This is a genomic window from Ktedonobacter sp. SOSP1-52 (genome assembly GCF_016587395.1).
Map to the genome: position 1 here is coordinate 2806746 of NZ_BNJH01000001.1, position 57474 is coordinate 2864219.

Annotated in this window: 52 protein-coding genes and 11 pseudogenes (2 of these 63 running past the window's edge); 24 read left to right on the forward strand and 39 right to left on the reverse strand. The window is 52.8% G+C overall.

The window, feature by feature from the left end:
• The 4 genes from JMJ16_RS13435 to JMJ16_RS13450 form a co-directional block, all read right to left on the reverse strand.
• Positions 1-409 (reverse strand): ISNCY family transposase gene (locus JMJ16_RS13435; protein WP_201382864.1) (it extends 1071 nt beyond the left edge of the window). Within the gene, positions 1-409 belong to an annotated coding region that runs on past the window's edge; the region does not span the whole gene.
• Positions 410-521: 112 nt separating this feature from the next.
• Positions 522-971 (reverse strand): site-specific integrase, encoded by a 450-nt coding sequence (locus tag JMJ16_RS13440; protein ID WP_201377971.1) that lies wholly within the window; start codon positions 969-971, stop codon positions 522-524.
• Between the two features lie 354 nt (positions 972-1325).
• Positions 1326-2144, reverse strand: coding sequence for a transposase (locus tag JMJ16_RS13445; protein ID WP_236601459.1), 819 nt, complete (start codon positions 2142-2144; stop codon positions 1326-1328).
• Positions 2145-2904: 760 nt separating this feature from the next.
• Positions 2905-3633 carry an ISL3 family transposase gene (locus tag JMJ16_RS13450; protein ID WP_236601460.1) on the reverse strand — a complete coding sequence of 243 codons (729 nt, stop codon included), beginning with the start codon at positions 3631-3633 and terminating at the stop codon, positions 2905-2907.
• 197 nt (positions 3634-3830) lie between these two features.
• Between JMJ16_RS13450 and JMJ16_RS13455 the strand changes: the two genes are divergently transcribed.
• Positions 3831-4967, forward strand: coding sequence for a hypothetical protein (locus JMJ16_RS13455; RefSeq protein WP_236601461.1), 1137 nt, complete (start codon positions 3831-3833; stop codon positions 4965-4967).
• Positions 4882-5763 (forward strand): transposase, encoded by an 882-nt coding sequence (locus JMJ16_RS13460; RefSeq protein WP_236601462.1) that lies wholly within the window; start codon positions 4882-4884, stop codon positions 5761-5763. Before JMJ16_RS13455 ends, JMJ16_RS13460 begins: the two co-directional genes overlap by 86 nt.
• Positions 5764-6250: 487 nt before the next feature.
• Here JMJ16_RS13460 and JMJ16_RS13465 read toward each other — a convergent pair whose 3' ends face one another.
• Complete coding sequence (locus JMJ16_RS13465; protein ID WP_307813078.1) at positions 6251-6646, reverse strand: transposase; 396 nt, start codon at positions 6644-6646, stop codon at positions 6251-6253.
• A gap of 110 nt (positions 6647-6756) precedes the next feature.
• On the opposite strand from JMJ16_RS13465, the pseudogene JMJ16_RS13470 reads away from it, so the two are divergent.
• The 3 genes and pseudogenes from JMJ16_RS13470 to JMJ16_RS54210 all read left to right on the forward strand — a co-directional run bounded on the left by JMJ16_RS13470 (position 6757) and on the right by JMJ16_RS54210 (position 8475).
• Positions 6757-7579 (forward strand): annotated as a pseudogene (locus tag JMJ16_RS13470) (IS6 family transposase).
• A 271-nt stretch (positions 7580-7850) separates the two neighbouring features.
• Positions 7851-8159 carry a hypothetical protein gene (locus JMJ16_RS54205; protein WP_236601463.1) on the forward strand — a complete coding sequence of 103 codons (309 nt, stop codon included), beginning with the start codon at positions 7851-7853 and terminating at the stop codon, positions 8157-8159.
• Positions 8092-8475: a hypothetical protein gene (locus JMJ16_RS54210; RefSeq protein ID WP_236601464.1), complete on the forward strand. Its 384-nt coding sequence runs from the start codon at positions 8092-8094 to the stop codon at positions 8473-8475. Before JMJ16_RS54205 ends, JMJ16_RS54210 begins: the two co-directional genes overlap by 68 nt.
• A 74-nt stretch (positions 8476-8549) precedes the next feature.
• Here JMJ16_RS54210 and JMJ16_RS13480 read toward each other — a convergent pair whose 3' ends face one another.
• The 9 genes and pseudogenes from JMJ16_RS13480 to JMJ16_RS13520 all read right to left on the reverse strand — a co-directional run.
• Positions 8550-8996 carry a hypothetical protein gene (locus JMJ16_RS13480; protein WP_201381970.1) on the reverse strand — a complete coding sequence of 149 codons (447 nt, stop codon included), beginning with the start codon at positions 8994-8996 and terminating at the stop codon, positions 8550-8552.
• Positions 8997-9561: 565 nt separating this feature from the next.
• Positions 9562-10272, reverse strand: a pseudogene (locus JMJ16_RS13485) (IS6 family transposase).
• A 44-nt stretch (positions 10273-10316) separates the two neighbouring features.
• The gene (locus JMJ16_RS13490; RefSeq protein ID WP_201381972.1) at positions 10317-10577 is read right to left on the reverse strand and encodes a hypothetical protein; all 261 of its coding nucleotides are present in this window, start codon (positions 10575-10577) and stop codon (positions 10317-10319) included.
• 274 nt (positions 10578-10851) lie between these two features.
• On the reverse strand, positions 10852-12336 hold the full coding sequence (locus JMJ16_RS13495; RefSeq protein WP_201381974.1) for a hypothetical protein: 1485 nt from the start codon (positions 12334-12336) through the stop codon (positions 10852-10854).
• Positions 12333-13040 carry a serine/threonine-protein kinase gene (locus JMJ16_RS13500; RefSeq protein WP_201381976.1) on the reverse strand — a complete coding sequence of 236 codons (708 nt, stop codon included), beginning with the start codon at positions 13038-13040 and terminating at the stop codon, positions 12333-12335. Before JMJ16_RS13500 ends, JMJ16_RS13495 begins: the two co-directional genes overlap by 4 nt.
• A gap of 471 nt (positions 13041-13511) precedes the next feature.
• Positions 13512-14268 (reverse strand): annotated as a pseudogene (locus JMJ16_RS13505) (IS6 family transposase).
• 242 nt (positions 14269-14510) lie between these two features.
• Positions 14511-16592 (reverse strand): serine/threonine-protein kinase, encoded by a 2082-nt coding sequence (locus JMJ16_RS13510; RefSeq protein ID WP_201381978.1) that lies wholly within the window; start codon positions 16590-16592, stop codon positions 14511-14513.
• A gap of 435 nt (positions 16593-17027) precedes the next feature.
• The gene (locus JMJ16_RS57000) at positions 17028-17192 is read right to left on the reverse strand and encodes a transposase (protein ID WP_201381980.1); all 165 of its coding nucleotides are present in this window, start codon (positions 17190-17192) and stop codon (positions 17028-17030) included.
• A gap of 103 nt (positions 17193-17295) precedes the next feature.
• Positions 17296-18393: pseudogene (locus JMJ16_RS13520) on the reverse strand (IS3 family transposase); the annotation flags it as partial.
• 21 nt (positions 18394-18414) lie between these two features.
• On the opposite strand from JMJ16_RS13520, the gene JMJ16_RS13525 reads away from it, so the two are divergent.
• Positions 18415-19089, forward strand: coding sequence for an IS6 family transposase (locus tag JMJ16_RS13525; protein ID WP_374228959.1), 675 nt, complete (start codon positions 18415-18417; stop codon positions 19087-19089).
• Positions 19090-19162: 73 nt separating this feature from the next.
• Here JMJ16_RS13525 and JMJ16_RS13530 read toward each other — a convergent pair whose 3' ends face one another.
• The 10 genes and pseudogenes from JMJ16_RS13530 to JMJ16_RS13570 form a co-directional block, all read right to left on the reverse strand.
• Positions 19163-19831 (reverse strand): PQQ-binding-like beta-propeller repeat protein, encoded by a 669-nt coding sequence (locus JMJ16_RS13530; RefSeq protein WP_201381984.1) that lies wholly within the window; start codon positions 19829-19831, stop codon positions 19163-19165.
• A complete protein-coding gene (locus JMJ16_RS13535; RefSeq protein ID WP_236601465.1) occupies positions 19821-21611 on the reverse strand; it encodes a protein kinase in 1791 nt (596 codons plus the stop codon). Before JMJ16_RS13535 ends, JMJ16_RS13530 begins: the two co-directional genes overlap by 11 nt.
• A gap of 274 nt (positions 21612-21885) precedes the next feature.
• Positions 21886-22704: an IS6 family transposase gene (locus JMJ16_RS13540; RefSeq protein ID WP_201381988.1), complete on the reverse strand. Its 819-nt coding sequence runs from the start codon at positions 22702-22704 to the stop codon at positions 21886-21888.
• A 231-nt stretch (positions 22705-22935) separates the two neighbouring features.
• A complete protein-coding gene (locus JMJ16_RS13545; protein WP_201381990.1) occupies positions 22936-23745 on the reverse strand; it encodes a ubiquinone/menaquinone biosynthesis methyltransferase in 810 nt (269 codons plus the stop codon).
• Positions 23733-24476 (reverse strand): DUF2071 domain-containing protein, encoded by a 744-nt coding sequence (locus JMJ16_RS13550; RefSeq protein ID WP_201381992.1) that lies wholly within the window; start codon positions 24474-24476, stop codon positions 23733-23735. Before JMJ16_RS13550 ends, JMJ16_RS13545 begins: the two co-directional genes overlap by 13 nt.
• A gap of 37 nt (positions 24477-24513) precedes the next feature.
• Positions 24514-25023: a hypothetical protein gene (locus tag JMJ16_RS13555; RefSeq protein ID WP_201381994.1), complete on the reverse strand. Its 510-nt coding sequence runs from the start codon at positions 25021-25023 to the stop codon at positions 24514-24516.
• A 248-nt stretch (positions 25024-25271) separates the two neighbouring features.
• Positions 25272-25994, reverse strand: coding sequence for a TetR/AcrR family transcriptional regulator (locus JMJ16_RS13560; RefSeq protein WP_201381996.1), 723 nt, complete (start codon positions 25992-25994; stop codon positions 25272-25274).
• Between the two features lie 623 nt (positions 25995-26617).
• The gene (locus tag JMJ16_RS13565; RefSeq protein WP_374229004.1) at positions 26618-27358 is read right to left on the reverse strand and encodes a transposase; all 741 of its coding nucleotides are present in this window, start codon (positions 27356-27358) and stop codon (positions 26618-26620) included.
• Positions 27341-27499: pseudogene (locus JMJ16_RS57005) on the reverse strand (helix-turn-helix domain-containing protein); the annotation flags it as partial. The pseudogene JMJ16_RS57005 and the gene JMJ16_RS13565, both read right to left, overlap by 18 nt.
• 727 nt (positions 27500-28226) lie before the next feature.
• Positions 28227-28925: an ISL3 family transposase gene (locus JMJ16_RS13570; RefSeq protein WP_201382008.1), complete on the reverse strand. Its 699-nt coding sequence runs from the start codon at positions 28923-28925 to the stop codon at positions 28227-28229.
• Between the two features lie 358 nt (positions 28926-29283).
• On the opposite strand from JMJ16_RS13570, the pseudogene JMJ16_RS13575 reads away from it, so the two are divergent.
• The 3 genes and pseudogenes from JMJ16_RS13575 to JMJ16_RS13580 all read left to right on the forward strand — a co-directional run.
• Positions 29284-29397 (forward strand): annotated as a pseudogene (locus JMJ16_RS13575) (transposase); the annotation flags it as partial.
• 86 nt (positions 29398-29483) lie between these two features.
• Positions 29484-29633: pseudogene (locus JMJ16_RS54215) on the forward strand (IS6 family transposase); the annotation flags it as partial.
• Between the two features lie 205 nt (positions 29634-29838).
• Positions 29839-31104 carry a WD40 repeat domain-containing protein gene (locus JMJ16_RS13580; RefSeq protein ID WP_201382010.1) on the forward strand — a complete coding sequence of 422 codons (1266 nt, stop codon included), beginning with the start codon at positions 29839-29841 and terminating at the stop codon, positions 31102-31104.
• A 196-nt stretch (positions 31105-31300) separates the two neighbouring features.
• On the opposite strand, the pseudogene JMJ16_RS13585 reads toward JMJ16_RS13580, so the two are convergent.
• The 4 genes and pseudogenes from JMJ16_RS13585 to JMJ16_RS13600 all read right to left on the reverse strand — a co-directional run bounded on the left by JMJ16_RS13585 (position 31301) and on the right by JMJ16_RS13600 (position 34789).
• Positions 31301-31967 (reverse strand): annotated as a pseudogene (locus JMJ16_RS13585) (IS6 family transposase).
• Between the two features lie 78 nt (positions 31968-32045).
• Positions 32046-32942, reverse strand: coding sequence for a transposase (locus JMJ16_RS13590; protein ID WP_236601571.1), 897 nt, complete (start codon positions 32940-32942; stop codon positions 32046-32048).
• A 259-nt stretch (positions 32943-33201) separates the two neighbouring features.
• Complete coding sequence (locus JMJ16_RS13595) at positions 33202-33444, reverse strand: hypothetical protein (protein WP_201382012.1); 243 nt, start codon at positions 33442-33444, stop codon at positions 33202-33204.
• Positions 33404-34789 (reverse strand): IS701 family transposase, encoded by a 1386-nt coding sequence (locus JMJ16_RS13600; RefSeq protein WP_201382014.1) that lies wholly within the window; start codon positions 34787-34789, stop codon positions 33404-33406. The genes JMJ16_RS13595 and JMJ16_RS13600 overlap by 41 nt, the downstream gene beginning before the upstream one ends.
• Positions 34790-34940: 151 nt before the next feature.
• Here JMJ16_RS13600 and JMJ16_RS13605 point away from each other — a divergent pair, with 151 nt between their 5' ends.
• The 6 genes and pseudogenes from JMJ16_RS13605 to JMJ16_RS13630 all read left to right on the forward strand — a co-directional run bounded on the left by JMJ16_RS13605 (position 34941) and on the right by JMJ16_RS13630 (position 38157).
• Positions 34941-35390 carry a MerR family transcriptional regulator gene (locus tag JMJ16_RS13605; protein WP_236601466.1) on the forward strand — a complete coding sequence of 150 codons (450 nt, stop codon included), beginning with the start codon at positions 34941-34943 and terminating at the stop codon, positions 35388-35390.
• Entirely contained in the window at positions 35387-36265 is an 879-nt protein-coding gene (locus JMJ16_RS13610; protein WP_201382016.1) for an SDR family NAD(P)-dependent oxidoreductase, read from the forward strand. Before JMJ16_RS13605 ends, JMJ16_RS13610 begins: the two co-directional genes overlap by 4 nt.
• 38 nt (positions 36266-36303) lie before the next feature.
• Positions 36304-37041, forward strand: a complete 738-nt coding sequence (locus JMJ16_RS13615) for an SDR family NAD(P)-dependent oxidoreductase (protein WP_201382018.1) — start codon at positions 36304-36306, stop codon at positions 37039-37041.
• 488 nt (positions 37042-37529) lie between these two features.
• Positions 37530-37667: a hypothetical protein gene (locus JMJ16_RS13620; RefSeq protein ID WP_236601467.1), complete on the forward strand. Its 138-nt coding sequence runs from the start codon at positions 37530-37532 to the stop codon at positions 37665-37667.
• Positions 37668-37674: 7 nt separating this feature from the next.
• Positions 37675-37824 (forward strand): annotated as a pseudogene (locus JMJ16_RS13625) (transposase); the annotation flags it as partial.
• A 36-nt stretch (positions 37825-37860) separates the two neighbouring features.
• A complete protein-coding gene (locus tag JMJ16_RS13630; protein ID WP_201382022.1) occupies positions 37861-38157 on the forward strand; it encodes a hypothetical protein in 297 nt (98 codons plus the stop codon).
• A gap of 949 nt (positions 38158-39106) precedes the next feature.
• Here JMJ16_RS13630 and JMJ16_RS13635 read toward each other — a convergent pair.
• On the reverse strand, positions 39107-39376 hold the full coding sequence (locus JMJ16_RS13635) for a hypothetical protein (RefSeq protein ID WP_201382024.1): 270 nt from the start codon (positions 39374-39376) through the stop codon (positions 39107-39109).
• Positions 39377-39684: 308 nt separating this feature from the next.
• On the reverse strand, positions 39685-40407 hold the full coding sequence (locus JMJ16_RS13640; RefSeq protein ID WP_201382026.1) for a helix-turn-helix domain-containing protein: 723 nt from the start codon (positions 40405-40407) through the stop codon (positions 39685-39687).
• 456 nt (positions 40408-40863) lie between these two features.
• Here JMJ16_RS13640 and JMJ16_RS13645 point away from each other — a divergent pair, with 456 nt between their 5' ends.
• Both JMJ16_RS13645 and JMJ16_RS13650 read left to right on the forward strand, forming a co-directional pair.
• Complete coding sequence (locus JMJ16_RS13645) at positions 40864-42720, forward strand: serine hydrolase (protein WP_201382027.1); 1857 nt, start codon at positions 40864-40866, stop codon at positions 42718-42720.
• 725 nt (positions 42721-43445) lie between these two features.
• On the forward strand, positions 43446-44720 hold the full coding sequence (locus JMJ16_RS13650) for a CynX/NimT family MFS transporter (RefSeq protein WP_201382029.1): 1275 nt from the start codon (positions 43446-43448) through the stop codon (positions 44718-44720).
• Positions 44721-44970: 250 nt separating this feature from the next.
• On the opposite strand, the gene JMJ16_RS13655 is transcribed toward JMJ16_RS13650, so the two are convergent.
• Entirely contained in the window at positions 44971-45138 is a 168-nt protein-coding gene (locus tag JMJ16_RS13655) for a hypothetical protein (RefSeq protein ID WP_201382031.1), read from the reverse strand.
• A gap of 71 nt (positions 45139-45209) precedes the next feature.
• Between JMJ16_RS13655 and JMJ16_RS13660 the strand changes: the two are divergent.
• Positions 45210-45930 (forward strand): annotated as a pseudogene (locus JMJ16_RS13660) (IS6 family transposase).
• A gap of 109 nt (positions 45931-46039) precedes the next feature.
• On the opposite strand, the gene JMJ16_RS13665 reads toward JMJ16_RS13660, so the two are convergent.
• A complete protein-coding gene (locus JMJ16_RS13665) occupies positions 46040-46603 on the reverse strand; it encodes a hypothetical protein (protein ID WP_201382033.1) in 564 nt (187 codons plus the stop codon).
• 252 nt (positions 46604-46855) lie between these two features.
• On the opposite strand from JMJ16_RS13665, the gene JMJ16_RS13670 reads away from it, so the two are divergent.
• The 3 genes from JMJ16_RS13670 (at position 46856) to JMJ16_RS13680 (ending at position 49219) form a co-directional block, all read left to right on the forward strand.
• Positions 46856-47101 (forward strand): TetR/AcrR family transcriptional regulator C-terminal domain-containing protein, encoded by a 246-nt coding sequence (locus tag JMJ16_RS13670; protein ID WP_236601572.1) that lies wholly within the window; start codon positions 46856-46858, stop codon positions 47099-47101.
• Positions 47102-47218: 117 nt separating this feature from the next.
• A complete protein-coding gene (locus JMJ16_RS13675; RefSeq protein WP_374228960.1) occupies positions 47219-47791 on the forward strand; it encodes an alpha/beta fold hydrolase in 573 nt (190 codons plus the stop codon).
• A 483-nt stretch (positions 47792-48274) separates the two neighbouring features.
• The gene (locus tag JMJ16_RS13680; RefSeq protein WP_236601468.1) at positions 48275-49219 is read left to right on the forward strand and encodes a WD40 repeat domain-containing protein; all 945 of its coding nucleotides are present in this window, start codon (positions 48275-48277) and stop codon (positions 49217-49219) included.
• Between the two features lie 57 nt (positions 49220-49276).
• Here the strand turns inward: JMJ16_RS13680 and JMJ16_RS13685 are convergent, their stop codons facing one another.
• The 5 genes from JMJ16_RS13685 to JMJ16_RS13705 all read right to left on the reverse strand — a co-directional run bounded on the left by JMJ16_RS13685 (position 49277) and on the right by JMJ16_RS13705 (position 52580).
• On the reverse strand, positions 49277-50020 hold the full coding sequence (locus tag JMJ16_RS13685) for an IS630 family transposase (RefSeq protein WP_201382039.1): 744 nt from the start codon (positions 50018-50020) through the stop codon (positions 49277-49279).
• Entirely contained in the window at positions 49921-50271 is a 351-nt protein-coding gene (locus JMJ16_RS13690) for an IS630 transposase-related protein (RefSeq protein ID WP_201382041.1), read from the reverse strand. Before JMJ16_RS13690 ends, JMJ16_RS13685 begins: the two co-directional genes overlap by 100 nt.
• Before the next feature lie 114 nt (positions 50272-50385).
• Entirely contained in the window at positions 50386-50772 is a 387-nt protein-coding gene (locus tag JMJ16_RS13695; RefSeq protein WP_201382043.1) for an SH3 domain-containing protein, read from the reverse strand.
• Positions 50773-51377: 605 nt separating this feature from the next.
• A complete protein-coding gene (locus JMJ16_RS13700; protein WP_201382050.1) occupies positions 51378-51920 on the reverse strand; it encodes an HNH endonuclease in 543 nt (180 codons plus the stop codon).
• Between the two features lie 390 nt (positions 51921-52310).
• Positions 52311-52580, reverse strand: a complete 270-nt coding sequence (locus JMJ16_RS13705; RefSeq protein WP_201382052.1) for a hypothetical protein — start codon at positions 52578-52580, stop codon at positions 52311-52313.
• 231 nt (positions 52581-52811) lie between these two features.
• Here JMJ16_RS13705 and JMJ16_RS13710 point away from each other — a divergent pair, with 231 nt between their 5' ends.
• Positions 52812-53039 carry a hypothetical protein gene (locus JMJ16_RS13710; RefSeq protein ID WP_201382054.1) on the forward strand — a complete coding sequence of 76 codons (228 nt, stop codon included), beginning with the start codon at positions 52812-52814 and terminating at the stop codon, positions 53037-53039.
• Positions 53040-53102: 63 nt separating this feature from the next.
• On the opposite strand, the pseudogene JMJ16_RS13715 reads toward JMJ16_RS13710, so the two are convergent.
• Together JMJ16_RS13715 and JMJ16_RS13720 are read right to left on the reverse strand one after the other, a co-directional pair.
• A pseudogene (locus tag JMJ16_RS13715) lies at positions 53103-53918 on the reverse strand (IS5 family transposase).
• Positions 53919-53962: 44 nt separating this feature from the next.
• Positions 53963-54967, reverse strand: a complete 1005-nt coding sequence (locus tag JMJ16_RS13720) for a S9 family peptidase (RefSeq protein ID WP_201382056.1) — start codon at positions 54965-54967, stop codon at positions 53963-53965.
• A 100-nt stretch (positions 54968-55067) separates the two neighbouring features.
• Here JMJ16_RS13720 and JMJ16_RS13725 point away from each other — a divergent pair, with 100 nt between their 5' ends.
• Both JMJ16_RS13725 and JMJ16_RS13730 read left to right on the forward strand, forming a co-directional pair.
• The gene (locus JMJ16_RS13725) at positions 55068-56072 is read left to right on the forward strand and encodes a MerR family transcriptional regulator (protein ID WP_201382058.1); all 1005 of its coding nucleotides are present in this window, start codon (positions 55068-55070) and stop codon (positions 56070-56072) included.
• A gap of 241 nt (positions 56073-56313) precedes the next feature.
• On the forward strand, positions 56314-57474 hold the 5' portion of the coding sequence (locus tag JMJ16_RS13730) for a transposase (protein WP_201382060.1). 141 nt of this gene lie beyond the right edge of the window; only the first 1161 of its 1302 coding nucleotides appear in the window; its start codon is at positions 56314-56316; its stop codon lies off the right edge, out of view.

Here is a 57474-nt window from a genome sequence, read left to right on the forward strand (position 1 = left end):
CGGACAAACAATCGCGGATGATCCAAAGCACTTCGTGACCAACGTCTGGCTGCATCCCATCAATGGCCAGCAGGACCTGGCCTTGCTGCTTCAGCCGGGTCTTGATCCGCTCCTCATCCGCCAGATGCAGTGCCACTAACTCCTCGTAGCGTTCGAGTAGATCAGTGACGGTCCGCTGGCCGATACGTACTCCCTGCTGGACCAGGCGCTGATGGATCTCTGGGATCGAGCGATGTTCCCCATAGCGCAACTGACCGACCACCGTGATGATATCTAAGCCAAATTCCCCGTGGGGCAGCGCCCAAGCTCCTTCTTCTTCTGCGCGATAAGGCAGATGATACAAGTCACACGCCTGGTTGCGGCAGCGCCGCACCACCAACGTGAGGCGGACCAACCCTCGAAAGGTCATCAGCGTGCGCTGGGCGTGGTAGGCGACCCAAAGCCGCTGTTCGCAGTTCACACAGTGGAGGCGCTTCGGGGTGAGGCGCACTTCTCGTTCTGCTGGGGGACGAGCGTCTCGTCTAGCCATCTTCTTGCTCCTCGGTTACGGGATTTCCAGACACCTTTCTGAGGAAGAAGGTGCGGTCGTCTTTGAGCGTTGAGCGCACATCCTCAACAATTTCGGGAGACACGAGGCCACTTTCCCCCATCCACTTGAAGAATTTCTTGAACGAGGCCAGGTACACTTTCATGCTCGTCACGGAAGCCCACAGCGCTTTGCGCGGGAACCAATCCTCTAAAAAGTCATAGACATTCCCCTCGGTTGCTTCATCAAGCCGGCGCAGGGAATAGGCATACAAGAGTAAATAGCGAGAGAACAAGTGCATGTTGTCGACATGCTCTTTGATGGTTGGTTCGCTCAGCCCAGATTGCCTCAACCAGGTCTCAAACCCATCCAGGATCGGTTGGTTCGCCTGTTGAATCGCCTGAACTCGTTGCTCATACGTCTCGGCGTGGTCCGCTTCCGTCATGGAACCGCTCCCTTTCTGATCTGCCGTTCTTCTTCCCTCAGTATCCCCCTCCCGTCAAGATAGGCTTGCCATCCTAGTTTTTTTGCTGCATAAGTTCTTCAATGTATCTGAGAAGCTTTCCCATTCTCAAGCTATCGCGCTTCTGTTAAACTTTACGAAAGGACATGGATGTTCTCTTGAAACACAACAACCTCATCTCTCTTGTATTACCGATGAGTCTCTCACCAAACCTGGGCATGAGCCACCATATGAGCAACTTTTGCCCTCAAATATGGATCTGTCCCGCTTTTGGTGATGTCAACCGATGGGCAGAGCTACATATCCCTGTTGGTAAGCACGTCTTTGAGAGGTATCCTACAGAGCGTGAAGCACCCGTTGACGCAGGAGCGGAAAGGAGGCCCGACCGTAGCCCATTCTCTTAATAAGTTTCAGTTTGTTCACCTTTCCTTCGACGATTCCATTGTTAGCAGGCAAGGTCAAACCAGCTTTCACCGCTTCTTTGTCTCGTATGACCCCGGCTACAAAGCCCTGCAATTCGCGGATTTGACTGGCTTTGACGCGGCAAAGCCAATCGTCGAGCTGCTCTCCCGTACGAGTGCGCAGCATCTGCGCAAACTGTTGGACCAACTCATAGGCCAGCTTCACTTCGGAGTGTAGCGATCGAAGCAGAGACAGCGTCTCTTGTTCCTCTGCTGAGAGTTCTTCAGGCCGCCGAAGGAAAAGGAACATCGCCTGTCGTGCCAGAACAGGAGGCTGTGGAAGCTGATCAGCAGTCTCTGGCTCGTTCTGCCTTTCTGAAAAGGACCGAGTGCACCGCTTGTTCTGCCCTTCTGGAAAGGACCGAACGAGCCGTCTGTAGACGGAGTTGTACTGATGTGAATACCCAGCGGCTACCAGTTCCCGGTGCAACTCCGCGACCGTGTGGAGGCCCTCTTTCCATCGTTCAACCAGTTGAGGAAGATAGGAGTCAACGCTGGCAGATCGAGATCGCGGCTTTTGTTCTGGAAACGTGCCATGGCGCAGCCAGCGTGAAACGGTCGCGTGACTGATCCCTACCTGCCCGGCAATGGCGGTCTGCGAGAACCCTTGCTCGCGGAGGGCGACCACTTGCTGGTAATGAGCTAGGCGCTGCTCCCGTTTGGCCTGACTGAGCGCAACGCTCTTGGGAAGCACGTTCGGCGCTTCCTCAGTCTGCACGGCCTCGATGGGTGAGGCTCGTGCTGTGTCCGTCTGGCGCTTGCGTTGAGCAGCGAGATGACGTGCCAGAACACCCTGCAGAGCCTCACCAAGGTTTTTGTAGAGTAGACGGCCAGCGCGTTACTAAACTGAGCACGTTTCCGACCGTCCCTCTCCGAACCGTGCTGACACCTTTCGATGTACACGGCTCTCTAGTTTCCAGTTCGCTGTGGGATGTTTTTGAGCGCATCACGCGCCAACACCCTCTTGGCTCCTGTACTCCCTGCCACGCTTTCCCCTGTGCTGAGCTTTCCTCAGCTCCTTGGTCGGGCGTCACTCCGACGAGTACTATCGTGGCTCCGTTCCCATAGACCTCTCGATCCGTAGGGAATCCCGAATTCCGTTCATGCGATACATACAGCGGGTTGTAGGTGTCCCGTTTGCTGCCTTTATTGAGCTCATTGCTCAACGCCCTTTCCCATCGAAGAGTATCTCGGTCCTCATCAATTACCGAGATAGATGGAGGAATCGCTTCAAGCGCGCTGCGACTGGCGTTCCATTACGCCACTGGCAACTAGGCTTCAAGGAATGCACCTTTCACCATGCCCGCAGGTCTTGCGGCGCATCGAGCTACACGCTTTCGCCCGTCACCGCTTTTCCTGATATGCTGCTTTCCCCTTTGTGTTTCCACGCCAGGTAGATCAGATGACCTCTAGAATCCCTCTTCAATTCTAGGCCGATGTTCGGCGATATCGCACTACGTTAGACGGCGCACGAGGAGGTGGAAACGATCTGCCGTTTGCGTGGCGGCTGGGACCGCTTTCCTAGCAGCGGCAGCGTAGTCTCCTCCTCGATCGCGACTCACCAGCTCAATTTCTGGGTGCGTTGCCATCCAGGCAGCAGAAGTATCAGCCGTGCGATCTGGGAGGAGGTCGAGAACCTGATGCGTTTGCAGATCCACAAGAATCGTCCCAAATGTGCGTCCACGTCGAAATGAGAAATCATCGATGCCAAGGTATGAAACCTGCCCAATTGGCTCTGGAGGCAGCGCCATAATACGTCGAAGAATGGTCGTTTTGCTGGTCTGGATACTCAGGCGATCGGTCACGCGGGCACCAAGTCTGCCCCCAGTAGCCAGGCCAAGCGTCTGTACGATCTGGAAGAGCCGTGCCGTCACACGTGCCCAGGGGGCCACAAAAGGAGTCAAACGCTCTGCGAAGACTTTCCTCTGACAAGTGGGCTCTTTGCAAAAGCATTTACGCACGAGAACGAGCAAACGCACGAATTGACCTCCGCATGGGAGATCAGCGACCTGACGAGTATACCGGCTATGCACATGTGCGGCAGGGGTGCCGCAGAGCGGACAGTAGGGGGCTTTCTGGGTTGAAATTGCAGTAATGGTGAGCACTCCATCGAGTATCTCGATCGTTCTCACTTCTAAGCTACTGGGCAAAGCGAGTGCTGGCTTCACTTCTCTGTTTTTCACAATATCCTTCTACAAAAAAGAGATGTATTCTTGTAGAACGATCTATTGATGCAACGATGACAATCTAGCATCACCAAAAGCGGGACAGATCCCACGGGATACGCAACGAGCTGACAGCAAGCTAGCAGCATAAAAAGAAAAGAGACATCTAATGAGAGGGAAACAAACCATACTCTCACAAGGAGGTCTCTCTGAGTATGATACCCAACCCGAGCATAGAGGTCCAAACCTCTCCCGTAGATCGTCCCTCGGTGCCAGCGTGGTTCGCCGAAGTCGTCATCCTGTCCCAGCACCTCACAACGAAAGGGATTCTAGAAGCCTTCGCCCATCAAGTCCAATTGGTGCGCGGACGCTTCGGCAGCTATGAACCAATTGATTTTCTCGCGCTCCTGTTCGGGTACGCGATGAGTGGAGAACGAACGTTATCGGCTTTCTTTGAGCGAGTCACTCCCTTTGGGTCAGCCTTCATGGCCCTGTTTGAGCGTGCGAACCTTCCCCATCGTGCCACGCTCAGCCGTTTTCTGGCGAGTGTCGATCGTCCCTGCTTGGAAGTGTTTCGCCAGCTCTTCGAGCAATACGGCTTCACTGAAGGGTGGACCTCGGAGACGATCGGCGGTATTTGGGATCGACAGAGCCGCCGCTACATCGTCTTTGATGTCGATGCGACACGTCAGGCAGCACGGCAGCGAGCGTTGCCCTGTGATCCAAGCTTGACTCCCCCTCGACGCCGACTCGATGCGGTCTGCGCGCCAGGCTACACCGGACGAAAACGAGGTGAGGTCGTCCGCACACGCACCGTCGCGCTTCAGATGCATACTCGTCAATGGATCGGCACCTTTGCAGGCCGGGGCAATGGTGACTATCAAGCAGAGCTCGCTTCCGCGCTTCGGGCCATCACAACCTACCTGGAGCTCTTTGCGCTCACTGCACAGGTAGCTCTTGTTCGCCTCGACGGGCAATATGGGGATACAGTAGCCATTGCACAACTGATTGCAGCAGGCGTCCATCTGGTGACACGAGCGAGAGGGTATCGCGTCCTGGAGCACCCTCAGATCCAGCGCGTGCTCGCTCACCTACCAACCGCGAGGGTGACCAGAGTGAACAGTGATGAGGAGGTCGAGTTGTTTGATGGAGGCTGGTTGTCATTGGATGAGGGGGTACCTCAAACCCGCATCATTGTGGCTCGGCATCGTGCCCCCGCACCAGGCAAGAGGGTGTCGGTGGGCAAGTGCATCGGTGAGTGGGTGTATGAGGTCTTCATCACAACCCTGCCCATCGATGGATTCCTCGTCGCGCGATGTGCTCGATCTCTATCATGGGCGGGGAGCCTTTGAAGCGGTACTTGCGGATGAAGATGTCGAAGAAGATCCCGACCGCTGGTGTTCGTACACCGAGTGTGGACAAGAACTCTGGCAGATTGCGTGTCAATGGGTATGGAACCTCCGGCTCTCACTTGGACAGGCTATGCAAAAAGCTGAGCTACGCGAGATCGAGTGGGCATCTCCGAAAAAGACACCTCCTGTGCTTCTCACCATTGAAGAACCAGTTGAGGAGTATGGGCCGTGGGAGTGGGCCGCAGCATTCGGACGAGCCACTGGACGCTTCGGGGCTGATGCCTTTACGTTACAAGAGGATGGCAAGCTTCGCTGTCCAGCGGGAGCAAGCTTGTGGTTGAGCGAAGTGCGCCAAGAAAATGCGTTCACTCAGCGTGCCGTCTATCTCGCTTATCAGACCGACTGTCAGCGCTGTTCTCTGCGAGAACAATGCCTGGCGAAAGGTGCCAAAGGCAATCGTGCTCGACGGGTCAGCGCTGTCCGTCGCCTCTTGCCCCCACCTGCTTTGGCTGAGTGTGAGCAAACGCCTGTCCTTCTCGGACCAATACGATGGGTGGATGTCGCAGGTCGAGCGCTTCGCCGCACCTGGACGACCCATTGGCGTCGTCAACACACCGAGATCATCGCGCTTGTTGAGCGTCCTGAGAAGGTTTTCCCACCACCACGTCCCCCTCGTGAAGTGCGTTCGCATTACCGCTGGAGGTGGTCCGACCGGCTCGCCTGTAATGCCTGGTGGGGACCACCGCAACGGCGTGTTTCCGTGGCAGGCGTCCCCACCTTTCTCGCTATCAAGTAATACAGGAGGAACTGGCGAACAAACAGGCGATTTGAGCGAGGTGTCATTGCTCCTCTGAGCTTGTCATGAGGGCCGAGAGTCCCTGTCTGCTTTCAACAATCTCTTCCATTCCTTCATTGCTCGTTTGCTGCAAGCTCGTTGCGTATCCCGTGGGCAGATCCATGTTTGAGGGCAAAACCTGCTCAGTATTCGGCTCATGCCCAGGTTTGGTGATAGACTCTGCGATAATACAAGAGAGATGAGGTTGTTCTGTTTCAAGAGCACATTCGTGTCCTTTCGTGAAGCGCAACAGAAGCGCGAGAGCTTGGGCAGGGAAAAGCTTCTCCGATACATTGAAGAGCTTATGCAGCAAAAAAAGAGCTGGGAACCTGTCCTGCTTCTGAGGATGAACTTGGCCGTACTCACTTCATTGTTACACGGCATGTAAGACTCGTTGGCGCAGCAGAGGAAAGCCTGCTCTGCCGTACATGCTCCGTTTGATGAGTTTTCATTTGGTCACATGGCCCTCCACCATCCCGTTATTGATCCACCAAGTCAGCCCAGCCCTCACCGCCTCTTTGTCTTTCTCGACTCCCGCGGCAAAGGAGCGGAGTTCAGGGATGTTGCTCTGGTTCACCTGGGCCAACCAGGTATCGAGATGCATACCTCGACGCTCTCGGAGCATCTGGGTGAACTGCTGGACCAGCTCATATGCCTGATCCATCTCAGTGTGCAGAGAGCGAAGCAGGGCAAGTGTTTCTTCTTCTTCAGCTGAGAGCTCGAAGGTCCGGCGAAGAAACAGAAACACGGCTTGTCGTGCCAACACAGGAAGGCGTGGAAGCTGATCAGGAGCAGCTGCAGTCTTCCGCCCTTCTGGAAGGGAACGAACTAGTTGTTTGTACACAACCTTGTAGGTCAGGGGGGGTCTGTCAGAACTCAGACCCCATTTGGCACAGAGGCCCCATTTCTGGTATGCTGATCTCATCATTTTGATGGAACGAGGCACGTTGACCTATGAACTGTCCCTATTGTGCAGGAACGATGGCTCAAAAACGAGCAAAGAAAACCAAATTGGGCTACACAACGTTCTTCTGCACTGAGTGCAGACATACGTTCAACGAACGAACTGGCACTCCTTTTAACTATCTGGAATTCCCGACGGACATTGTCCTGCTTGCAGTCATATGGCGACTCCGCTATAAGTTAAGCCTGCATGATGTAGCTGAGATGTTTTTAGCGCGCGGCTTTCCGTTCACGCATGAAGCCATCCGAGACTGGGAAGCGCGGTTTGCGCCCTTGATAAAGGACCAATTACGCGTCAAGAGACAGAGGCAGGCCGGGAAATCCTGGTATGTCGATGAGACGTATATCAAAGTACATGGGAAGTGGTGCTATTTGTATCGGGCTATCGATCACGATGGTAATCTCGTTGATTCTATGTTGAGCAAGAAGCGAAATATGGAAGCGGCTCAGATGTTTTTCAAACAGGCAGTGGCTGTGGTTGGCTCTATTCCCGATCGGGTGACGACGGATGGTCATGCTTCCTATCCGCGTGCCATCCGCGAGACGATGGGCAGCAATGTTCAGCATCGAACGAGCAAATATCTCAATAATCGGCTCGAGCAAGATCATCGTGGCATCAAACAGCGGTATTATCCGATGCGTGGTTTTGGAACCGTTGAAGCGGCGGCACGCTTCTGTTGTGACGCGCGATGAATTGCACAATTACCTCCGTCCTCGCCGCACCATGGGCGAAGTGGTCTCTCTCCGAGAACAACGGCAGGCTTTTCTCCAGCGTCTTGCCGCTTTACAGATCGCAATACAAGCAGTCTCATAGGTCAACGAGCGAGAAGTGAGTATTCCATTCGCCCAGTATACTTTTCTGTGGCCTCAGTTCTGACAGATCCCATGACGATTGCTTTTTGTTTTCTCAACAATTCCTCCACATGGGTCTGGATAACTTCGTGGATAAATGGGTTGTGCGCAGCCCTATGGTTCAGGTATGCTTCGTAGGAACGAACGTTCTTTCCTCTCCTGCGCCCGGCGGTGATCCCCTCTATTTCTGGTGTGCTTTTGTTGTGCTTCTCAAGCATAAGGAGGAAATCAGTATGCCTGCAACCATCGAGGGGGAGGAGCAGCGTCTCGCCCCACGCAGCCTTGTTGTGCGTCGCCGTCCGAACCCCTTGCCAGGGAAGAAGCCAGCAGTCCAGACCGCGCGTGCCTCTCAGCTCACCAGACCACGGGCGCAGCGCTCCATGACCACTGAGAGGTGCCGGAGTTCTCGCGGCCATCAAAGCCAGAGCCACAGAGGCCCCAGCGAGGGAGCTGGCTCTTGCCTATGGGCTAGGGATGTTGTGTGCGCTGCTCCTCGCCATCGTGGGGTCAGCGGCGCTGTCCTGGAGTGGTCGGCTCATTGACGATGTTCGCTATGGCTATCCGCGTACGACCAACCTTGATCACTTCGTGGGCCATAAGCTGGACCCACGCCTTGAAACGCATTTCACCGCTCTCAATCTCAAGGGCCAGGTGTTCATCTTTGAGGTGCCTGGCGGCAACCCACAGCATGCGCGTCTCCTGCAAGGACCTCGCCTTATTGGCTCTGGTTCTGACCTGGCGCCCGTCATGCTCACCTTTTCAGGGGATACGCGCGATCCGGATCTGGTCGTAACAGTGGATGGTCTCCAGGTGGTCTTCCACAACACAGGAACGAGCTATGCGCCGATAAGTGCCTAATATGTGCATATCAAGCCATGAAGTGCAACTTTCTCTTGCCGAAGACGTCTCCTGAGCTCCTCACCCGAGCTTTGTTATCCTGGAGGGAGGGAGGCTCCAGGTCGTAGCGGCAAAGCACATACCGGGCTACTTCCACCTGGGAAACGAGGAACGCAAGTAGTATTGGCAGCCAGTAAGCACCCAATCACAAGGATGATCACTCCAAACAGGACGAGAGCCCATATCAGTGGTTTTTTTTCATCCAGTGTATTGCGTCGATAAGCTGCCAGAGAGAGCACGAGAGAGATCAAGCTCCAGAGGCCCACAAGAAAGTAGCCGACGACACTCAAACCGATGGCTTCTTGATTGAGTTGCAGGACCCCGAATTTGAGGGCATCGGACACGATCTCCCACTGAACCGACGGGCCAAATTGATATCCATCGGAAAGAATACTCAAGACTGCCCAGAGCGTAAACAGGGTAAGGCAGATAGCCGTGATGCTATTGATGGCAGATGAGCGTTTAAAAGGCCACTCTTGCATACTTCTTCCTTTCAGGTCGCTTTTTTCTGATGTTTTCTCATTATAGCTCATTGAGGAAGAAAGGAGGCGAGAGAGAAATTCGTTGGCTGACATACCCTTCTTTTTCCGAGCATCTCTGTTGACTTTGCACTAGGAGGTTTACAAGAGCTTGCTCGACAAAAGAGAACCAAATCCCTTTAAGTGAGGTTGATGGTCGTTTTCTCCTTGTCCTCGTGCTGTTCTTTCATACCAAATTGGCCTCTCGATATCATGAACCCTCTTTAGCGGAATTTAGAGGGGAATGATGTCGGGATCCCAATGGGACAAATGACCCATGCTTTTCCTGGGTCATTGTGGGAGCATGTGATCACAACGAAAGATAGCACAGGATAATTATAAAGAACAGGAGTTTCTATGGTTTCTTTGCCTCCCACCAATAAGCGATTTTCACCAGGACAGGCAGTGCTTGTTCTGGGAGGCATGACTGCATTTGCAGTGTATGCTAGTATATTCGCGATCTGTCTGGTTGTGTTGCAAGAAATGCGAAGAAAACAAAGCGAGCGTGGAATGGCTCTCCTTGTTGAGCTTAGGCAACGCTTCCAAAGAGCCTGGCAACCAGTGCAACCTGCCCTCCCACATCGCCTTTGGCTACTCCGTGCACTTGCCCTTTCCGTATCATGTTCATCATCTCAAAACCTTGCAGCGTTCGCCACGCTGTCTCGAAGGAAAAAAAGCCCATTCCCGGCTTCGTCAATCTCTTGATGAACCGGTGATCTTGCTCGATGAGATTGTTGAGGTACTTCACTTGTCGTCATTCACAGCTTGCGTGGATATATCCTTCTGCTTTGAGGTCATTACATGCTTTGGGGTAGGCTGAGTTTTTGTCCACGTTGATGACACGAGGCTCTGTGGTATGAGAGGCAGCAAGCATCTTGAGAAAGAAGCGCGTTGCGGCGTGCGCATCTCGTGTCGAACTCAAAAAGAAATCGAGCGTGTTGCCTTTTGAATCAACTGCACGATAGAGGTAGACCCACTGCTTTTTCACCTTGATATAGGTCTCGTCCACACGCCACGAGTCGTTCGTCGGCTTCACGTAAGGACGACACCGTCGCTCAAGCTCAGAAGCATACTCCTGCACCCAGCGATAGATAGTGGTGTGATCGACGTGCAGACCCCGTTCCAGCATGATCTCTTCCAGATCGCGATAGCTCAACGAATAGCGCAGATACCAACGTACGCACAAAAGAATGATCTCGGCTTCAAAATGACGCCATTTGAACGGATTCTGTTCGATCATGATGGAAAAACTCCTCTGCTCTGCTTCAAATAAAGAAGAGTTTATCATCGCCTCTTCATTCTTGCAACACAACCACCTTCTGTCACTGTCCTCGTCGTGATCCATTGCGCTCCCTGCTCAACCCGATTGAGCATGTCATAGGTGAAACGCACTGCGTAGAAATCGTCACTGAGTTTGCGTATGGCTGTCAGCTTCAGGTCGGCAAAGCCGCGAAGGTTTGCAACGGCGAGGGTGGTAAAGGTGGTCTGACGGATGCTTTCGACCAATTCGGGGGGATGCTGGTGAAAGAGCATTTCTGTCTGCATCTGGTCGCTTTCGTGCAGCTCCTCTTGCTACTGCTGTTCTTGCTCCATTGGGTGGCTCCATTCTCCCATCGGTTGAATCCACAAGGCAGAACGACGAAGAGCACCATATCGGAGAAATTGGCAGTCACCTCAATCCTTTTGGGCCATGCTTTAGTCAACAGACCTCAGGCAGTTCTATCAAGGTGGAACTGCCTGAACTGGTGCGAAGGTTGAGGACCACAACTATCGGGAGATTGCGTACGTGCTCTGAAAGGGGTATGTTTCCGCAAATGGCTCAGGGCGAGGTGAGGATCAACCCGCGATTTCCCACGGCGACAAACTGCGATCCGGACCAGGTCACGCCCAAAAGTGCTTGTGAGGTTCCCGAATCCTGGGCTATCCAGGTGTGGACGTCGGATGAGGTAAGGATAGTACCGTCATCTCCCAGGATTTCAGACCATCCAACGATGACAAACTGCGAGCCGGACCATGCGATGTCAGAAAGGTCCTGTGAAGTTCCTGAGTTCTGGGCTGTCCAGGTATCACCATCGGGTGAGGTAAGGATAGTACCAGACTGTCCCAGGACGATAAACTGCGAATTTAACCAGGCCACGCAAGTAAGTCTTTTCGACGTTCCCGAGTCCTGGGCTATCCAGGTGTTTCCATCGGTTGAGGTGAGAATCGTGCCAGATACCCCGACGGCGACAAACTTGGAGCCGGACCACGTGACACTCAAAAGATTTTGCTGAAGATTTAAGCTTTGGGCCGTCCAGGTGTGCGCGTCGGAGGAGGTGAGAATCATTCCTCTGTCTCCTACAACAACAAACTGCGAGCCAGACCAGGCGACAGCCGCGCGGTTCATCTGAGGACCCGAGTATCGGGTCGTCCAGGTACGTCCATCAGGCGAAGTAACAATCGTAATGCCCTGCCCATTCCACCCTACAGCGATAAACTGCTTGTCTAACCAGGCTACATCCAAGCCATCCTGCATATCACCCGCTTGCTGGGCTCTCCAGGTGTGTCCATCAGACGATGTGAGAGTTGAAGAAAATCCTACCGCAACAAACTGCGAGCCGGACCAGGCTACCTCTTGAAGGATATCAGAAGAATCAGTAATCTGAAGATTCCAGGTTGTGCCAGGGGTGGCCCGGGGAGTCGTGGTGACCTTCTCATTGGCTTGAGTGGCGGCAGTGGCCCGCCTATTGGCCCGGGTAGTCGCGGTGACCTTCTCATTGGCTTGAGTGGCCGCAGTGGCGACTTGCCAGATACCAAAGCTGCTTCCAGCGATAGAGACGAGGATCAGGAGAAGCAAGCCTCCAACAAGAATGGGGGAGCGTCGCTTGTTGGGCCCCTTAGGCGCTGACGGAGGAAAGGTAGTTGAGCGCAGAGGTGTTCTGACAGGCTGCGTAGCCATAATTTGAGAGCGATGAGTTGCGACACTAGCCTGCTCAGCAGAGACCTTCTCCTGAACAGGCGCAACGACTGACATAGGAGAAGGGGGTTGGGAATGCTGTATGTTGCGAGAGGGTGCGACTTCATTGCTGCCCGCAAGGGTATGCGCCGAAGATGCGTTGAGGGCTGGGGAAACGGGAAGTGCGCTCTCTGTTCGCGTTTCCTGCAAGGCTTCCTGCAAAACCTGGGCAAACTCAGTAATGGAAGGGAAGCGCTCCTCTGGCTTTTTCGCCAGGGCACGTTGTAAGACATGATCAACGGCTGATGGTAACTGAGGGTTGCACTCGCAAGCGGATGGAGGCTGCTCTTGAAGATGGGCAAACATCACATTCGGGGGCGAGCCCTGAAAAGGGGGGGGCCAGTGAGCAGTTCGTAGGCCATGATTGCAAGAGCATACTGATCGCTGGCAAAGACCGGCTTATTGGCCCATTGTTCGGGGGCCATATAAAGAGGCGTACCACGCACATGCTGGCTCGCATTGGAGGTTGCGCTTGCTAAGCGCGCAATGCCAAAATCGCAGAGCAGCAGATGAGGAAAGTCATCATGTGCCGACTTGCTCTGAATCAAGAAGTTGGCGGGTTTGACATCCAGATGCATGATCTGATGATCGTGTGCAAATTGCAGAGATTGTCCGGCTTGCTGGATGAAATGCGCGATTTGTTTGAGCGTCAGGGGTGAGGTTTGTCTCGTTTGGGCCCGTTTTCTGAGCCAGGCAGTTAAGGAACCTTCAGGACGATAGGGCATAATCAGATATGCAACCTGGATATCATCGATCAACTCCTCGCCGTGATCATACAATGGCAGGATCGCCGGGTGATCGAGCTGAGCAATAGCATTCGCTTCCCGCCAGAAGAGGCGTAAAGCATCACTCGCAGCGTCCCGTTCCGACTGGATCATCTCCATTCGAATGAACTTGGCTGCGACTCGCCGCTGGACGCGGACATCTTCAATAACGTAGACCTCCCCCATACCGCCTCTTCCGATTAATTGGAGAATACGATAATGGCTAAACTGTTTCCCTACAAGTGCCATAAACCCTCCCTGTTTTGCACATGTCCATTTTTCGCGAGAGAGAAATCTTTTGCTGAATTATATCTTCCGTTATGATAGAATGCGTTCCCCGGCTTGGCTCACCCCTGCAACCATGCTCCAGGTCGTTTCTGCCATCGTCCACCATGGCTTCATATAGGGAGTAGTAATTTTGCGTTTGTCATCAGCCAAAACCAGAGGATTCTATTGCGTGGGAAGTTGTGCTCGTTATTAGGGCATCCAGGCATTCAGCGAGATAGCACTATCCAAATAACGCAAAAATGCAATCGGGGCCCCTATAGGACACAATTTACACACTTCACAAGAAGCATACCAGATGAGAGGTGGGTTTTCTAGTGACATTTGCACTATTGACTACTCTTACAGCATTGCCCAAAAAGATTGGATCTGTCAGAACTGAGACCACAGAAAAGCTTTCCGGACGAATGGGATGTTTATCTCCCACTCATTGATCTATGAGGCCGCTTGTATCATTGTCTGTAAAGCGGCAAGACGCTGGAGAAAGGTCTGTCGTTGTTCCCGAAGAGAAACCACTTCGCCCATCGTGCGGCGAGGACGGAGATACTGGCGCAATTCTTCAAAGGCACGACAGAAGCGTGCCGCCGCTTCAATGGTTCCAAAACCAGGCATCGGATAGTACCGTTGTTTGATACCCCGATGATCTTGCTCGAGCCGAGTATTGAGATATTTGCTCGTTCGATGCTGAACATGGCTGCCCATCGTCTCGCGGATGGCACGCGGATAGGACGTATGACCATCGGTCGTCACCTGTTCTGGTGTATGGCCGACCACATCAACTGCTTGCTTGAAAAATCGCTGCGCTGCCTCCATATTTCGCTTCTCACTCAACAGAGAATCCACCAAATTGCCCTCGTGGTCGATCGCTCGATAGAGGTTGCACCATTTTCCATGCACTTTCAGGTACGTTTCATCGACGTACCACGATGTTCCTGCTTGGCCACGCCGTTTTGTCCGCAATTGGTCCGCAAGCAACGGCGCAAAGCGCGCTTCCCAGTCTCTGATCGCCTCATGTGTAAACTGGAAGCCACGCCCTAAAAACATCTCAGCGACATCACGCAGACTCAGTTTGTAACGCAGACGCCACAGGACTGCGAGCAGGACAATATCTGTCGGGAATTCCAGATGGTTGAAAGGAGTACCCGTTCGCTCGTTTTCGGGTTGTTGTGGTAGCACAGTGGGGGCAATTCATCAATCATCATTCCTCATTCCATCCTCTTTTCACAGCACCATCATACTAGAAGGATGGCTGCTCTGCCAAGGGCGTTGCCTGAGTTCTGACAGAACCCACTCATCCCATGTCTTTCTCTTTTCAGCCCCTTTTTCAGAAACCTGCATCCTTGCACGCAATCAAGTTGACAATACCATCGTTTGCTCACCAAATCTCAATGCAGCGCGACTGAGGGGAACTTGTTGGCTTTCAAACGAATAGGTTTATGGCGCCTCCCAGACTTGGACGGTTTTATTGTAAGCATATGTGAAGGCGATGCGCGTGCTATTAGGCGACCAGGTTATGATGTGGATGGGTTCTGTATTCCTCTGATTAGGGTAGGTAAAGACATTGCCTCCAGTAGATGCATCCCAGATCTGCAGTATCCCGTTTATCTCATCCACGGTGTCATTTGAGGCAATGTATTTGCCATTGGGAGACCAGGACACGACATCCACATAACCCTGCGGCTCTGAACAGGTAAAGACTTGTTTTGCAGTGGCTATATCCCAGATCTGGACATTTCCATTCGCTAGAGCGATGTGTTTGCCGTCGGGAGACCAGGACACGTCGGTTATCCAACCTGAGGTTGGTTGATAGGTAGCGATATGACTCCACTTCGTTGTATCCCAAATCTGCAGCGTCCCATTTGCCAAGGCGAGGTGTTTACCATCAGGCGACCACGCTATATTTGCTCCAACACCTGCTGGGTCCAAGTGGGTAAAGACAAGTTTCCCTGTAGCTATATCCCAAACGCCTATTTTGCTCCCTCCATTCTCAGGACAAGAGGTCAAGGCGATGTGTTTGCCATCAGGTGACCACGCTATATCAATCCCCCAAATTTGCTGGCTCATGCGCTGCCTGGGGTAGGCTAAAACATTTTTTCTGGTGGTTGCATCCCAGATCTGAAGCGTCCTATACGTGGAGCCAAAAGCGATGTGTTTGCCATTGGGGGACCAGGACACAGTGTTCTCTCCGTTGAAAGGGGTTACATAGGCATCGATCTGCCCAGTTGTAGCTGTATTCCAAATCTGCCTCCCATTGACCGCTTCCCAAACCTGGAGTACCCCATCTTCAGAGATTGAAGTAATACATTTCCCATCGGGCGACCAGGCTATGCCGACCACTATAGCCGTATGACCTCCATAGACATACGAGGAGGGGTGGAAATCGAGATGGGTACGGGATGTGTTTGTCCACCAGATACTGCCGACCATTCCACTGGCGATCAGCATTCCCATACCAAGCAACACTTTTCGTCGACCGATGTGGTGATGCGGTTTGGAAGATGGAAACTGGGTCTGATGGGATAGATACTGTTTTTCGCCTGTAGGAATAGCTTGATATGTTGGAGGTAGCCAGAGGCGACCCGTTTCTCGGCTCACGCACTGCTGTTGAATCGCTTCCAGAGCGAGACCAATCTCTCTTACCGTGGCAGGTCGCATATGAGGATCAGGCGAGCTCATACGCAGAGCCAGGGCCGCAAGTTTGCCTCTACCGTCTTGCTGATCGAGATGCAATTGAGCAAGGGGTTCGGTAGAACCCTTTGCCGAGAGAGCCTCGCATAAGATGATGCCCAGGCTGTAGATATCGGATTGTGGAGTCGTCTGTGCTTGACCATACTGCTCAGGAGCAGCGTATCCTGGTGAACCCAGTAGCCGGGTATCATGGGCCTGGCTGACGCGGAAGAAGCGTGCAATACCGAAGTCGATCAGAGAAAGTTTGCCGCTATGAGATCGGATGATATTCCCTGGCTTGAGGTCGCGGAAGATAATGGGAGGCTGATGGGTGTGCAAGTAATCCAGCACAGAGCAGAGTTGGAGCGCCATAGTGAGTACCTCGCCGAGCTGGAGAGGTGTATCTTGGGACACGTGTGTTTCCAGGTACGTCTCCAGAGTGGACCCTTCTAGGTATTGAAGCACGAGATACAAATGGTCGAGATCACTGAAATGGTCAAAGAACTGTGGTATCTGGGGATGACACAATTGAGAGAGAAAGCTCACTTCGCGATTGAACATGTCAGTGGCATCAATCACTTCTTGGGCACTTCGCCCATGCAGGGTAATCTGCTTAATGGCAACGTTGCGCTCAGCCTCCAGATCATGAGCATGATAGACCGTGCTGAAGCCGCCAGTGCCAAGAATTGCGCCGAGCCGGTAACGTTGTCGCAATAAAGCTTTATCTTGTGAAAGCTCACTAGGCGCATCAGTTGTCAGGAGATGTCCACAGGAAAAGCAGGAGGTGTGGGCTTGCCTGTTGTTCGCTGCACCGCATATCGAGCAGAAATCTGTTGAGCTTATGGTCATAGTTATGTTCCTTTTTCTTCAAGGATTGAATGCAATCCTGTCCGTCCTACTTATCGTTTGGTCCAATATGAATAGCTACCAGGTTCCCATTGAGAGAAGAAAGAACACATCGGCTTCCTGATCTTATTCAGCTGGAGGCATTGGGGAAATCCGTTTACTATCCAGCTCTTTGCTCATCTCGCCTTTATCTTGTTTCGTTGTCTGGCTACTAAAAAATAAACACGTTTATTTTTTAGTGTAGTGCATGGAACTAGGTTTGTCAAGAGAAAGTAAACACGGTTACTTTTCAATGCGACAAATATTCACGTGTGAAATAGCAGAAAGAATGAGGGGTATACAGAAAGAGCATGAGTGGTTTAAATAAACGAAATAGAAAATAAAAAGAAAAATGAAATGGGTTCTCCGTCCTTCCGGGAAGGATGAGGTAATCATGCGTCATAGCGTATCACCGACCAAGATACGAAGACGCAAATTTCCAAGGTTATGATAGCCATACGCCTGACGCATCATCGCCTTCGTTCGATTGTTCTTGCCTTCAACAAATCCATTGGAAATGCGCCTCGGCAAGAACGGAAAAAGGCCAAGATTTCCTGTTTCCATTTGCTGAAGGCAGAGAGGAGGGTGTAAAATATTTTGTATATGTGGTCACTATGGTGGTACCGTTTGTCTTCTAGACAGAATTCGGGCAAAAATAAGATAGAACTCAGCCATATGAGAAATGTGGTTTGTAACTACACTTGCTGGTAAACAGCAACGGGGTTTGGTACTCTAACGCCCGTTGCAATCGCTGATGATTGTAAAAGTGAAAGTAGGCTGTAATCCCTTTCCTCGTCTGTGGAACGGTCTGGTAATCTTTTGAATATATCTCCTCATATTTCACGCTTCGCCACAATCGCTCGACGAAGATATTGTCAAGTGCTCTTCCTCGTCCATCCCAACTAATACGTACCTGTGCTTGTTGTAAACGAGTGATGAACTCTCGGCTGGTAAACTGGACCCCTTGATCCGTGTTAAAAATCTCGGGTCGTGCTACTTGCAGAGCCTGATCTAACGCCTCTAGGCAAAAGCTGGTATCCAAGGTGATTGAGGTCTCCCAGGCCAGCACATAGCGACTGAACCAATCGAGAATAGCGACCAGATACACAAATCCTCGTGTCAGGCGAATGTAGGTAATATCACAGCTCCACACCTGGTTTCTGCGGTCAATCGCAAACCCTCGCAGTAAGTAGGGATAACGAGTCTCTTGAGCTCCCGGCTGGCTCAGGTGCGGTTTGGGATAGATGGTCTCTAACCCCATCGTGCGCAAGAGTCGCCTCACCCGTTTGCGCTCGACGCGATAGCCCTGGGTGTGTAACCAGGCTGTCATCTTTCTAGTTCCATAAAATGGCGTCCGCGTGTACTGCTCGTCAAGCAGCCGCATCAGCAGCAGATTTTCCTCGCTTTCAGGGAGGGGCTCGTAGTAGTAGCTCGAACGAGCCAGGTCCAAGAGTTCACACTGACGCGCAATGCTGAGTGTCGGATGATCTGGTTTGATCCGTTGACGCTTCTGCTCAACGGAGGTGGCCTGATTTTTTTTCAGAAAGTCGACCTCCACTTTGAGCTGACCGATTTGCTGATAGAGACTGGCGATGAGTGCCTCCTCGTTCTTCTCTCGCCCAGAAGGTGGCTGTGCGAACAGGGAGGGGAGGTCATCGAGTGCTTGCTTCTTCCACTGGGTAATTTGTGTCGGATGCACTCCATATTCTGAAGCAATCTCATTGGCGGTTTTCTGACCTCGAATAGCTTCCAATACTCGCTCAGCTACCGCGATCTGGAGGAGATCATGCTCGAACGGGACCTGTATGTCGATCACACCACGATCTCTCGCTGGGTTCAGAAATATGCTCCTGAATTGGAGAAACGCTGTCGACCCCATCTGAAGGCATACAACGACTCCTGGCGCGTGGATGAGACATACATCAAGATCAAAACGGTGTGGTTTTACTTGTACCGAGCTGTGGATTCCGCAGGGAACACGATCGAGGTCTTCCTCAGTCCAACACGGGACGCTGAAGCGGCCAAACGCTTTTTCTGTAAATCGCTGCACTCTTTGACATTTTCAACCTCTCAAGTATGTTTGATCGAGGAGCACGTGACTTCGCCCACGCCTGTGCTTGACCTCGGTACCACCATGTTCGCCCTCCGCGTGATCACTGTAGACAAGAACGCGGCGTATCCCAAAGCGATTGCTGAGCTCAAAGCCGCTGGTACCCTTCCCGAATCGGTCGAACTCAGACAGGTGAAATATCTCAACAATCTGATCGAGCAAGATCATCGCTTCATCAAACGCTTGACGAAACCTGGTATGGGCTTCTTTTCCTTCGAGACGGCGTGGCGAACCTTGCAAGGATATGAAATGATGAACATGATCAGGAAAGGACAAGTCCAAGGGGTAGCCAAAGGCGATGTGGAAGGGCAGGTTGCATTGGTTACCATGCTGTTTGGACGGACAGCCTAAACTGAGCAAGCAGAGTTCCTTCCTCCTATTTTGCCTTCTTTCAATTTCTTGCAACACAACCGCTTACAGCGCCTTATGATGAAATGCCGAAGGCATAGAACTTACCGTTATCAGAGCCGACATAAACTACGCCATTGGCCACCGCTGGCGAGGAAAAGATTTGGTGACCCGTGGAAAAGGACCAGAGTGGCTGGCACTGGTTGCGGCAACTGGCATCAAAGGCATAAAGCTTGCCGTCAACAGAGCCAACATACACCACTCCATTAGCCACCGTCGGCGAGGAGTTGACAGTTCCACCCGTGAGAAAGGTTCCGAGCGGCTGGCACTGGTTGCGGCAACTGGCGTCAAAGGCATAAAGCTTGCCGTCAACAGAGCCAATATAAACCACGCCATTAGCCACCGCTGGCGAGGACAAGATCGCGTTACCTATGGGAAAGGACCAGAGTGGCTGGCATTGGTTGCGGCAATTGGCATCAAAGGCATAAAGCTTGCTGTCATAAGTGCCGACATACACCATGCCATTGGCCGCTGCTGGCGAGGATTCGATATCGCCACCCGTGAGAAAGGACCAGAGTGGCTGGCACTGGTTGCGGCAATTGGCATCAAAGGCATAGAGCTTGCCATCATCGGAGCCGACATACACCATACCATTGGCTACCGCTGGCGAGGATTCGATAGTGCCATTCGTGGGAAAGGACCAGAGTGGCTGGCATTGGTTGCGGCAACTGGCATCAAAAGGCATAAAGCTTGCCTTCATAAGAGCCAACATACACCATGCCATTGGCCACCGCTGGCGAGGAGTTGACAGATCTACCCGTGAGAAAGGACCAGAGCGGCTGGCACTGGTTGCGGCAACTGGCGTCAAAGGCATAAAGCTTGCCGTCAACAGAGCCAACATACACCATACCATTGGCTACCGCTGGCGAGGAGGCGATATCGCCACCCGTGAGAAAGGACCAGAGCGGCTGGCACTGGTTGCGGCAATTGGCATCAAAGGCATAAAGCTTGCCGTCATAAGTGCCGATATACACCACGCCATTGGCCACTGCTGGCGAGGAGACGATAGGCAGATAGGGATCGCTACCCGTTGCAAAAGACCACAGGGGAGCCAGATGTTTGATATTTTGAAGAGAAAGAATCTTTTCGCCTGGATTCCAGTGCGTATGTGCAGCATCAAACCCAAACATCACCCCCTGTTCTGCGACCCTTGTGGCATAGGTGCGAGCTGCACTGGTTGCCGTGGCGTTTGCAGGGGGAATGCCAGTATGGTGTGCAGTTCTCCCATCCTTTGACGGCGCAAGGAGCTGAATGAAGCTGGGAGAGAAAAACACACTCATGATCAGTACCAGAACGAGTCCACCAATAAGGAGGGTTTTCCTGGTAGGTCTCCTGTGATGGACACTAGGAGCGGATGAGTGAACAGCGCTAGACGAAGGTGAAACAGAAGTGGAAGTGCGTTGTGATAACCGCGTGCTCGTAAAAAGACTCCTCGATAATGGCGTACGATTTACAGATGATCCTTGCGAAGTTGGGGACATCTCCAAAGGAGGCAACGTCTGCTTTGGTCTCTCCATTTCCTGAAGAGGAGGGAGTGAGGTCGGATGCGGAGAAGAAAGAGGTGATGGAATCAGAGGAGAAGGGTGCTCCGCTTTCAATGGCAACGAGGGATGGGCAACTGCATCCTCACGTGGCAGCGTTGTACGTTGGCTGGTGCTCTGTTGACAGGCACGAGAGAGAGCGCTTGCAAAGGCGCGTATATCAATGAAGCGCTCGCCTGGATCTTTGGCAAGGGCTTTCATCAAAACTGCTTCGACCTCCTGTGGTATGCTGGGGACGATGTGGCGCAAGGGGGGAGGAGAAGCAGTAAGGTGTTGCGAGATTATCTCCCATTGAGTCCCCCGGAATGGACGTTCTCCACTGAGCCACTGATAGACACAGATCGCCAGGGCATATTGATCGCTGGCAGGTCGCGGCTTGCCCTGGACCTGTTCGGGAGCCATGTAGTGAACAGTACCAGCCATCCCTTGCGTGCGTAATGAGTGCTCAGCGTGAGCAACGGTTGCAATACCAAAGTCGGCGAGCCAGAGAGAGTGTTGGTGATCAAGCAACATATTCTGAGGTTTGATATCTCGGTGAATGAGACGACGGTCATGAGCATACTGTAATGCCTCAGCCACTTGTGTGACATAGGAACAGACCACGTCTAATGGGAGACGGGTTCCCAGAGGATGGCGCTGGTGGAGTGTGCCATTGGGTGCATACGCCATCGCCAGAAAGGGCACATCCTTCTCAATGCCAAAATCGAGAATAGGCACGATATGGGGATGCTGGAGCCGGATCATCCGAGCCTCTTGTAAAAAATCCTTGAGCGTGCCCTGGGTCAGGTGAACCTTCAACACCTTAATGGCAACCTGGGTATGATCATAGATCTGTTCGCCCAAGTAGACATCGCCAAAGGTCCCAGCTCCGAGCAGCCGTTGCAAAGAATAGACATCCATGCGTTGTCCAACGCGATCAACCATAACGTTTCCCCCTTGCATTCTTTCTAGAATCCAGGAACTATTGTAGAGAGAAGGATCGATAGTCTCAGTGAAATACTTCACTGAGAAGAGGATTTTACCGAGAAGAAGGTGGTGTACTCTTTTGGTTTGACTCCTTGACCAATTTCATCCTTGCGCCTTCCAGAACTTTTCTCGTGACCGTCTAGTATCTCTAGAATCAGGGCTTGTGAAGGATGTGTCAGAACGGAGAACATAGAAGATCACAAGGCGTGCTTCATCTTCAACCTGAATCTGTTTAGGCGACCAGCAACATGGTTTTCAAGGCATCCAATCGTTGGCAGAAGAGATGACGTTGGTCAGCGAGGGAAACATGTTGCTTTCTCGTGGTCCGAAACCGAAAGAACTGGCGTACCTCGTCATATGCCCTGCAGAAGCGAGAGGCCGAGGTGAAGTTCCCAAACCCCCGCATCGGATAATAGCGCTGTTTGATTCCACGATGATCTTGCTCCAAGTGGTTATTCAGATAGGCATTCCAGCGATGCATGACCTCGCTGCCGACAATCTCACGAATCGCACGTGGATAGGAGTCATGTCCATCGGTCGTTACCCGCTCTGGGGCGTGACCAACCATTGCAATAGCTTGGCGGAAAAACTGCTTTGCTGCCTCCATATCGCGTTTCTCACTCAGGCGTGAATCGACCAGATTCCCATCACGATCGAGAGCGCGATAGAGAGAACACCACATTCCTCGCACTTTGATGTACGTTTCATCTACGTCCCATGATGTCCCTATTTGTCCCCGCCGCCTGGTACGCAAGTGTTCTGCAAGTAAGGGAGCAAAACGAGCTTCCCAGCCTCGGATCGCCTCATGAGTGAAGACCCAACCGCGCTCGAGAAACAGCTCAGCGAGATCCCGCAGACTCAGTGTATAGCGCAGCCGCCAGAGCACGACAAGCAGAACGAGATCGGTTGGATATTCCAGAAAGTTAAAAAGTGTGTTGGTGCGCTCATTGAAGGTATGGTGGCACCTTCGGCAACGGAATATCCGGTAGCCAAGTGTGGTTTTCCTGTTTTGTTCTCTCGTCGTTACAGACAGGCAGTACGGGCAATTCATCGGGCACGCCTCCCCCAAATGTTTCTGTGCTGATCAGTCTATCACACTCTAGCGGAACTTCGCTTAGAGTTCTGTTCTTAGTTCTGACGCATCCACCACATTTATTAGTCATCGAATACTCATCATCTTCTCACTGGTAGCCTGCTTTGCAGGAAACGTTGGGACTCTGTCTTTGAGACGTGCAAAGTTGCATATATCACCTGCAATAGCTCAAATGTGGCTTATATCACTTTATAGGAACCCCTCGTTCCGCACATTATTAGTCTCAAAATACCTCTTTCCCTCTTTATCAAAAGCTGTTGCATGTCTCGCTTCTCGTTTCGTCCCAATATGAATAGCTACTAAGCCCCCATTGAGATGATGAAAGCAGACATCGCTCCAGCCACACTCCTCCATCATCACCTTCAAGTGCGGCGCATCGGGAAAATGTTTGAGAGAAGCTGGCAGGTATCGGTAGGCTTCAAACCTCTGGCCGAGCAGCAGACCGAAGAAGGGTGCATAGGTGTAGAAGTAGCAATGAAACAGATGCCTGAAGAAGTTGCTAGGAGGATGGCTGACTTCCAAGCAAACAACCTGGCCACCAGGACGGACGACGCGTCGCATCTCCCGGAAACTTTGCGGAATATCTGCAAGGTTACGTACGAGAAAGGCAGAGCAACACCCATCTACGCTGTTGTCTGGTAAGTCAATGGAGGTAACATCACCCCTTCTGAGTTCGATCCGATCGTGGAGTGCTAACTGTCGTAGTTTCCGCTCTCCTCGTTCGAGCATCTCAGGGGTCTTGTCTATCGCGATCACATGAGCTCCCGGTTCTGAGGCTTGTATGATTGCGATGGCGAGGTCAGCTGTCCCTGTCCCGAGATCTAAGCCTGTTTCGCCCGCTTTGAGAGCGAGATACCGTGCTGCTCGATCGCGCCAGAGACGAATCAAGCCAAAGCTGATGAGCAGGTTCATCCAGTCATAGATCGGTGCTATACAAGCGAAGATATTGAGGTCGGAGCCGCTTTGGCTCTCGCGTGGGGCATTCTCTAAGGAAAACATGGATGGCAACTCCTTTTCACAAGGCCCTGATACGTCCACTCGTAAGCTCCTCCTGTTGCCTGTACAGCGCTGTCAAAGATCAATCCCTCATGGTACCAGAGATCATCCAGGAAGCTATACTCTACCGTGGCCTGGAGTGCCATATAGTGCGTCTCGCTTTTCTGTAGATCGACTCTGGCCAGTGCCCCTAGAGCGATCGCTGGGGTATAACTTGCCACACCCAGATCCATAAAATGAGCGAAAGCATCAAGGGAGTCAAAAACGTGTGAGTCCAGCGCACAGGGAGAGAGGGATGGCTGGAACGAGGCCGAAAACAAGCATTGGCCATCGTGATGGACTCGAATCGTACGGACAGTCCCGTCTTGCGTAAGAGAAGCGCGCACTTTAGCGATAGGGTCCGCGAATACCCATGGTCCAAGGGACGAGATGAGCGAACGGTCCGTATAGCGCCTGAGAATATAGACTGATGACATAGGTTGCGTGCCGGTGATGTCGATCACACCACACCGATAGGCGCAGGAGATGGTCTCCAGGCCAAGTCGTGATGGCAACGGCACAAGCGTTACACGATCCAGCTTCAGGATACAAAACGACACCACGCTCCATCCATGAAAGACCTGAGGATAGAGAGAAGTAACGGGCAAATGGCGAGCGAGCACTTCTGGTCTCACCCGGAAGTTAAAGATGAAGCGCTCGAGAAGGCGAGCTTTGACTGTACGTGTTCTGAGCATACCGTATGAATCCTCCCATGCACGGTGATACGTTCCCTTATGGCTCGCTGATGATTTCTCGTGGCCCATAGCGCCGCGTCAGTGTTCGCTGGAGATAGATGAGTAGCACCCCAGTTGCCCCTCCCATAGGAAGAGCGATCCACCCTGTAAAGATCAGGTCCCATATAACCAACGCAATTATGATGGGACCTGACGTCCCTGGTCGCAACAGATGGTCTCCAATCCAGGTCGGCCAGGGGAACGCAGCTATAAGTGCAGCTATCAGGAACATGAGCGGCTGAGCGAGCGCACTTCCTACTATTCCAATCAGGAAGCCACGTTTGACGGTCGCGCGCCTGGGTCGCACGATCACGAGCCACCAGAGTGTTCCCCCTGCGAGCAGGGCGGCAAGGGCTGCTTGGATAAAGAGAAAACTGGCGAGAGGAATGAACAGAGAAACAAGAAAAGTAGTAGGTCCTGAGGAAAGGACAACACATAGTCCAAACAAGGGCCAGAACACGCTAGGAGGCCGGACACATGCTATTTCAGAGGTAAAATTTGACATCATCGAATTCCTTTTCTCTTCTTCGTCGCAATAGTCACTCTTTCGCTGGTAATTGCTCTGCGTTTCTCCCCCCTTTAAAGACACTGGTAATTCCCCTTTTGTCAGAGCCGGAAAGACGACGAGAGAGCGCTTGGGAGAACCAAGTGTCTGTAAGAAGATGCATTTGCGACGGAGCTTCTCTAAAACTCGATACTCTTTCCGGCTATGGCTTTGCTTTGGCAAGAAGGGTTGTATGAGAACAACAGACGTGCTTAGGTGTTGTTATGCACTCCTTCTGTGGATAGTATTGTCTGCCTCTCATCGCCAAGCATGGGGCCGAGAATGGCACCCAGTCGGGCTAGTGTCTGCCTGACGGGCGGGAGCCAGAGAAGTGGCTGCATCAATTTGAGCAGATCGCGGAGAAACGCGAGCAAAAGGGATGTCCTGCTGGCCTTCTCGCTCTCATCAATGAGCCAAAAGAGCACCATAGCCAGGTGCATGCCATAGAGCACGGTGGCCAGATCCTCGCACTGGGACTTTTTTGGTGCATCTTTGGCCCCCAGAATGATCTCCAAATAGGTCTTTCTACCACGACGGCGAATATCCGCCGTGCCCTCGCTAAACACCCCTGCGTTTGAGCGAGAATTGAGGGTGACTCCAAAAAGAGCGCTGAGTGCTGCACGATAGGGGGCCATCAACTCCAACTGTCTGGCAACCATCGCGTGAAAACGCTCAGGCAGTGAGCCAGGAGCAAGCTCATGTGCATATTTTTCCAGTTCCGCACACAGGTTTTGATAGAGCTCTAACACCAGTTCTTCTTTGCTTCTAAAGTACCGATACGTGAGCCCTGGTGAAGATCCCACTTCTGCCGCAATCTCTCGCATCGTGGTCTCTTCATATCCTTTGGACTCAAACAGGAGGAGAGCGCTTTCGAGAATGCGCTGGCGCGTCAGGTCGCCTTTTCGGGTTCTTTCCCCCTCTCGCTTCTCGTTCATTATTCCTCCCACTGTCTTGATCTCTTGCCAGTCCATAAAAGTGAATATGTTTACTTTTTAGTAGTATAGTGCTTGGGTACAAGATTGTCAAGAGAAGTAAACGTGTTTATTTGTGTAAGGGGATTGGCATCTTCCCTCTTTGGGGAAGCCAGCATACGTGGGCTGATATAGATCTGTGGTGTGGTAATTTCTGGCCGCCTTCCTGGGCGCGGGATGTCCTCATGTTGTTCTCTATCGAGATTTCGATGAGCGGGACGGGTTGCAAACTGATCTCGTGCTCGCGCCTGGCGCGAACCATATCCACACTGACCTCCTGCCCTCTGCTCATCTCCGCGTTCCTCTTTCCTTTATGATACGGCAGAAGGAATAAGGCAATCTTGCAAATGCGTGCGGTTTTGTCAAAAATCTGTTCAGATGGAGTGATGGCGTCGATAGGCTCGTGGAATGAGACCGAGAGCGCGTTTGAACACCTGGTCAGGTGACCTTGCCTTGCAAATCCGCTCTCCAATGTGACATGAACTTCGTGCCTATTGCTCTGTCAAGTACAAGGAAGAAAGAGTGACACGTATAATGGTCCCATAAATGGTTCATCACCACTTTTCGTGCTCAACAACGACAGATCTTCATGCGGCCTCCAGAATCCGACTGCGTAACAGCTCGAAGCTGCCCCGACCATACATAGAACGCTTCACAAACTTCAGGCGATTGATTTGCCCTTCGACTGGACCATTGCTGTAGGGAAGAACTAAAGAGGTTTTCACTGCTTCATAATCATTCCGCAGTCCTTGAGCAAGAGTTTCTACGTCGGGAATACCACACCGTTCACCTCTTGCAAGCCAGAGATCGAAAGCCTCAAAGTTGCGTTTCTTCATCAAATTCACGAAACTTTGAGTGAGATCATACAGCATCTCCACGTCTGGATGTTGGCGGATGAACGCAAGCGAACGCTGCTGCTCAGAATCGAGAGTGTCGGGGTCCTTGAGCAGAAGCCAGACCAGATGCCTTGGTGCTTCCAGAGCCACAGGTTCCACCTCGTTGCTCTCTTGAGAGCAGGCAGGTTGCTGAGCAGTCGTTCCTGCTTCTTCTTCCTGGGCGAGGCCCAAGAGATCTTTTTCTCGAAGCGAATGTTTGCGTCCGGGTTTTTCACGGTGAGGAGCAAGCCAGCGATTGACCAGCTTGTAGCTCCCTGTAAAGCCTCGCGCTTTTAATTCCTCCCAGAGTTGGTTGGCTTTGCGGCATCCTTGTGCCAGTCGTTGTTCCAGATAGGGAACGTAAGGGTCGAGCAGGCTCTTGGTTCGCAGGATATTGGCTCGCTCTGGGAAAGCGCCCGCATAGACGTAGTTGCGGACCGTGCTTCGGCTCATGCGCAGTTGGTCAGCAATCCCCAAGATGCTCATTCCTTGCTTGTAGAGCGCAACCACTTCTTCATAGCGAGCTTGGCGTCTGAGGCGAGCCACTTTGGACGCGGCGATTTCCGCCTGGCTCCGTCGCCGTTTGTATTGCATCTTCTGGGAATGCCCCGAAGCTTTTTGCTGCTCGACAAGTTCCGCATGAATACGCTTGAGAGCCCGCTCCACTGCTTCTCGTAAGTTTTTGTAGAGTAGACGGCCAGCGCGTTACTAAACTGAGCACGTTTCCGACCGTCCCTCTCCGAACCGTGCTGACACCTTTCGATGTACACGGCTCTCTAGTTTCCAGTTCGCTGTGGGATGTTTTTGAGCGCATCACGCGCCAACACCCTCTTGGCTCCTGTACTCCCTGCCACGCTTTCCCCTGTGCTGAGCTTTCCTCAGCTCCTTGGTCGGGCGTCACTCCGACGAGTACTATCGTGGCTCCGTTCCCATAGACCTCTCGATCCGTAGGGAATCCCGAATTCCGTTCATGCGATACATACAGCGGGTTGTAGGTGTCCCGTTTGCTGCCTTTATTGAGCTCATTGCTCAACGCCCTTTCCCATCGAAGAGTATCTCGGTCCTCATCAATTACCGAGATAGATGGAGGAATCGCTTCAAGCGCGCTGCGACTGGCGTTCCATTACGCCACTGGCAACTAGGCTTCAAGGAATGCACCTTTCACCATGCCCGCAGGTCTTGCGGCGCATCGAGCTACACGCTTTCGCCCGTCACCGCTTTTCCTGATATGCTGCTTTCCCCTTTGTGTTTCCACGCCAGGTAGATCAGATGACCTCTAGAATCCCTCTTCAATTCTAGGCCGATGTTCGGCGATATCGCACTACGTTAGACGGCGCACGAGGACATGAAAACGATCAGCTACCTGCCGGGCTTCTGGAGCTCCATCATTCGCCCCACGTGCATACTCGGTGGAACGGTCTCGGCTAATGACCAGAGCGCCAGGGTGGGTTCTCAGCCAGAAGGAAAAAGTTTCCGCAGTCCGGTCCATCAGCAACTCGATTGGGCGGTGGGTCTGGAGATCCACTAAGATTGTCCCATAGATGCGACCTCGCTTGAAAGCGAAATCATCCACTCCCAAGATCGCTGGGACGGTGATTTCTGATCTGCTGATCGATTTCGCTAGCCGCAGGAGTGTCTGTGCCATCCCCAGGTGGTTGAGCAGACGCTCTCCAGCCTGCCCTGAGAGGGCGATCGCAAAGTGCTTGAGGGTGGCAGTGAGCCGTTTCGTCTGCCGCCCGTAGCGTGGGACTACCTCTGGTAAAGACTCGACGAAGGTTTGTCGTCGACACTGCTGATTCTGACAACGGAACCGACGAACTCGTAAGTTCAAACAAACTGCCTGCCCGCTGACAGGCAGATCAGCAGGAGAACGAGTGTAGGAACTGTGAACCCGATGGGATTCCTGCTGACAAGCAGGGCAGATCGCTGTTTGAGCAAGGCTTCGAGCTGTTATTGTCATCGTCGTCGGCGTGTATACAGCTTCCTGCACCTCAAAGCCTGGTAAAGAAAAAGGAAGCATGGGGAAAAGAAGGACCTCGTTTCAAGTGATTGGTATCGCCCATGCCGCTCTTCTTCTTTTTCTACGGATGAGCGCTCCTGCGGTTGAGCACGAAAAGTGGTGATGAACCGATTTGCCGCCATTGAATTATCACATTTACACCGTTCTGCGACTCCGTTGGACTGGTCATTTTCAGTTGTCCCTTTCCTGGCAACTTTTGTTAGCAAACTGGCAGCTTTTCACGGAGCATTTCTGCTCCGTTGAAGAGGTTTCTGGTCATTTTTGTTGTAGCAAACTGGCACTTTTTAAACTAACAGAAACAGACCTGCGAGCCTGTTTTGCAAATGGCAGAGGAGAGTTCATATGATAGACTGGAAGGATGAGTACAAGTTATCCGAGCAATCTCTCCGATGCGGCGTGGGAGACTCTACAACGCCATCTTCCTCCTTTGTCCAGACGTGGCAGACCCCCAAACCACTCCCTTGGTTCTGTTAGAACTCAAGCCATCCTCCAGGCAGAGCACTCACACTTCTGCTCTGCTCATCCCATGAAAACAGGATGGAACCGGAGTGCTGACCGATGAACTGCCCCTATTGTGCTGCCGCCACGACCAAGAAGCGAGCGAAGAAAACCAAACTGGGCTACGCAACGTTCTTTTGCTCTCAGTGTCAACAGAGCTTTAACGAACGAACCGGTACCCCTTTCAACTATCTAGAATCTCCCATGGACTGAGCACTGGTACCAATGTACTTGAGCAAACCGCTTCATATCCGAGATATCAACAGAGAAGAGTGTAAATAACTATGAGATCTCCACTCTCAGTGACCCATTTCACACCCCAACTGTGAACTAGCTCTCTCTGCGAAGCGAGCCATCTGGAGTAGAATCATCTCAGTCGTATGTTACATTGTTTGCCAAACACTGGAGGATTCAGTTGAATATACATTTTCTCAGAGTCTTTTCCTCTTTTCACTCTCATCTCTACAAGCGTCTCTGCTTCTTCTCTCTTCCACTCTTCCTGATTCTGCTGGCAGCTTGCGGGAGCCCCGCCAGCTCTGCTCAATCTCGCCCAATCGCAACTGCCACTAGAGGGCAATCACACAAGGCTCTCAAGATTCTCAATGCCCAACACAAGGTCAATGAGGTGCAGTGGTCTCCTGATGGCCAATTCCTTGCTCTTCTGATAACTGCTAGCGAAGCCTCGGATGCCCTTCCCAACACGCTCGAAGTCTGGAATGTCCACAGGGGCCAGATGCTCTGGAGAAATGTGCCTGCAGGTCAGAATGTCAGCATCGGCAATGTCGATTGGTCGCCCGATAGCCAACTGCTGGCCTTTGATGTTGATACTTATGGAAACGGCCCAGCCACCACTACGATTCAAGTGGCCCGTGTTCAAAGTGGGCAAATCTCCTGGAGCTATCAGAGCCCCTCACCCTCTGTGGTTGTCAACACCATGCAATGGTCGCCTGATAGCAAACGCCTGGCCGTGGACTTTGGGTCGCAGGTCGCAGCTATTGGCATCGGTTTGCGCGTCTTCGATGCCCTCTCTGGCACATCCCTGGCCTTCAACCCGAAGCTCGGCCAACAACCGAGCATAGCTTGGTCCCCAGACTCCACATCCATCGCCGCCTTTAGCACTTTCCAATCCAATGGTGACCTGGTGCTCTGGAACTTCGCCTCGGGCAGCACGGTATCTGCAGGGGCCACTACCGTTGGAGGAGGAGGGGCCCTCGCCTGGTCACCTGATGGCAAGCGCCTCGCTTTTGCTACAGAATCATCCAATCACATTCTCGATCTCTCAACCAAGAAAGCCCTCTGCACTTTTCAGGTTGCTCTAGAAGGCCCCATTTCCTCTTTCCTATCCTGGTCAGCCGATAGCCAGCGCTTGCTGAATACGGGGTATGAGGGCAGCGGAGTCCAAGCGTGGAATGGAACCACTTGTAGCTCTTTGTTGAGCATTCAAACGCAACGAGATCCCAAGAATAGTGGTCTGGCTGCTCTTTTAGCTCCTGATACGACCCATGTTGCCCTCGCCTACCCAGACAACAGTATCCATGTGCTCGATGCCACCAACAAGACGACCCTGCTCATCTTCACCGGACATACCCAGTTGGTGAACAGCCTGGCCTGGTCGTCCGACAGCACCCTGGTTGCCTCCGCCAGCTCCGACGGCACCGTCCAGATCTGGAAAGCCCTGTAGGGACCCGATCTCTCATTGGATGGAAATCCCAACTTAGAACTGGCCCTTTTTCGGTATTGTCAACTTATTAAAATAATGAAGAGCTTTTCAGAAAGAAGATGAGGGAAAAAAGAATGGTGAGTAGTGAGTGGCGGGTGGTGGGGTGCTACGTGGCTGTTTTCATCCCTATCACCTCGCTCCACATCTGGAATTGTCCTTACATAAGAGCATGATACTCCGAGGCTTTGAAACGATGTCTACGCGGTTGGAAATGCCCAGCGATGAGCCCGAAGGCGGAGAGAAAGCGTTGTGCGTGCTTGACGGATTTGAAGCGACGCATTTTCTTCTCTCTCAGTCGCGTGGGTTGGTGAGCGTTCTCTGCTCGATTGTTCAATCCTTTGTGCTGTCGATGTTCCACTCCAGGCAGGATCTCTCGTTTTGCCGCAGCATACCTCTTCAATTTATCGGTAGTAATCACACGTGGGACGTATTGGTGTCCTTTGAGCAGCTTACGGAAGAAGTGTTTCGCCGCTTTTTAGTTCCGTTGGCTCTGGACCAGGATATCCAGCACGTTGCCATCTTGGTCCACGGCTCGCCAGAGATAGTGTCTCTCTCCATGGATGGCGAGAAAGACCTCATCCAGATGCCACTTGTCGCCACAACAAGGACGACGACGACGCAACTCGTTGGCATCCATTTACCCACATGTGAGGCACCATTGTCGCACGGTTTCGTAGGTGACGACGATCCTACGTTGCGCCAGAAGCTCTTCCACATCACGCGCAACTGAACGAAAAGCGAAAAGAGAGCCAGACGCCGTGACTGATAATTTCAGGTGGAAAGCGAAAACCTTTGTAAAGGGGAGCAGATGTTGATGTATTCATGAAATTCAGTATGCCAGCTTTTCAGCAAGTTGACAATACCGTTACGGAGACTAAAAATTCCATTCCGGCTCTGAGTCCTCACCACTGACTTTGCACCGAATAACCACCCAAGACCTCCGGACCCGGCAAACGATCGAGGGGCAACACCGCGCGTAGCACGAGAAAATCAGCAACCAGCGGGCCTTTGTGTCCCTCCAGGAGACGAAAGCGCTGCCAGGCGGAAGAAGGCCACTGCTTGGCGAGATCCTCCAGCGGCACTTTGGCCGGACTGGCGGAGTGCAGTCGCTCTCGCTGTGGGGCTGGTCCTTTGCGCGAACGAGTCTGTGGCGATATCCAACTGCTCGGACGATCCCGCGGAGTTTGCCCATCGACTTGCAGCAGTGGCCACACCTTGGTATCTCGCGGTACCTCGGCCAAATACCACAACCCCGTCGCGTCCAGCCGTTGTAGGAAGGCAGGAGCGTCACCATATCCCTCGTCACACACGACCCACTGCGCTTGGAGGCGTCCAGAAGCCATGATGCCTTCTACCAACTGCGCCGCCAGTTCGTGCTTGGTTTGAAAGGGAATCTTGTCGGGAATCTGGCACTCCTGCCACAGCGTCTGATGATCCTCATCAAACCAGGACTCAGGCAGGGAGAGACACCGGTCAAGGAGCGCCGCACCCTTGTGGCTGGCATAGCCCAGGAAAACGCCGGCTTGGCAGGTATCTTTCTTCCCCATGTTCCCACACCATTGGGGCGCTACGCCAGCAGAATGCTGCCCATGTTTGGGAAACTCGGAACCATCAACGATGAACGCTCCATCCTCTTCCCCAAGGGTCTCATTCACCAGGCGCTGATGTTCGGCCAGGAGTGCATCATCTTCCCACTTCCCCTCTCCAATGAATTGTTGGAGGGCGCGCACCTGCCGTTGCGCATGCGGCCCCGCTCCCAACAAACGCAGAGCCATTGCTTCGACATTCTTGCGCGGCACTTCAGCTGTGAGGAGTCCACGCAAGTAGACTGCTGCCCACGTCGGGAGAACAACGCCGCAAAATGCTGGTGATACGCCACCAGTTCTTCGGCTTGGGAAGCTACCTCTTCCTAAGCCAAGTCTTGCACCGCCAGTCGACCTGGAACAGGCGGCTGATCGGCGCTTACATCGATCATGAGAGACATCGCGTTTCGCCTCCCTTCTCTTTCAGTCTACCCCATAAAGTCTCGTTGTAATACTAGTATTACAACGAGACTTTTTACCAAAGGAACTTTTGCAACTGAGCCAGGAGCCGCTTGCGATGAGAGCAATAGGCGGCGTAGTTGTGGCGTTGTTGGTAAGCGATCAACGCCAGAGCAGCAGGGAGATCCAGCACGGGTTGAGGCAAGGCAACTTGCAAGAGCAAGCGGACCTGAGCGACGCTGAGCGGGAGAGAAGCGTGTGCATCCAGGCTGGGCAACTCAGTTGGGGCGGGCAAGGGCTGCGTGGTTGTCGGGCGCAAGATCCCCCTCTCTCTGGTTGAGGCGTTGTTGCCATCGAACCAGGAAATGATGGGCCAAAATGACCAGGGTCATGTGATGGTGCCACCCGCGCCAGAAGCGGAGTTCATAGTGGTCCATGCCCAATTCTCCCTTGCATTCGGCAAAACAGGTCTCGATGGGCCAGCGCATCCCACTCACCCGCACAAAGGTGGCAAGCGGCGTCTCCAGAGGGGCATTACTCAGGTAAAATTTCCATTCTGGCTCTTCAGACGAACCGCTGACTTTGCGCCGAATCACCACCCAGACCTCCGGGCCAGGCAAGCGATCCAGCGGCAGGATCGCACGGAGTACGAGAAGATCAGCGACGAGCGGGCCTTTGTGTCCCTCCAACAAACGAAAGCGCTGCCAGGCGGAAGCAGGCCACTGCTTGGCGAGATCCTCCAGCGGCACTTTCGCCGGACTGCTGGGATGCAGGCGCTCTCGCCGAGGAGCTGGCCCCTTGCGTGAGGGGACCTGTGGGTGAATCCAACTGCTTGGACGCGCTCGCTCGCTCTGTCCATCCATTTCGAGCAGGGGCCAGACCTTGGTATCGCGCGGGACCTCGGCCAAATACCACAATCCGGTTGCCTCCAGCCGTTGGAGGAAGGCAGGGGAGTCCCCATATCCCTCATCACAGACCACCCAACGCGCTCTGATCCGACCGGAAGCCATGATCTTCTCCACCAACTTAGCTGCCAACTCATGTTTCGTCTGAAAGGCGATCTCGTCAGGAATCTGGCAGTCCTGCCACAGGGTACGGTGATCCTCAGCGAACCAGGATTCCGGCAGATAGAGCCGCCGGTCCAGCAAGGTGGCCCCCTTGCGACTGGCGTAGCCCACAAAGACGCCGGCCTGACAGTTATCCTTTTTGCCCATGTGCCCGCACCATTGCGGCGCCACCCCTGCCGAATGGCCCCCATGCTTGGGAAAGTCGGAGCCATCCACGATCAGCACTCCATCCTCTTCCCCAAGCGTCTCATTCACCAGGCGCTGATGCTCGGCCAAGATCGCGTCATCGTCCCACTTACCCTCTCCAATGAATTGCTGGAGAGCACGCACCTGCCGTTCCGCATGTGGTCCCACTCCCAACAGATGCAGGGCCATCGCTTCGACATTCTTGCGGGCAACATCTGCCGTGAGCAGCCCGCGTAAGTAGATCGCCGCCCACTCGCGCTGCTCCTGTCGGTAGAACAGCGGAGCAAAATGCTGGTGGTAGGCGACCAATTCCTCAGCCAGAGAAGCTATCTCTTCCGCAGCTAATTCCTGCACCGCCTGGCGGCCCTGAGGTGTTAGTTGGTCGGCGGTGACATCGAACACAAGAGACATCAGCTTTCACCTCCAGGAACAGACTTCCTTTCAGTATACTCCAACAAGTCTCGTTGTAATACTAGAGCATCGGTCAAATAGTGGAGGAGAGAGAGTTGTCTGGGATTTCTGGAAAACGTTGCTTTCCTCTTGACCTGGAGTCCACTCCAGCGTGTATAGTTCTGACATGGAAGCACTATGTACGATTCGACAAGTAGCTCAACGGACGGGCCTCTCCATCGATACTCTGCGTTACTATGAGCGTATCAGGCTGATTGGGCCGGTGAGACGAGCGGCAAACGGCCATCGTCAGTATAGACAGGCAGATCTCGATTGGATCAATTTGATCATACGCTTACGTGAGACCGGTATGCCTCTCACGCAAATCAGCTACTTTGCTCAGTTGCGCCGCCAGGGTCCACAGACGACCACGGAACGTCATCTCATCCTGGAAGACCACCAGCGCCTTCTAGCACAACAGATACAACAGCTGATGCAGCATATGGAGGCGTTAACCGAAGAAATTGTCTGTTACAAAGAGCGGGAAGAGATCCTGGCTGCCTCGTCTCCTGCCATCCCTTTTCCTGCGACGACGACAGAAGAAGAGGAGGGAATACGATGACCATCACTTCTCCATTCATAGCCCAGGCGACAGCTACTGACGTAGTTGCTGGACATGACCTGAGCGGGAAAACGGTGCAGGTCGCTGATGCCTCATCGGGTTTAGGTATTGAGACCACCCGTGCATTGCTCTCAGCACATGCTGAAGTGATACTCTCTGTATGCTTCCTCGCAAAAGGAGAGCACGCTGCTCAGCAGTTGCGCGAAACCACGACTAATCAAGAGGCACATGTTCTGGAAGTGGATCTCGGTTTGCTCGCCTCGATCCGTCAGGCAGCATCGCAGTTTCTTGCTCGGTGGGCCACCTTGCATGTCCTCGTGAATAACGCAGGGGTCATGGCTCCTCCACAGGGCGTGACCTTGGATGGCTTTGGATTGCAATTGAGAACGAACTATCTGGGGCATTATCTGTTAACGCGCCTGTTCCTTCCTGCCCTCCTCGTTGCAGCACCACCTCGTGTCGTGGTGCTCTCATCCAGCACCCATCATCGTTCTGACATTCACTTCGAGGACCTCCAGTATCAGAATCGCCCCTATGACAAATGGAAAGCGTATGGGCAGTCGAAAACAGCGAATGCCTTGTTTGCTGTCGGCCTGACCCAATATTCTGGAGGCAGAGGCATTACCGCCAATGCAGTGAATCCGGGTGGGACGCATACCGGACTGCAACAACACTTGTCGTCAACAGACCTGCTAGCGCTTGGGTGGATCGATCAGGAAGACCAGGATACCTCCCATTTCAAATCTCCTGAACAGGGGACGCAACGTCAGTATGGGTCATGTAAGAGTACTGCCGGATGTGCAACTGGTGCCTTTACAGTTGTATTTATTCGGGCGGATAGAGTCAAAAGAATTCATAAATACATGTGCGTGTGAAAGCTCTTGATGCTCAATGAGAGAAGAGGGAAAGAACAATGACGCAGGAATCAGACAAACGAATCATCGTTGTGACCGGAGCGGGCAGTGGCATTGGACGCGCCTGCGCTCAGCGGCTTGCCGGACCAGACGTGAATATAGTAGCTCTCGACCGCAATCGAGACTCGGCCAGGGAAACGGTAGCCTTGATCGAAAAGGGGGGATTCCAAGGGGCCGCGGTGGAATGCGACATCACCCAGCGCGAAGCCATTGTCAATGCCTTCGCCTCTCTCGGCTCAGTTCATGTGCTCGTCAATAGCGCTGGGGTGGAAGATGAAAAGACGCTCGAAGGCATCGCTCCAGAAGATATGCGCCGCATGTACGAGGTGAACGTCGTTGGCCTCTTCAGCGTGTCCCAGGCCGCTCTCGCCCGAATGTCGGAGGGCGGGAGAATCATCAATATCGGCTCACGTGCCTATCTTGGGTCGCGCCACCATGCCCATTACGTCGCCTCCAAAGCAGCCGTGGTTGGCCTGACGCGCACCATGGCGCTTGAGCTCACCAGCCGGCAAATAGCGGTCAACGTGGTCGCGCCGGGTCCGGTCATGACACCGCTGCTGGCAGGACGGTCTCAAGAGAACCTGGCGCAGTTCGCAGCCAGCTATCCCGGCGGGCAAATGCCTGAAGCTGAGGACATCGCTCAGGCCGTGGCCTTCTTTGCTGATCCCGCGACTCGCTTTATCACTGGGCAGGTGCTGCTTCTCGACGGAGGTCGGTCCCTTGGAGGCAGCGCGTGAGCACATCTGTGAGCATTACACTCCTTCATACTTGTACAATACCACTATGCTCATATACCACAAATTCGCCTGCTGATCATTTTTGACAGAGGGGGGAATATGGAGTCTCTCCTCACTATTCCCTCTTTTCCTGAAATTACCCCTGAAAAACATATACTACTTTATCAACCGCCCTTTCCATTTCTGATCTTTTCCCCAAGCCGAAAGAAAGGTGCGTGATGATGTGACCTTCGTTCTGGCAACCTCCCGTAACTCTCTCAGCGAGAGATCTGGCGATCATTCAGTGCATTCGCCGAGTCAAACTGTTTGTGTTTCTCCGCCACTCTCGGAACGTCCTCTTCGGTAAGGAGTTTCAGGAAGAATTGGCAGCCGTGTATCCAGATAGCCCGTTTGGGCAACCACCCATTCCACCAGTGTAACTGGCTCTGGTCTCTCTTCTGCAAGTCCACACGAGTGTCTCGGATGATGGAGTGATTGAGGTGACGCTGATGGATCGTTGGTGGCAGGTCGTACTGGATTATCTAGACGCCGATCAAGCACCATTTAGCAAAGGCACGCTCGTGGCCTTTCGGAAGCGACTCATTAACGTTCAGATGGACCGGCAGCTTGATCGAACGAACCATTGAGATCGCCAGACAAAGCCCAGCACGCAATTTGCTGGACCGTTTCTCTCAGAGGAAGTGGGAAGTGCTCCGATTCCTCCATGATTTTGCCCTGCCTTTTGGCAACAACCAGGCCGAGCGTAATCTCAGGATGATAAAGGTGCAGCAAAAGGTTTCTGGCTGATGGGGTTCCAAGCATTCTGGTGGTGCTTGCTCCATGTATGGAGGTGGTGATCCAGCAACACACTGGACAGTGCTTTTCTTCCACGCGATGCTCTCTCACCCAGAGCCACTTGGCAGACAGATCGATGACCTGGCGTCGTTCTGGGATAATTGCTGGCTGCAAGCGCAGATCGTGGTAGCACCTTTCACACTGTTGAACTGGATGAATGAGTATTTCATCTGGCGTCTGGACTTGCCGTCGGTGATGTCCACGATGGCCCTTTTGTCCATCAGGTTTCTTCCCACTCGGCTGCCGCAAGCTCTTGGGAGGACGCCCAAAACGATCCGGTAACGACATGTTGACCTGGGGAGCAAATTTTCTCAGTTTCATTCCCATCATCACAGAACCTTCCTTCACTCAAAAAAAGAAAAGGCAGCTTCCTACTCTGATTACGTTTCCCTTGGTTTGAGGTTTTTCAACAGGCTGGTTCGTTTGTTGCAACTCACTTCCAAACCTCTTGTATGCCTGTCCTATTGCGACGCCTCGCCACGTGCAGAGCTCTCCTCTGCTCAAACATGAAGTAGGCCGCCAGCGAGGTACTGATGCTGTTCCGACCTGCCTGGGACGCCAGGTGGTTTCCTGAACTCAGCCCTTTTCCAACGGCCCCTTCCCGAACGTGACGGGCGCCTTTCAACGCATCATCGCTCTCCAGAGATCAGTGCCTTTTCAGCACCACTTTTGAGAAGGATCTTTTGACACATCCATGTCAACCCTTCCTTTTACGTGTGATCTCCTGTCGTCCTTCGCCCTGTGTGTGAATTCCCCACACGCCTTGGTGGAGCGTAACTTCCACGACTACTACGGCGACTCTTTAACCATACCGCTCTCGCGGGTTAGGTCGATCCTCAGTTCCTCCAAATGTCTCCGTCTGTACGTAGGTGCCCAGTTCGTCATTTCCCTCTCCGTGAGGGCTGGCTCCAACGAGAGCTTGCAGCGGAAATAGTACCGTTCCCCTGCACATTGGACACAGGCGATCATCCCGTTCCTGTGGGCTGCCCCTCTTCCGCCATGACTTGGATTCAGCCAATCAAGACTTCACCATATACAGCGTCACTTACTGACCTCTGGCTCCTGGGACTGGAGCTTCACCAGCATTTTATACGACATGCTATTTTCCCTCCAACCTTTTCAGGCGAAGGTGTCCCCGCTTCTCAGCGGATAAGTCGCTGTGTTACTCACCTTGCTCTAGTGAGCTTACCCCGACGGGTAAGAGAGACATTTGTGGCACAAAGGCGCACTACTACGGGGGCTCCGTTCCCATGGGATGAAGTAGGCGGCGAGCGAGGTCCATTTTGGGCCTTCTCTCACCGCCCCTTCCCGAACCACACAGGACCGTTTCCGCGTCATGTGGCTCTCCAGAGGTAGCCTTTTGCCAGTTCAGCAAATGCACATCATGTGCGCTTCCCCCTGAAAGGCTGTCCTCCTGCACTGCTTCCTCCTGTAGACGATCTTCTCGTCTTCCCTGGTGAGGCGTCACTCTCACGAGGTACTCCCAGTGCTCTGTTCCCATGAGTTCGCGCTTTTAGGTAATCCCATGTTCCGTCATGATGATACGTCCGAGCACGACGTAGGACACTGACTCATGTCCTTACATGGCTTCATCAGCCATTCCCCAGGTGAGGAAGTTGCATCAGGCGAGAGGCCCTCCCGATGCACACCATGGCATCGGTTTCAAATGCTCTACCGATGGGTCTTGGTATAGAACGATTAGCAAATCTCGGCCAGACGCACTCCACTGGTGTCTGAGTTCTCTGCGTCACGGTGAGAACGAGAAAGAGGTTCATGTATTTGGAGTGAAGTCAAAGAAAATGCTACGCCTCACCAGGGGGCTGAGCTTGCTTCGTGAGAGAAGATGGCCAGCGTAATTTTCTCACTCACATTGCCTACCAAGGGCAATTTGTAATATCTCCCTCTCCAAGCCATGACCATTCCTACTCCCCAGGCTACTATCGCTCCACTATTGAGGACGAGGGCGTAAAGGACAGTGACCACAATGATGAAATCCAAGGAGGTTGCCTGCTCCTGCGGGGCTGGTTGGGAAAGGTGATGCGTCTGAACAGGCATGAAATGGAGTGCCGTTTTGGAGAGAGCAGAGACAACCCCTATAAAAGCGATATTGCACAGAGTGACGATTCCAAACAGAAGCAGTGATTGTAGACTATGAAAGCGAACGTAGCGGTCTTTTCGAACAAAGAGGAATATGAGTAGACCAGACCACCAGAATGCGCTATAGCTGAAGATTGCCAGAATTCGTGAAGCGCGCGCGAGGATTTCTCGTTGCTCTTCACGAGAAGTAACCGTTGCTGGTTCGGGTGTGGACGGGTGTGGGGGCAGCATCTCATCTTCTCTGAGCAAGCCTAAGTCGTGAACCTCTTTACCAAAGAGGAGGGAGAGTTTCTCTTGGTAATAGGGAGAAGGTGATGAGTATCCGCGTTCCCATCGACTGACATTACCCGCATCAGTCCCGATCTGTTCGGCCACTCGTGCCTGGGACCATCCACGCTGCTTTCGCACCTCTTTCAAGCGATCATTGGGTTTCATTGTTCTCCTTCGCCCTGAAGCTATTCAAGTGCTCACAAATACCTCCATTCCATGCACCGGGGCAAGAGTATGCCCCAATACTGCTCACCTGGGCATGTCCTTCTGTGAGCTGGTTGCCTAGCAAATGCTTAGTCTTCTCCATTGTACCATAGGCTGTCGCCAGGTATGCTTGCGTCGGAAACCGAATTGAAAGACATGCTGGCCTTGATCATCGTATTCCACCGTGAGATCTGGTGTTTCTGCACGCTCCCAGGTCGCCTTTGCGTGTTTCTCGTCTTTCGGTTTTCAAAACCGTGTTTACCACCTTATCGTTAGAAGGAGTTTTCATGTATGTGTTTTTGTCATCCTCATCAGGGGTTGGTGCGACATATGAGTCTTATGGTGCGCTCTCTTGTTGTGTTGAGTCTATGGTTTGGCTTTTTGCTGGGGTGTGTGTCGCCAACGGAGGCGCAGACAGTGGAACGTTCATCTCCTCCCACCTCATTGGGAGATCCACAGGAGCTAGAGACATTTTTGAACGGTGTTATGACGAGGCAATTGGCTGACAATCACATCCCTGGTGCCACGATCTCGATTATCAAGGATGGCCGCATCCTCCTGGACAAAGGTTACGGGTATGCAGATATCCAGCAGGGGCAAAAGGTCCAGGTCGACAGGACCGTGTTTCGCCTGGGATCGGTCAGTAAGCTGTTCACGTGGACGGCGATTATGCAATTGGTTGAGGAAGGGAAGGTCGATCTTCATGCAGATGTCAACACCTACCTCAAAACATTTCGTATCCCCGCTACCTATTCTCAACCAATTACGATCGAGAATCTGCTGACGCATACAGCTGGATTTGAAGATGGTACGATTGGGCAGTTAGTCCCCCAGATGCAGGACCTGGAGCCCCTGGAGATATGGCTTCCCAAACATATTCCGGCGCGCATCTTCCCTCCCGGCGTGGTCACCGCCTATTCCGATTATGGAGCGGCATTGGCAGGCTACATCGTTGAACAGGTCTCAGGAATGTCTTTTGAGCGCTACATTGAACAGCATCTCTTCCAACCGCTAGACATGCGCCAGAGCACCTTTCGCCAGCCGTTACCAGATGCCCTTTCGGGCCAGCTTTCCCACGGCTATACCTACAGTAACGGAACCTACCACCCAGGTTCTTTTGAGGACATTGAAACCGTTCCAGCTGGAGCCCTCAGTTCAACGGCGACCGATATGGCCCACTTTATGATCGCACAGTTACAATTGGGGCGCTTTGGTCACGCTCGTATCTTGCAGGAAACGACCACGCGAGGGATGCAACAGCAGCATTTTACCAATGACTCCCGGCTTCCTGGGATGACGTATGGCTTCTATGAACAACAAATCGATGGACAGCGCCTCATTGGATATTCTGGTGACACGACGTTGTTTTATTCGCTGTTGATGCTCCTGCCAGCGTCTCATGTGGGTCTCTTTGTCGCTTTCAACAGCCATGGTGGAAGCACGGCTTCCCAAAACTTGTTACAAGCTTTCATGGGCCACTATTATCCAGCCCCTCAGACAACCTCGACCGCGCCACTGGCAGGTTTTTCCGAACGTGCTCGTCAGATCGAGGGGACCTATTGGTCAACTCGCCGCAACGAAACGTCCTATCAAAAGGTGGGATACGATTTGCTATCCCCGATCACGGTGAGTGCTTCTGGTCGTGGACATCTTGTTATCAAGGGGATAGGCAGCCAGGATATCAATCTGGCAGAAGTCCAGCCGTGGATCTTTCAGCGGACCGATGGGCTCTCTGATACAGTCATTTTCCAAAGCTCGGGCACTGAGATGAACATGTTTATCGGAAATCGTCCCTACCAAGCCTATCAGAAAAGAGTCTGGGCTGAAACACCTGCTTTTCAGGTGGGACTCCTGTTGCTCTGCCTGGTCCTTTTCTTGGGAGTGGATCTTTCGGTGCTTGCCTATCTCCTGAGGGCGATCAGGAGGAAGGTACGTTTGAAGCCTACGGTTGGAGCATTCCGATCCGAACTTCCCCGGTGGTTGGGATGGACCGTGAGTACACTCAACGTGATTGTTCTGATCGGGCTGTTCCTGCTCTTTTCCAGCAACGATCCCTATGTAGTACAATTTGCCATGTCACCAGCCCTTGTAGTTATCATGATGTTGGCTAGCGTTTCTGCTCTGCTCACCCTGGGGTTGGTTTTCTGTAGCTTCCAGGTGTGGAGGTTGCCCTCCTGGAACCAACGGCAGCGTCTCTTCTTTGTATTCCAGGCTCTAGCTGGGGTTGTTTTTAGCATGGATCTGAGCTTCTGGCATCTGTTGTGGCTGCCCTGATGAGGGCAACCCTGGTCAATGGACCTACCCGGCTCATTTCCTCTCCAAGGTCTACGATCAGCCAACGAAAGGCAGAGGATTTGGAGGCTTTGCAGACCTCTGCCTCATTTCAAGGTGTCATGCCTCCCATTGGAGGGAAAGCCACAGCTCAAGGAATGGATGCTGGTGGCACTCTCCATTGGATGAGAGATTGGGGAGGTGCGGTCATCTGAATACGGTCGTACCCAGGTGCCCGAGCGTCTGCTTCGGGAGCTTATAGGCTGACGCTCTGTGCTGAGCGTGATGGTGTGATGCGTACGCCGCTCCTCTCATAGTGCGCATTACAAGGTCCGATCTCGCTTTATTCTCTTCTGGCTCTCCTGATCGCGCTACTCTGTCGCGTGCAGCCTGGTCCGCCAACTCCAGGCTTTCACCACTGTCTCTATCTGGACGACACAGCGCTAGCTCACCGAGTTCGCACGCTTATCCAACCTCAGTAAATCGGCAGGCCGTCCTTACCGGCTCGCGGGCGCTGGAACATTATCGTACTGACATGGTGCTTACCGATGATACCGTACTCTCGAAAGAGCACACTGGAGATTGATGGTGCGTTTGTCTCTGAGTTTTGAGCCCGATATACCCAGGTTGAACGTGATATATCTTGTGTGCATGATGCTCATTCCTTTCAGGAAAGAATTCACGACCTCTGAGAAGAAGAATCGCCTCCTCTAGACACGGAGAAATTGATGGACAAGAAGCGAGAGAAAGACCACACAAAGAGATTCCCCTGGCTGCACGTACGAACGCTTGGCCTGATTGTGTTCATTGGTATCAATTTGCGCACGGCGCTTCTGGCGATCCCGCCCATCGTACCATTACTCAGTCATGATCTCCATCTCACCTATACCCAGACGGGCCTGCTGACTTCGCTGCCGACGCTTGTCATGGGAGTCGTCTCATTGCCAATAGGATTGCTTATCGGAAGGTGGGGAGGGCGCATCATGGTCGCGTTTGGCCTCCTGCTGGTCGCACTCGGTGCTTGCTTGCGTGCCCTTTGGCCTGCCGTCCTTCCACTCTATCTCTTTACAGCGCTCCTCAGCCTGGGAAGTGCTTGTTCCCAGACAGCGATCCCCGCGCTGATTCGCCAATGGTTCTCGACCCGGATTGGTTTGGCTACCGCGCTCTACAGCGACGGGCTGGTCATCGGCGAGACATTGGGGGCGATGCTCACCATCCCAGTGATGCTCAATTGGTTTGGCCGTGACACATGGACCGGCACCTTTGTGTTCTGGAGCATTCCCGTCGTGATCGCCCTCGTCCTCTGGCTGTGGTTGGCTCCGGCAAATACGGTCAACCAGAGGCGTTTGACCTTCAAACAGGCTGGGTCCAGCCCTCATAGGTCATCCCGCCGATTTGTTCCCGTCAATCCCTGGACGCTTGGCTTGTTAGTTGGGGGCGCACAGCTCATCTACTTTGGTACGAATGCGTGGATCGCTTCCTACAATCAGGCGGTCCATGCTCCAGCCCTCACCTGGCTTGCACTTGGCGTACTCAATGCAGCACAGCTGCCTGCCAGTTTATTTGCGACCCTGTTTGCGCACAAACTGGTGGGCCGGAAACTCCCTTTCATTATCTGTGCGTTGCTTTGCCTGATCGCGCTGGTATGTTGGATATGGACACCAGTGATTCTCGAGCCTCTCTGGGCTGCGGTCATTGGAGGCACAACAATCCTCCTCTATACACTGGCCATTACTTTACCTGCGCTCCTGGCGAAAGAGGAGGAAGTCGCACCATGGACGGGTACTATGCTGACGGTAGGCTACCTCTTCTCGTTTCTTGGCCCATTCATCGGAGGCTGGCTCTGGGATATGGTTCATATTCCGGCAATTGCGTTTCTCCCGTTGGCTCTTGCATCAGGAGTCGTCCTCGTGCTCGGTGTGCTCTTGCCTATACAGCAACCTCCCGCACACAGGGCCTCTCACCGAGTTGGAGGCGAAAGTCGCGAGCTGCGGATTAACTGAAGGCATATCTTAGATCGAAATAGCAACATTGCTGCTGAATTTCTGAACGATTGACCGAGCCGGCCCCATTGCACTGCCTATTTCGCAAGACGCCTTATGGCAGAAATCGCTGTGCGGTCACAAACATGGTACGAGGGAGCGCGGGATTGAGACAAGTTGGTAGCGGGGCATACGGCCATCGCCTATACCGCATGGCAATTGTGCTCAGTGGAGAGACGGAAGCATCCCATCTCAGGTCACGAAGCCATAGTTATGGCTCATCGACCCCAAACTGCCAGGCATTGCCCTGGCGCCTCCGCTGGTCTTGATGCGATGTGCTTAATGCAGCTTTATTAACGATGGCAAAGCTCAGCCAACTGTCAGCAACAGCAAGCTGTGAAACGGTCTCCATAATGCGCTGTACAATAATCGCCTGCAAATAAAAGAGGAGCCCTTCAATGGGTATTGTCAACTTGCTGAGTGGCTACAATTTCTGGTAGACTCAGAGTCATGAAAACACAGACACCCGCATCCCCCTATAAAGGCTTTCGCTTTCCGGTTGAGATTATTGGCCATTGCATCTGGTTGTATTTCCGCTTCTCGCTTCCGTTTCCGTGATGTTGAAGAGATGATGGCAGAGCGTGGGGTCGTGTTGACCTATGAAATCATCCGGCAGTGGTGTTTGAAATTTGGCCAGACGTATGCTCATGAACTGAAACGCCGTCGTCCAAAAACAGGAGACAAGTGGCACCTGGATGAAGTGTATCTCAAGATCAATAGCAAAACCCACTACGTATGGAGAGCTGTTGATCAGTATGGAAACGTCCTGGATATCCTGGTCCAGAGCCGACGCAACAAACATGTGGCCAAAAAGTTCTTCCGCAAGCTACTGAAAGGGTTGCACTATGTCCCACGCGTGATCATCACCGACAAGCTGGCCAGCTACGCCGCCGCAAAGCGGGAAATCATGTCGAGTGTCGAGCATCGCCAACACAAGGGTTTGAACAATCGAGCGGAGCGTTCACATCAACCGACGCGGCAACGTGAGCGAATCATGCGACGATTCAAATCACCTGGACAAGCCCAACGATTTCTCTCTGCTTTTGGGCTGATCTTGGATCACTTTCGGACGAAACGGCACTGTCTCACTGCAAGGGGTCACCGCGCCCTCATGCAGGATCGTTTTCTGGTCTGGAGCAACGTGACCAAAGGGAAAACGGCCGCCTACTAGGGAACCATCCCCTCCCATCCTCCGCTTCCTTTCTCCTCTTCCCCTTCTCCTCCCAAAAAGCTCTTCCACTCTTTCGCTAAGTTGACAATACCTAATACATGACCCCCTCTTACTGCTTTCCAAACACCTGCTCCACCATCCACCGGTCTAGGAGAATACAGACCGGCAAAAGAAACCAGCCAAAGGCCACTGCGTAGAAGATTGGCCACGTGGTAAGCGACCAGCAGAGATCAGCCCAGCTTGTTGTATGCTGACCGAACTCGTCCAAAAAGTAGCCGTGCACCAGCCAGCCAAAGAGCACGTCGGCATCCGCCAGCACGTCCGGTGCAAACACGCCACAGCCGAAACCTGCCACTGTCGCAAGCCCTATCCTTGGCGACTTTAGCACCACCCTCATTATTGCCGACTTTGGCACCGCCTTCAACGTTGCCGACTTTGGTATCACTACAAACAGCCACCACAGCAACATATTCAAGAAAGCCACAGCCACAGATCCGACAAGAAATTTCACCATCTGCTCAGGCGAGAAGAGATTGCCCCAGTGGAGCACAAACTGGATGATGAGACAGATCATGAATATACCTGCATACACGACAAATACGATCATTCCTCCCAGAACAAACACTGCCTGTCCTGGTGAAAATCGCTTATTGATGGGAGGCGAAGAAACCATAGAAACTCCTGTTCGTTCCAATTATCCTGTACTCTCTTTCGTTGTGATCACATGCTCCCACAATGACCCAGGAAAAGCATGGGTCATTTGTCCCATTGGTCTCCCTCTTCTGCCACACTTTCAGCAGACGATGCCATCGCGAACGTGCCTTCAGCAGATCATACAGCTACGAACGGCTCGTAGCAGCAGGAGATGCTATTTGGATGTCTTTCAGTAGAGAAAATAGGCAGCACAATGTGCTTGTTTCGCTCGATGCAAAAAGTTGTGTCGCACCCGTGTCTCGTTGGGTTTATTGTTGGTCACACCTTGCTCGGTACAGGAACCTCTTCTGTGACCGATCTGGAGCCAGGGCCAAACGGCCCGACGGTGTGGCAGCAATTTCCAGCAGAACACTACCCGACGCTCCACGCGTTGTTGCCGGAGATTACACCGTGGAATTCTGATCACGAGTTTGACTTTGGCTTGCAGGCACTGTTCCAGGGCCTGTTTGAAAAATGAGAAAGAGATGCAACAGCATGAAAACAACGGGAAAACACTACAAGATAACAAATAAAGAGGTGCAACTCGCGGTCAGCGAGACCGGGCAGGGGCAAAAGCTCCTGTTCTTCAACGGCGGTGTGGCAACACAAGTGTCCTGGAAACGAATCATTGGCGAACTCGGGGCAGTATCGGCTCGTGACCTTCGATTTTCGCAACCATGGGAAAACCACGACCTCGCACAATACATCCCTTGAGAGCTTCCTGACGGATGCGGAAACCATCATGGACGAAGTGGCTGGAGATCGACCGATCCTGGTCGGATGGTCTTTGGGGGCAGATCTGGCTGCCTGGTATGCGGCGAGCCATCTGGGGAGGGTCGCAGGGCTATTTCTCATTGACGGGGCGGTACTGGTCAACCTGGTGACTGATCCTGATGAGATGAGAAGCCGACTCAACACGCCAGCGATGTGGATCGGGCCAGTGCTCTTATCTCTGGTAGGCATGGGGTATCGACTCACGCCTTCCGAAATGGCTACCGTGACCATTGAGGTGAATACGCGCCGCGAACAGCTTCTTTCGGCGTATAACCAGTTAGATTGTCCAGTCGAACTGGTTCTGACAACGAAAACGGTTCGGGAGAAAGGGGCAAGTGCCGAGCAAAAAAATGCGCGATGGCGGGCTGGTGGCGAACAACTCGCACACCTGTAACCGGCATTTGCTCTCCAGTGGGTGGACAATACGCATTTCCTTCCATTCACAGAACCAACCAGGTTCGCCCGATCTCTCGATGCGTTTGTCCAACGCATTCAGGCTGGCTCGCCAATCCCAACGGGACACCAGCGACCTTCACCAACTGACTCGGGAATGAAAACACAGCAAATGGAAAGGAAATGAGTGAGGATGTGTTGCAAAGAGTAAACTGACACTGGCGCATACTCTCGTCTCTCGGCATATACTTCCTCATAGTGTGCGTGTCAGCATGCGGAGCCGATAGCAATGCCTCTCACATAACTTCCACGCCACAGAAACCCATACCTCCTCATCTACCCCGTATGCAAGGGGAACGACATCCCCAAGCCACCCACCTTTCAGAGCCAGAATACTGGCAACGAGACGGACATCCTCTGGTCGCCTGATGGCTCTCGCATTGCCACTTTTGGAGCCAACGATGATGCACCAAACATCCTAGAAGTGTGGAATGCTCAGAACAACACGCTTGCCTGGAGCACGACAACTGGGAGCACCCATGCTTCCTTTTATCACGTGGACTGGTCGCTCAATGGTAAGAAGATCACCGCCGTCTTCAGTGATGGATCATCCAGCGTCAAAACGTGGGATGCCGCCACAGGGCATCTCCTCTGGCAGAAGGAGTACCTACACAATGAACCAGATCCAAGCGAGATTGCATGGTCTCCTGATGGAAAGTTTCTCGCTGTCAGCACAGGAACCCAAACAGTTCTTACTGGCTGGGGGGTCAGCGTCTTCAATGGGAGAACTGGGAAACTGCTCGCCTTTAACAAAAAGCTTTCAGGTTCTCATGGGGTAAACAGCATCGCTTGGTCGCCAGATTCCACAATGATCGCTACAACTGGAGAAAAGCTCTCGCTGTGGAACGTGAGTAGTGGCACGACGAGCACCGTAGCACCTACAATAGATTACCACGATGTTGTTTCCTGGTCGCATGATGGATCAGCACTGGTCTTCGGATCTTATGGCGTCTTTCAGGTGATAGATGTCACCACTACGACTACGCATTGCACCGCGACCTACGCTCCTGGAGATAGTACTCCAATGATGCGTATAGCGTGGTCAACCAATGATCAGAGCGTCTTCACTGCCAGTTTTGATCTGATGCTGATCTTCAATGTCTCCAATTGCGCCATACAGAGGATCTCCCCCTATAAGGCAGGGATCACTCCCAATCCGGTCGTGCAATGGTCTCCGAATTCCAAATGGGTTGCGCTTTCAAATGGGAAACCTACTGTGCGCATGTATGACGTTACCAGGGGAACATTTGCAGAGCAATTCGAGGATGACATTCAAAAGACGGTAGTCAATGTCAGTTGGTCTCCGAACAGTCACTTGCTGGCGTCCATTGATGTAGGGGGCACCGTCATAATCTGGGCGCTCAGGTAAAAGTGCACTATCTCTTGACGGTAATTTTCTCCAGATGGAAGTAATATACGCTTTGTGCTAATGGTTTAAACGGCAAGATCGGCTAGAGCGGTGTTCATACGTGCTGAGCTGTTTTCCTTGCCTCAGGAACGGGATAGCCACAATGCCGAAACCAGCCAAGCGTATCCTGAGGAGAATACTGGGCAATGCCTGGATGATCGCGTCTTGGAGTGCCTCGCGCGTGCGCGCACCGACGCGTCGCAAGATGGTTTTCAGCTTGGAAAAGGCGCCCTCAATCGGGGAAAAATCTGGCGAGTACGCTGGCAAAAACAGGAGCTGGCAGCCTCTGGCGTCGATGACCTGCTTCACCCGAGGCCCCAGATGAATCGAGAGATTGTCCAGGATCACGATCTGCCCCGGGTGCAGGCTGGGAGCCAGGATCTGCTCGATGTACGTCTCAAAGGCGGCAGCATCAGCCGAGCCATCCAGCAGCATAGCTTCACCTATGCCTTGCACAGACAATGAGGCAATCAGGGTCAGGTTCGCCCCGTAGTTGCGGGGAACCGTGCCGATGGCACGCTTTCCTCGTGGCGCATAGGCGTACAGCGGCGTCATGTTGATCCGCGAACCAGTCCCATCCACGATGACCAGATCCTGGGTGGACAACTGCTTGGCTTGTTCCCGCCAGGCGGACCGTTCCGCTTCATCCTGTTCGCTGGCTCTCAGAATCTTTTTTTTCGTGTCCAGTCCAACGCCATCCGGGCCCGACTGATACTCGCCGGACTGACGTGGATGCCGTGGGCTTCGTGGAACAGGCGGCAATGCTCTTCCCGCGTCACATCGGGATGGGCTTCGAGTTGCGCTTGTAGATGGGCCTGCAACACTGCTCCTTTCACCACAGGTCGTCCGGGAATCGCTTTGGGCAGGACATGGCCCACTTCTCGTCGTTGTTTGAGGTAGCGTTTGATGGTCGCGGCCGAGACGCTGAACGTCTTGGCGACCACGGCTTGGCTTTGTCCGGCATCAATGGCGTGCAGCACTCGGTGCTGCACATCTTGAGAATATGCTTGCATCGTTGAGATCTTGTCTAGAGTTCCACTCCCCGTAAGTGGCGTCAGGACTCTGCCATACCAAAGCCTCAATTACAGTACTACACGGTATAACAGTTCCACTCCCCGTAAGTGGCGTCAGGACTCTGCCATCATATGACTGATTGGGACCCAACCGCACTTTCCCTGCTGATCGCAGCACCAGAACCATCCGCTCTCCTCCTGCTTGATGAGGAGTTCCTGACCAGTAGTCACCGTGAGTTCTCTGGCATTATAAGCAGCGTGAGTGGTTCCCGTCTGACCATCTGTATCCATCTGGATGATAGTTTTCGGGACCCAGCCGCTTTTTTCTCGCTGATCGGTACACCAGACCCAAATCCATGCGGGATTGTTCTCCCAGGCATCGGTTCTTTCGCTCACGGTAAACGCTTCGCCAGCTTCAACCGCAATCGGGTCAGCAAACTCGGCCTGATAGTCCTTTGCAACCCGGCATATTCGTTCGGGATCTGTTGGCAGTCTGCTCATAAGGCACTCCTTCACACATCGGTCCTTCTTCAAACCTTTGAGATTGACACCGTTCTATCTTACCAGATCGCTCAACAATTATGAACACCGCTGTAAATTGAGATGATGTGAAACGAGGGAAGAAATATGGCAAGAAGACTGGAGCCTCCCCAGAAGCAACTTGCTTTTGCCATCACGCACCTGCCTTGCTTTGCACACATTCACTCTATCATAGACAGAAGGTGTTGGTAAGCTGACCCATGGAGGTGGGACGGCAAGAGTGGAGAGAGGCGAGCAAGATGTTGACGTGGGTGAACGGGATGCGTTGGAGGTGGTGTATCTGGTTGCGTCTAGACGAAGCGTGTGATGCTGAGAGTGAATAAAAGGGGAGCAGCAGCCTTCACTGTGGCTGATTGTGTCCACTCTCGCAGAGAATTGCCTGTAGCCAGAGGAGGGAGTGATGGAGGAGAGCAGTGGGGAGGAAGGGATAAGGGGATAGCACAAGGCCGAGGTACATTCACGATCGGTGCTCCCTTCGTTCGTTTACGTGAGTCAGGCTGAACGAGCAGCAGCAGCAGCCACAGTGAAGGCTGCTGCTGTGTTAGGAACCAGCTTTTTACAACACTTCATCCCTGTTCCGAGTCATTGACACTATTGCCTGCCCAAAGAGTGTTAAAGCATTGTTGGTCTGCTCGTGTACTATCAATGATGTGGCGGAGTCGATGGGGAAATGTATCCTTACGTAAACGAAGAAAGGCTTTCGGTGAAACTCCCGGTTCTGGGATATAGGGGAGTGCTTTAAAAGGATTTTTTGGGGAATATTGGTTGTAATCATTACAAGCTCTGCAACAAAAGACAAGATTAATCCCACTATCCCACAGATCCTTGCTAATCCCCAAGCGCTCAGCAGCATTTCTTGGAACAACGTGATCTAAAGAGAGGAATTTCCAATGGATGTGATCTTCAAAAGAAAATTCACAATAGGCGCAGCATAATAGCTCAGGGTTTTGCCCAAGCTGGCAATACAATGCATAAGAATAGACCCTTCGAGACTCACCATTGTCGGTATTGAGCGCTTTTAACGTATTAAGATCATAGGGCAAGTAATGATCTAGTGGATCTGTAATAGTATGATCCTGTTCCATGTGATCCTCATTATCAGTAATCATATTTCCTCCTTATTTTAACTAAGCTCTATAAGAGACGCGCTACAAGGACGCAATTTTTGTAACAAAGCGATAAAACGTAAACGAGACACACTCCAAGGCCCGATTTTGGGCAGCAAAAAGGCGTGGATAGCCTCAATCCACCCGGAAGGGGATGTATTCAGGTTATCCACGCCGGTAAGCGTGACTTTATGCATTGATATATGTATACATATGTAGATGCATTTGTGCTATATACTATAGCAAAATTGAGTGGGGCAATGCAAGAGCTTTGAGGGTGATTTCGTTGTTTTTCTATTTTTATGCTTCATGTTGTTGTACTTACCAATTCCCCCTCGACGCTGCTGGCGCGAAGGACTTGCTGTTTTCCTATCTGTTTTCCAGAGAGGGGGCTCAAGGGGTATCGTCGTTGGGGATATCGAGGCCTACATCGGCGATGTAATAACGGCCGTCGAGGGGTGAGCGTTCGACCACGCAGTAAGGTTCAAGAGGTGGGAGGTCGTGGGAGGGAGGATGTTGTTGTGCGAGCCAGGTGGCCAGGGCCTCTGGGAGGTCAGACATGTGTGGAGCAAGCCAGGCAACAAATTCCAGGGCTTGCTCTGGTGTCAGACGGATGCGGCGACCATCGGGGAGCAGTATCTCGAAGGGAGTATCTATAGCCATAGGTATCTCCTGAGTAGGACAGCGTACGAGGGGCCACTGGTCTTTCTCTCTCTTACGAGTATACAGCATTCCTCCTTAGAGGACGGCAGGATGAGCGTGATAGGTCCTAGGTGGCTAGACCCTGTCAGAAGCGTTGTTATATACTACTGATGTTACCCCGCGAGTAAAGAGTTTCATCCATGGTATGAGCGTGAAAGAGCGAGTCCTGACGGCCCGCTCTTTTTTTGCGGGTTGCGAGCAGGCGGGAATGCGAGTGCGTTTACGCCGGATGTGCTCGACCTGGTGCAGGCGCTTCTTGGAACCATCTATGTTCCTGGTTATCGATACAAGCGGGCAGGGGTGTATGTGACGGAGTTCAGTTCTCAAGAGATCTTTCAGAGGGATCTCTTTGGTGTGGTAACGTCTGAAGGCTATGCGCGGCAGGAGCGGGTGATGGACCTGGTGGACGCGATTAAATGAGCAGTGGGGCCGTGGGACGCCGCGCTTTGGGTCGCAGGGGACGCAACGAACGTGGTTTAGATCTTATCCGAAAACCGCTACTTTGGCAAAGATTAATTGAGCACAGGCGAGGTGCAGAAAAGCGAGGTAATTCTCGACTTTCTTCTCCCATCGCACCAGGAGCCGACGTGAGCGATTGATCCAGGAGTGGGTGCGTTCCACTACCCATCGCCGTGTACGATGACCGGGAAGACGTATTTTCTCCTGCTTCTCTTGCCCGCGACTGCGAATATGAGGCAGATAGTGTCGGCTCTCGACCTCTTGGCACGCTGGTGCTCCATCGTAACCTGCATCCAGACAGAGATGCTGAGGATGCTCTTCTGTTGGTTCGGGACGCATGATCACGATACCATCCAGGGTGGCACGGAGCAAGCGTACGTCGTGACGATTAGCCCCATCAACGACAAGGGCCAGGGGAATCCCTGCTCCGTCAGTCAAGAGACTGCGTTTGGTTCCGCTCTTGCCGCGATCGGTGGGATTGGCCCCAGTTGCGGCTTTGCCGAAAGGGGCCTTCGTCATCGCTCCATCCACTGCTTGCCACTCCCATTCAATCCCTTGCGCCTCATCATACTTGCTCAATCCTGCTTGCCAGAGCACTTTGAACAAGCCCGCTTGCTCCCACTCTTGAAAGCGGTCATGCACCGTTGAGCTCGCTCCCAATTCTCTCGGCAACGCATTTCATTGGATACCCATGCGCAACACATAGATGATCGCCGCAAATGCTTGCCGATCATCCATTCGTGGCCGTCCTCCTTTAGCATGTGAGGGCGCTGGCGGGATCAGTAGCTTGACTTTCTCCCACCATTCATCACTTACTTCCCACGGGCGTGTTCGTGGCATGGCTTTCCTCCTCTCCTGGTCTTTTCCTCGTTTCCGAGATCCATCTATTCTCTTAACCCATCCAGCCAGCCACTCATCACCTCACTTACTTGCCTATCCGTTTCCGCATCCACTGCCATCGCCTCTTGCAATGGGATGCCAGGCAAGACGCGTTTGTAGAAGTGTTGGAGATCAGGGAAGAAGGCCAACTGCGTTGTCTCAGGATGGACCGTATGTCGCGCCTGATAGAGCCGCTTCCCATTGTCTGCATGGACTCCCGACTCATCCATGCCCCCCTGTATAACTAGGACCGGGCAGGGCACCTTTGCGATCTCGATGCATGGATCGACCGCGTCGTAGTCGCGCATGTATTGCTGCCACTCGTGCGCCTGAGGGGTATCGCTGTCCCAACTCTTCACAAAGAACTCCATGGTCGGATCAGCTTTGATATCCTCTGTGAATGGCTTCCCTGCGCGCATGAGTTCGAAGGCGTGGATATAGTTCGTCGCATTGACTTTGAACGCTCCAAAATCGATGATCTCCCCCTGCTCCTTTGCCATTTCCTGGGCTTTGTGAATAAAGAGATCCATATAGCGTAGTGCTGGTCCTGAGAGGCTTACGAAGGCATCAACGCCCATCTCGGACTGTTGCGCAAGCATCATTCCATGCACACTCCCCTCGCTATGCCCTGCAACTGCCAGCCCCTTCGCCAGCGGTACCATCTCGCGAAGTTTCCTGACTGCAGCCTCGGCTATATATCGTTGCCGTGGGAAGATACGATGCGTCATAACCCGCTTCTCATCCACTATTTCTGCCCCTGTTCCTGCTCCATACTTGGCATAACGCAATACCGCATGTCCTCGTCCTGCCAGTTGCTGCGCCAAGTCTGAGTACATATGGGGCTTCATCGGTGTTCCAGGATAGTTTCCATCCACGTCGTTGGACATGGAACCGGGAAGAAGAACGATCCTCCATTTCACTTTTGGCCCTTGCGGCAAGGTGAGTGCTGCTGGAAGCCGATATCCCTCTATTTCTAACACCAAGTGCTCTTCTCGATAGGACTGTTCCACCTTTTTTCTCCTTCTTTTCAAACGTTGCCCTTTGACTGAGAACTAGAGAAGAGTGTACACTCTCCAGTAACTGGAGAATCAAGTCTTTCTTGAGGAGAGTATGAACGAGCCACACGAGAAGTTATACACCATTGGCGCCGTCGCAAAACTGACAGGGGTGCCAATCAAGACGGTCCGTTATTACACGGATATTCACCTTTTACCTGCCACCCACAGAACGGAGGCACACTTTCGCCTCTATTCAACCGAAGCGATCTGGCAACTCCAATTGATTCGCGTGCTACGTCAACTTGCATTCAGCTTGGAGGAAATACGAGCTATCATCGGCGGAAATCTCTCGGTGAGCACCGCCATCGACTGGCAACTGGACGCGGTCGCACACCAGATCCACCAGCTTCAACGGGTTCAGGAGGTTTTACAACAAGCGAAAGAGGCCAGGCACCAGCCAGAACAATCCATCCAGACCCTCTATGAGTTAGGCCTGGCGTTAAGCGAGAACGTGGCTGAACGCAGCCACTTTGTCACCGAGAAGTTGCATGCACTGGTGGAGCAGGCGAACCTGCCAGAGGAATGGCGACACCATCTCCTTGACCACTTCACTTGGCAATCGCCAGACACGCTCACGACGAAGCAGATAACAGCTTGGACAGAGGTTGTCAGCATCCTCAACGACCCGGCTTTCACTGAGGAAGCGCTCCGTTTGAACTCACCCGCACCCCACCAAGCAACCAGGCAGATGACTATTGCCGAGTATAATGAGCAAGCGCTCACGCTTATTCAACAGGCACAATCAGCCGCATTAAAGGAAGAGCCTCTCGAGAGCGAGCCGGTGCAAACGTTGTTGAGAAACTGGATCAGACTCATTGCTGCATCAACACAACAAGCAATAACATTGGCATTTCTGCACGATCTGTTTGCCCAGCTTTTCACCTCTTCGAGCGAACGCATGCAGCGCTTCTGGACGCTCATGGCGTTGCTCAGCGGACGTGAAGCACCTCCTTCCTACAAAGAAGGCTTCGATCTGCTGGCTGCTGGTTTGCGCTTCCTCCTCTCGAAACCAGAAGCGCTCAGCGCTGTGTTGGATGATCACTCTCAAGAGCAGTAACAAAAGACCCACTCAGGGGAAGGAGAGAAAGCAAAAGAACTATCTTGTGAGAAAATACCTTTTCTCCTCTTTCTTTTCATTTCATTAGCACTCCCACATGCCAAGACAATTACAGGTTTTCGGATAAGCTCTTAATATTTCACTAAGTTTGCACTTTTCCAAATGGGTAAAAGATTGAAAGCATGGAGGACTCATGATACAAAAGAAACAAGCAAAAAACGCCTTTTGTCAGGAGTCAGCCATGCCACACCCTATTGTATGTCTGGACGCGCGTTTTCGCCAGTATCTAGAACACTGGCAGACCTTGTTTTCGCGCCCACAATTTCAGCACTTCGTTACCGTGCTGCTTGCGTTGATCGTTGGTTCCCAAGGGTTCACGCTCTTGCACTTCAAGCGGGCGGTGGCTGGGAGCAAAAGCCTGGCAAGTCTGAGCCGTTTTCTTGCCCAAGCTCCGTGGAACCAAACACGCATACATGCCCTGGCCTGGTCTCGCTTTGTGGCTCAGATGCAGCCTGCGGTACACGAGGATCTCTCACGCCAGCGCACGTTGCAACCTGTTGGACGAGGTCGCCCTCGCAAGCTCTTCGTGATAGGCTACTTGATTGGCGACGACTCGACGATTGGCAAACCGAAAGGCGTGAAGATGCAAGGCCTGGGGCGGCATCACGACAGCAAGCAGAACCAGCGGGTCAAGGGCCATTCCCTGGTACAAGGCCTCTATGTCTTGCTTGGACAGCATTTTCCGCTTGAGCCCCGACTCTACCGTCAGCAGGCGACCTGTGTGCAAGAAGGGGTCCCTTTCCAGAGCAAGATTGCCCTCATGATTGAGATCATCAAGCAGTTTGAGCCGCCGCAGGACACGCTCACCCATGTGTTGCTCGACAGTTGGTACAGCGCCAAAGCCATCTGGAAAGCGGCACGAGATCGTGGCTTTTTGATCACCACGGCCTTGCGCAGCAATCGCTCGGTGCGCATCCCAGATGCGGCCTCGCCACAAGGCTGGAGTTGGCAACGACTTTGCGTCTATGCCGAAAGCCTACCGGATGCGGCCTTTGTGCCCTGTGCCTGGCCGCGCAACCCCGAACATCGGGTGTGGGTGCATGTACTGAACAGTTCGGTGAAAAGCTTGTATCGCTGTCAACTGATCATCATTCGTCAGCACCTCGATGATCCAGTGAGCCGGGCTCGCTTCTGGGCTTCAAGCGATCTGCAGGCCGATGTGGAGCAGCTGCTCACCCATATCTCTGGTCGCTGGGACATCGAGGTTTTCTTTGAAGACGTCAAAGAACTGCTGGGCATTGATCACTATCAACTGATGAGTGCCCAGGGGCTGCTGCGCTCTTGGAGCTTGTGCTGGATCGCCTTCTCCTTTCTGGAGGAGCATCGCGGCTGGTTGCAGACC

What these genes read in the sequence shown, in the direction of transcription:
- JMJ16_RS13440 (WP_201377971.1), bottom strand. Translation starts at nt 971, where the DNA reads ATGACGGAAGCGGACCACGCCGAGACGTATGAGCAACGAGTTCAGGCG.
- JMJ16_RS13455 (WP_236601461.1), top strand. Translation starts at nt 3,831, where the DNA reads ATGATACCCAACCCGAGCATAGAGGTCCAAACCTCTCCCGTAGATCGT.
- JMJ16_RS13460 (WP_236601462.1), top strand. Translation starts at nt 4,882, where the DNA reads ATGAGGTCTTCATCACAACCCTGCCCATCGATGGATTCCTCGTCGCGC.
- JMJ16_RS54205 (WP_236601463.1), top strand. Translation starts at nt 7,851, where the DNA reads ATGCCTGCAACCATCGAGGGGGAGGAGCAGCGTCTCGCCCCACGCAGC.
- JMJ16_RS54210 (WP_236601464.1), top strand. Translation starts at nt 8,092, where the DNA reads ATGTTGTGTGCGCTGCTCCTCGCCATCGTGGGGTCAGCGGCGCTGTCC.
- JMJ16_RS13480 (WP_201381970.1), bottom strand. Translation starts at nt 8,996, where the DNA reads ATGCAAGAGTGGCCTTTTAAACGCTCATCTGCCATCAATAGCATCACG.
- JMJ16_RS13490 (WP_201381972.1), bottom strand. Translation starts at nt 10,577, where the DNA reads ATGCAGACAGAAATGCTCTTTCACCAGCATCCCCCCGAATTGGTCGAA.
- JMJ16_RS13500 (WP_201381976.1), bottom strand. Translation starts at nt 13,040, where the DNA reads ATGGCACTTGTAGGGAAACAGTTTAGCCATTATCGTATTCTCCAATTA.
- JMJ16_RS13510 (WP_201381978.1), bottom strand. Translation starts at nt 16,592, where the DNA reads ATGACCATAAGCTCAACAGATTTCTGCTCGATATGCGGTGCAGCGAAC.
- JMJ16_RS57000 (WP_201381980.1), bottom strand. Translation starts at nt 17,192, where the DNA reads ATGGAAACAGGAAATCTTGGCCTTTTTCCGTTCTTGCCGAGGCGCATT.
- JMJ16_RS13525 (WP_374228959.1), top strand. Translation starts at nt 18,415, where the DNA reads ATGCTCGAACGGGACCTGTATGTCGATCACACCACGATCTCTCGCTGG.
- JMJ16_RS13530 (WP_201381984.1), bottom strand. Translation starts at nt 19,831, where the DNA reads ATGCCTTTTGATGCCAGTTGCCGCAACCAATGCCAGCCACTCTGGTCC.
- JMJ16_RS13535 (WP_236601465.1), bottom strand. Translation starts at nt 21,611, where the DNA reads ATGGTTGATCGCGTTGGACAACGCATGGATGTCTATTCTTTGCAACGG.
- JMJ16_RS13540 (WP_201381988.1), bottom strand. Translation starts at nt 22,704, where the DNA reads ATGAATTGCCCGTACTGCCTGTCTGTAACGACGAGAGAACAAAACAGG.
- JMJ16_RS13545 (WP_201381990.1), bottom strand. Translation starts at nt 23,745, where the DNA reads ATGTTTTCCTTAGAGAATGCCCCACGCGAGAGCCAAAGCGGCTCCGAC.
- JMJ16_RS13550 (WP_201381992.1), bottom strand. Translation starts at nt 24,476, where the DNA reads ATGCTCAGAACACGTACAGTCAAAGCTCGCCTTCTCGAGCGCTTCATC.
- JMJ16_RS13555 (WP_201381994.1), bottom strand. Translation starts at nt 25,023, where the DNA reads ATGATGTCAAATTTTACCTCTGAAATAGCATGTGTCCGGCCTCCTAGC.
- JMJ16_RS13560 (WP_201381996.1), bottom strand. Translation starts at nt 25,994, where the DNA reads ATGAACGAGAAGCGAGAGGGGGAAAGAACCCGAAAAGGCGACCTGACG.
- JMJ16_RS13565 (WP_374229004.1), bottom strand. Translation starts at nt 27,358, where the DNA reads ATGAGCCGAAGCACGGTCCGCAACTACGTCTATGCGGGCGCTTTCCCA.
- JMJ16_RS13570 (WP_201382008.1), bottom strand. Translation starts at nt 28,925, where the DNA reads ATGCTTCCTTTTTCTTTACCAGGCTTTGAGGTGCAGGAAGCTGTATAC.
- JMJ16_RS13600 (WP_201382014.1), bottom strand. Translation starts at nt 34,789, where the DNA reads ATGTCTCTTGTGTTCGATGTCACCGCCGACCAACTAACACCTCAGGGC.
- JMJ16_RS13610 (WP_201382016.1), top strand. Translation starts at nt 35,387, where the DNA reads ATGACCATCACTTCTCCATTCATAGCCCAGGCGACAGCTACTGACGTA.
- JMJ16_RS13615 (WP_201382018.1), top strand. Translation starts at nt 36,304, where the DNA reads ATGACGCAGGAATCAGACAAACGAATCATCGTTGTGACCGGAGCGGGC.
- JMJ16_RS13620 (WP_236601467.1), top strand. Translation starts at nt 37,530, where the DNA reads ATGGATCGTTGGTGGCAGGTCGTACTGGATTATCTAGACGCCGATCAA.
- JMJ16_RS13630 (WP_201382022.1), top strand. Translation starts at nt 37,861, where the DNA reads ATGTATGGAGGTGGTGATCCAGCAACACACTGGACAGTGCTTTTCTTC.
- JMJ16_RS13635 (WP_201382024.1), bottom strand. Translation starts at nt 39,376, where the DNA reads ATGGGAACAGAGCACTGGGAGTACCTCGTGAGAGTGACGCCTCACCAG.
- JMJ16_RS13640 (WP_201382026.1), bottom strand. Translation starts at nt 40,407, where the DNA reads ATGAAACCCAATGATCGCTTGAAAGAGGTGCGAAAGCAGCGTGGATGG.
- JMJ16_RS13650 (WP_201382029.1), top strand. Translation starts at nt 43,446, where the DNA reads ATGGACAAGAAGCGAGAGAAAGACCACACAAAGAGATTCCCCTGGCTG.
- JMJ16_RS13665 (WP_201382033.1), bottom strand. Translation starts at nt 46,603, where the DNA reads ATGGTTTCTTCGCCTCCCATCAATAAGCGATTTTCACCAGGACAGGCA.
- JMJ16_RS13670 (WP_236601572.1), top strand. Translation starts at nt 46,856, where the DNA reads ATGCAAAAAGTTGTGTCGCACCCGTGTCTCGTTGGGTTTATTGTTGGT.
- JMJ16_RS13690 (WP_201382041.1), bottom strand. Translation starts at nt 50,271, where the DNA reads ATGCAAGCATATTCTCAAGATGTGCAGCACCGAGTGCTGCACGCCATT.
- JMJ16_RS13695 (WP_201382043.1), bottom strand. Translation starts at nt 50,772, where the DNA reads ATGAGCAGACTGCCAACAGATCCCGAACGAATATGCCGGGTTGCAAAG.
- JMJ16_RS13700 (WP_201382050.1), bottom strand. Translation starts at nt 51,920, where the DNA reads ATGATTACTGATAATGAGGATCACATGGAACAGGATCATACTATTACA.
- JMJ16_RS13705 (WP_201382052.1), bottom strand. Translation starts at nt 52,580, where the DNA reads ATGGCTATAGATACTCCCTTCGAGATACTGCTCCCCGATGGTCGCCGC.
- JMJ16_RS13725 (WP_201382058.1), top strand. Translation starts at nt 55,068, where the DNA reads ATGAACGAGCCACACGAGAAGTTATACACCATTGGCGCCGTCGCAAAA.